This is a genomic window from Pedobacter foliorum, from assembly GCF_013266735.1.
Lineage (GTDB): Bacteria > Bacteroidota > Bacteroidia > Sphingobacteriales > Sphingobacteriaceae > Pedobacter > Pedobacter foliorum.
Genome location: NZ_JABSNU010000004.1, coordinates 230,516 through 288,186 on the forward strand (window position 1 = coordinate 230,516; position 57,671 = coordinate 288,186).

Genomic DNA, 57,671 nt, shown 5'->3' on the forward strand with positions numbered 1-57,671 from the left:
TAAATTTAAACCTACTCTACTTACTAATGATAAAACGTTTCTCACTCATCGCTTTTTGTATCATCCTCACAATTGCTTCGTGCAAAAAGAAGGATTCCAGAATTAAACCAGAAGACCTGCCGACAGCTCTTAAGAGCATTAATGTAAATGACAAGGCGTATCAATCAGTCGAGTATGATGAACATGGGAGGATTGCCCAATTGTCAAGTGGAACATTTGTTGATTCTTTTAAGTACAATGAACAAAATCAGGTTATAGAAATTATCGACGAGAATTATGCATTCACTACATCGGCTTCAACCTTTGTTACTAAAGTTTTTTATAAGGATGGTATCCCTTTCTCAGGTTCTAGAAAAGATGCCAGTTCACATATTAAAAGTCCAAATGCCCAGTATTACGTAGATAGTGTGAGTTACAAAGTAATAAACAATGAAGTAACCGAAATAAGATATTTCGACAAAAAATTTTATGATTATTTTACTAATGAATTGAAATACACGAATACTAAAGATACGCTCGTGTATTATTTTTCTTATTTAAATAATAATCTAGCGTCAGAAACGCTACATAAATATGCAGTAGGGAAGTATACATATGGGGCAAAGAAAGGAATTTTATCTGCTAAGAAACTTCCTTTTGTCTTATATCAAGGTGCCCCCCCAGTTTTATATGGGGAAAATGAGTTACTAACCTCTGATGACACAGTAGAAATTCATACTTATAATTACACTTATAATCAGGCTGATTTTCCCGTTTCTGCAAAAGTTGGGGTGACTTACAAGGCTGATTACGCTCCAACTTCTTACAATCAAAGTTTTGTTTATAAATAATTCTTTTAAGGAGACAAGCGGGTATTGATTTAGACTTTTAAGTTTAACCTGATCAATTCGATTTTACTGTTGATCTTAAGCGTCTGATAGATATTCTTAAGATGTGTTTCAACAGTGAAAATGCTAATGAACAATTCGTTGGCAATATCTTTATTTGAAGTTGTGCCCTGATTCATAATGCGTACAATTTCAAGTTGTCGGGGAGATAGCTTAGAACGAAGCGTATAAATATCTTCATTACCCTCTAAATCCTCCTGAACATTTGATCCGGTTAAAAAAACATCTTCGTCATTAAGTACCTTTTCAATACTCTCTTTAAGTATATCTATACTCGTATCCTTAGGGATAAATCCATTTACACCGTTTTTTTTACATTGGCTAATAATTGCCGGATTGGTGTACATGGAAATGATGATGATCTTTACTTTAGGAAGTTTTTTGCGTATTTCCAACGAGGCGGTCAAGCCGTCCATAAAGGGCATATTAATGTCTAGCAAGACTAAATTCGGAGTATAGCTATTGAGTAGATGCATTAGCTTTTTGCCATTGTTTACTTTAGCAAGAACATTATAATTGATGAACTCGCTGGTAAGCAATTTTTCCAGCCCCTCTGCGAAGAGTTGATGATCTTCAGCAATGATGATACTAATGTTCGTTTTGGTACCCATATTTATGGCCAATCAAGAGGTTATTTATAATTAAATATACGTAAGATATATCCAATTTAGGATACCTGAAAGAAGGTAAAATGCATTAGGTGTTTTGAGTCTTATTTTTATGATCTTAATTCATTTATTTTGAATAAACATCGGATCAAAATTTTATTGCAATGAAAAAAGGGTTTTTGTTCTTAATAGCCATATTATGGTTTTTGGGATTTAATGCTTTTTCACAGAAAAAGCAGCAAGTAATTGAAGATAGGGTATTGAAGCTGGCTACCTATCAATATGCTGACAATAACAGAATTGCCAATATCTCGCCTTTGGCGGCCTTTCTTACTGAAAAGATAGGAAGAAAGGTGGAAGTTAAAAGTTATCCCACAGTTCATTCGTTTATTCAAGCTATCCAGCGTAATGAGGTTGATATTGCATTGATCAATACATTTGGGTACTTGCTTTTGGAAGCTTCAAAAGAAACCTATCCAATGAAACCTTTTCTGGCACTTGAAGTGGCCCCGGAAGCTGTTGATAATTACAAAACAGCAATTGTTGCTCATGCTGGTTCAGGCATCAATAAGATTGAAGATATTAAGGAATATGCCTCGAAAACGCGTCTTTTATTAGTAGCGGAAGGCTCAACATCAGGTAATCTTGTACCAAGGCTTGCACTTACCAAAATTGGGATTGTTGATGCGGAAAAGAATTTTAAGGAGGTTGCTTATGGAAAGAATCATAAATTGACTATAGAAGCGGTGGCCAATGGCAATGTCGATCTAGGGGCTATGGGAAGCACAGAGTACTTTAAGTTTACAGAGAGCCCTCAAAATAAGGCTAAGATTAAATTGGTGTGGATGTCGCCCGAAATCCCTTTAGGACCGGTACTAATTAATAATGCTTTAACAACAGAAACAAAAGCACATATTTCTAGAACGCTATTAGAATTACATGAGTTACAGCCAGAATCGCTTCTAGCTGTAAAAAATGGATGGAGTGAAGCAAAACAAGCTGTGAAATATATCAGGATTGATGCAGATTATTATAAGCCGTTTGAAAAACAATTAGGTAAACGAGCTGATCTGCAAAAAATCCTAAAGCAATTTGCGAACTAACGTGAAGCGTTTTAGTTTATTTCTTTAAAGGATCAAATACTGCAACTGCTACCCTAGAGTCGGCACATCCATAGTATAGGAGCCATTTTTTTTGATGAAAGATTAAGCCTTCGACAAATACAGTTCCGGCTGGGTATTGTCCGCTTTTCTCAAATGATTCTGTAGGAACAAAGAATGGTTTATCTAATCTATCTATCACTTTTTCAGGGTTTTTAGCATCAAAGAGGACTTGTCCGGCTGCATAAGTATTGGCTGTATAGTTTTTATCTGCCTGGTCACCTGAAGCATTTTTCCCATTGTACAATACGAGTATCCCTTTGTCTGTTAATAGCGCGGGTGGACCTGCCTCAGTGAGGTCGCTGTCGAAATAGTTCTTTCTTGGTTTGATCAGTTCCTTGATCCTTCCTTGTTCATCTAATGCAGGTGCCCAGTTCACCAGGTCGTCAGAGGTTGCAGCATTAAGAAACTTTTCGCCCCAATACATCAAATATTTTCCATTCACCTTTGCAATTACTTGCTTACCATTTACCAGTTTGGTTACGATAGAGGCTGATTTAGTAAACATGTCGTAAAACTTGCCGTTGTAAGCCTTTGCAAAAGCAGGACCGTGTTTAGTCCACTTAATTAAATCTTTAGAAGTGGCAACGCCTAGTCGAGCCACCTTTTTGTTCCATTGCGTATAAAACATTACATAGGTGCCATCGCTGGTTACCGCTACCCTTGGGTCTTCACATCCTCCGGGATTTTCTAATTCTTTTTGGTTGTCATTGCCAGGATAAAATACAGGTTCACTTTTCCTTTTAAAGGTTAACCCATCTGTACTGTATGCATAGCCGAGTCTGGATGTTCTGTGGCCAATTCCGACACCCGATTTGTCCTCTGCTCTGTACAGTACTACAATTTCTTTTCCTTTTACGGTTGCTGCGGGATTAAAAGTATCGTTTGATTCCCAGTCTACATATTTCCCTGAAAGGGGGTCAAGAAAGGTGGTGCTGGTATTTGGTGAGATGATTGGGTTTACACCGGCAGGTCGTAAGAAAGGTCCTAAAGCCCATGTCGGTAATTTTTCCTGAGCAGTTTGTGCGCTTGTTTGCTCTGCCGAAAGCAGAAAAAACGAGCAGATTAAAGCGAATGATAAAAATGGTTTCATATTAATTGGTTCCGAATTGTGTGTTTGGCTGAGCACCCATGATTAGTTCTAGTTTACCACCTTGGGTGATATCCCGATGATCTATATAGGATTTATAATAAGGTTTGCCGTTAAGCTTTGCACTTTGGATATAAATGTTTTGTGTGCTGTTGTTTTTAGCCTCAATAGTGAACTTTCCACCGATCTCGACCTTGTTGAAAACCGGACTGGTAAGTTCATATCTGGTGCTGCCGGGGGTAATGGGATGAAAACCACTGGCGGCCATTACGTACCAGGCCGACATCTGTCCTACGTCTTCATTGCCCACCAAACCTTCAACAGCATTGTGATAGGCACGGCTACAGATTGCCCGGGACCATTTTTGTGTGAGCCAGGGGGCGCCCACTCTGTTAAATAGGAAAGGTACATGATGCACCGGTTCATTGGCATGATTATAATAATCGTTCCACATCATATTTTGAGGAACTTTCTCGAAGAAATTTGTGAGATCTGCCAGTACTTTTTCTTTACCTCCCATTAAGGTCGTCATTCCTTCGATATCCTGAGGCACAAACCATCCTTGCTGATAAGGATTGGATTCCACACATCCATAGGATTGCTTTAGCCTGCCTTCTTCTGGCCATGGGAGCCATCTCCCATCTTTATCTTTGGGCCTGAACCATCCTTTTTCTGCATCAAATATGTTTTTGTAGGACTGTGATCTTTTGAAATACTTTTGCTGATCGTCAGGTTTTTTCAAAGCTTCGGCTATTTTAGAAACGCACCATTCAAAGTAGGAATATTCGAGTGTATTTGAGATCTCACTTGGTTCATTGGAGGAGCCAAGTGTTCCATTGCCATATTTCTCTACACTGTTTACCGAAAGCTGGTATGCTTTAGCTACATCGAAGTTTCTTAAACCTTTGGCGTATGCATCCGTAATTACAGATACAGCAGGATTACCAATCATACAACCACTGTAAGCATTCAAAAATTCCCAGCGTTCCAGATAATTTTCCTGTTTTTCATCGGCCAGCGTAACCAATGAATTAATCATATCGGTTACTACTGTTGGATTAATTATGGTTTGTAAGGGCATCTGACTTCTGAAAACATCCCAGCCGCTAAAGATGGTCCTTTTCGTAAATCCATTTGCTTTATGCGCCTTATGATCGCCGCCAAAATATTGTCCATCTGCATCCTGGAATGTACGAGGATCAATTTGGGTATGGTATAGGGCGGTGTAGAATACAGTTTTTTCTTCCTCGGTACCACCTTCAATTTTTATTTTGGATAGGGCTTCGTTCCATAGTTTTCTGGTATTGGCTTTTACTTTGTCAAAATCCCATCCTTGAATATCAGTGTTCAAATTTAGTTTTGCGCCATCTATGCTTACGAAGGAGATACCCGTTTTCATTGTGACTTGTTCGTTCTGTTTGGTTTCAAATTCTGTGAAAAAACCTAAGTGTTTTCCTTCTTTTTCGCTTAAACCTTTCAATATAGATGACTCTGCTAGTCTTTGTTGGTATTTGTCGCTGGTAACATCTTCAAGCTTTCTTTTCCAGTCACTGGGAATGTCGGCCGACCATATTCCATATTGTGTTAGTGGCTTACTAAACTCGGCGTAAAAATAGACGGTGTAATCAGCCTTCCCGCTGCCATTTCCCCAGCCACCACCATCAGGCGTACATTTCATCCATCCCTGGATGGTATTTTTATTTACAACTTTAATGTATTGTAGGGTGGAGGTTCCACCAACCCTTCGGGCAAGATCAATTTGTATGCGCGATTGTTTGTTTTCGGGAAAAGTAAAACGCAGCATTCCGCTCCTTTTGGCTGCAGTTGCTTCTGCTTTGATGTGATTTTCTGTTAGCATTACCGAGTAATAACCTGCAGAGGCCCGTTCCGACTTTTTATCGTAGTTAGAACGGTAGCCGGATTGGGTATCATTTGATTTACCCGCACTGGTTTGTAGTTTTCCTGTAGTTGGCATCACAAGGAAATTCCCTAAATCCCCGTACCAGCCTATGCCACTCATTTGAGTAAATGCAAATCCTTCAATAGAGGTATGCTCGTAACTGTAGCCAGACCCATTATCTCCACCGGTAATGGTATTGGGACTTACCTGTACCATCCCAAATGGGGTGGTAGCTCCGGGAAAAGTTTTGCCCAGGCCATGAGCACTACCGGCAGCTTCTGTGTTGGTGCTTGCGCCGATAAAAGGGTTAACATAGTCGACCGGGTGTTTTTTGTCAGGCTTTTTATAAGCCGAAAGACTGATCGCAAGAATTAGTAGTAAAAAAGGGTTGAAATGTTTCATTTGGTTAGTGCTTAACGCTGCCTCATCCCGACTTTAGGAGAGATCTCTTGATCATGAAGTAGCCGCGAAGCAAATCGGCATAATCAAGAGATCCCTCGGTTCCTCGGGATGATGCCCCTTCTAATAAGTATGAAGGTGAGCATATTTAAAACCTAAATTAAGATAAAATAAAGCGATTTAGCAAATCGATCAAATTTGATACAAAGGTTTTTATGAATTACAGATAAAAATTATTAACTCACATATATTATGAGAAAAATACTTTTATTCCTGTTGTTTGTTACGTTAGCTATTCCTACTTTTTCGCAGAATGCAGCTTACGAAACCAAGAAAGACATTAGCTATTATCCGGCATCAACCAAAGCAGATGCTTATCGTGAAGAAAGGTGCAAGCTTGATGTTTATTATCCTAAAAACAAATCAAATAGTTCAACTATAGTTTGGTTTCACGGTGGTAGCCTGACTGGAGGCAACAAGGAAATACCAAGAGAACTGTTGGAAAAGGGATTTATTGTAATAGGGGTAGGTTATAGATTGTCGCCTAAAGTACTTGTGAAAGATATTATTGAAGATGCAACTGCTTCCGTTGCCTGGGCTTTTAATAATGTAGCCAGTTATGGTGGAAACAACAAGCTTATTTTTGTTTCAGGTCATTCGGCAGGGGGGTATCTGGATATGATGTTGACATTGGATAAAAAATACCTTGCCAAGTATCATATTGATGCAGATTCGATTGCCGGAATAATTCCTTTTAGCGGACAGGCAATCACCCATTTTACAGTGAGACAGGAACGTAAGATAAAAGATGTTCAGCCTATAATAGATGAGTATGCTCCACTATATCATGTGCGCCCTACGGCTCCACCAATGCTGTTAATTACAGGTGATAGAGAAATGGAAATGTTAGGCCGATATGAGGAGAATGCTTATCTGGCAAGAATGATGAAGCTGGCGGGACATAAGGCGACTGTGGTATACGAATTACAAGGTTTTGGGCATGGAGATATGGTAGTTCCCGCTATGCCTTTGCTTATAAAAGAGGTAAACAGGTTAAGTAAACAGATTAAAGAAAACAAAAGGATTGGATTATAACCAATTGCTAAGGAATTGCTTCATCGCGTCTTTATATTGATCGCCGATCGTGATGTTTGTGCCGCCAATTTGTACTGTATTTTTGGTAATTGCATCAATTTTTTCAAGAGCAATGATAAAGGAGCGGTGTATCCTCATAAAAAGACGTGGTGGCAGTTTTTCTTCCAGTGATTTTAATGTAATTAAGGACAATAAAGGTTTAACTTCATTAATCAGGTGAATTTTTGCATAATCCTTTAATCCTTCAATGTAAACGATGTCCTTTATGGCAACCCGAACCAGTTGATATTCGATCTTAAGAAAAATGTATTCTTCATGATCAGGAGCTAGTTGCTTAGACTGTAACATCTCTGCATAAGCCCTCGCCTTATTTGCAGCTTTTAAAAATTCCTCATAATCATAGGGTTTTAAAAGGTAATCCAAGGCATCAACTTTGTATCCTTCTATTGCGTAATTATTAAAAGCGGTTGTAAATATTACTCTTGGTTTGGCGCTTCCAGGTTTGCTTTCCAGTGTTCTTGCCAGTTGAATTCCGGTTAAGTCGGGCATTTGAATGTCGAGAAAAATAAGATCTATACTGTGCTCATGCAGCGCTTCTAAAGCTTTTATCCCGCTCGAAAAGCTCCCCGCTAATTTTAAGAATGGTGTTTGCTCTATAAAACTACAAATTAGCCCAAGTGCTAATGGCTCATCATCAACTGCGATGCAATTCAGTGTCATCAAGGGTTATATTTAAGTTAACAATAAATGCTTTGGTATCTTCTGTAATATAAGCACTAAAAGTATGCCTTCCGGGATATAACAATTCAAGTCTCCTTTTTGTGTTGCTTAAACCAATTCCGCCATACTCATCGGCTGTGACTGCATTGCTTTTAAAAATGGAGTTTTTTACGGTCATAGTAAGTTCCTTATCATTTAACTCAAGGGATATGGTGATGATAGAGGGGACTGTTGTACTCACTCCGTATTTAAATGCATTTTCAATATAGGGAAGGAATAGCATGGGTGCGATCTGGGGATCGGACTTCAGGATAGGTTCTTCGAAAACTACGGTTGTTGTATCGGTTAAGCGCAATTTCATGAGCTCAATGTAGTCGACAATAAAAGAAACCTCTTTGCTAAGTGGTGTTATGCCCGACTGGGTTTCATAAAGAAGGTAGCGCATCATCCGTGAGAGCTTATGTAGTGCCTTTCTGGATTTGTCAACATCAACATGGGTTAATGCGTAAATGTTGTTTAAGGTATTGAAAAAGAAATGCGGATTAATCTGGGCTTTTAAAAATGATAGCTCTGAACCTATTTTTTCTTTCTCGAGTGCTTCTCTGCTTTGTTTATCGGCCTGCCATTTTTGAATTAAGGTAACACTTGTGCTTATTCCAAACATAAATAGGGTCATCATGATCAGGAATATATCAATCCTGTCTGACCTTTTTGGTGGTCTGGGTATTCCCATTTCACTAAATGCCTTGGTCATAAGGGCGGGCAGATTTAATGCCTCATCTATAACCTTTATGAATGGGCCGGCTAAAATAGCTACGGCTAGAATAACCAGTATAAAAGTAAGTGTCTGGTTTTTGAGTAGTAATTGAGGGACGAGAATTTTACTATTTACATAGAATACAATAATTAGCATTACCAGGATACAACCCTGCTTGATCCAGAACTGAAAAGGTAGGGTAATATTCCACGATAAAGGCTGATGAAAAAGAAGCACAAAAGCAAATAGCATCCATGAAAAAACATGGAGTAATATGCTAATGTATGGACGGCTTTTTACTGAAACCATTGGTTTAAAGATTAGTGATTATTAAGTGAGTACAAGGTAGGCAACCTGTTAAGATAAGTGCAAATGTTTCCGTCGAGTCATAATGCCTCTCCGTCGACGTGTTTGGTTTGCCAGTCTATCGCGTTTTTTTTAGAGGGTAAATAGCTGTTGATTTGACTAGTTAATACAGTTTTTATATAGAGATATGTTAAGATTAACAATTAAAATTCTGCTGCTTTTATGCATCACCTGCTTTAGTCTCCAGGGCTTTGGTCAGGAAACAACATTAAAAGTTTTGCCGCCAGTCTGGGATTTGGCAGCATGTCTGCAGTATGCAAAGACAAATAATATTCAGCTTAAAAGCCTGGTGCTTAATAAACAAAGTGCAGAACAGGATAAGCTACTGGCAAAATCGGCACTATTACCCGATCTGTATGGCTCGGCATCACAATCCTTTAATCATTATAACATGGCTACCAATGGCAGTAGTGATGCACTTAATTATTCTGGATCATATGGCTTAAGTTCTTCATGGACGCTTTATAAAGGAGGTTTTCTTAAAACCGATATTAAGCAAAAAGACTTATCGGTTCAATCTGCCAATTTCAGTATTCTTGAAAGTGAAAATGACATCACCTTACAGATTACTCAAGCCTACCTGAGTATTCTTGTGGACAAAGAGAGCATTATTTACAATGAGGATCTGGTGAAAACTTCAGAGGCGCAGCTTGCACAGGCACAACGTCAGTTCACTGTGGGATCGGTAGCGCGTAAAGTTGTAGCTCAGTTTGAGGCACAATTAGCTACGGATAAATATAATTTAACGACTTCTGCAAATGCGGAGCGTCAGGATAAGATAGCGCTTAAACAATTGTTACAGTTGCCAGATTCTAAAGAATTTGATGTGGTAAAACCGGATACGGTAATTTCAACAGGAAGTATCACTGATCTAAACACGGTACAGCAATATGCTTTGCAAAACCGCCCGGAAATAAAGAATGCCGAGCTAGGGGTACAAATTTCGGACCTTGGGCTTGCTAAAGCTAAATCCGGTTATATGCCCTCGCTAACATTGGGAGCGGGTATTGGGACAAGTTATGCGAGAGATCCAAACTATAATGCTTTCAGGCAATTTGATAATAACTTTTACCAGCAGGCAGGGCTAACGTTGTCTATCCCAATTTTTACCAACAGGCAAAATAAAACGAATGTTGCTAAGGCAAGAATTGAAATCGCACAATCTAAATTAACTCTTGAAAATACGAAGACCACTTTGGCTTTAAGTACAGAGAAAGCATATATCAATGCACAGAATTCGCAGAACCAGTTTGAATCTGCTGTGCAACAGCTGAAATTTAATCAGGAGGTATATCGCATTGCGAACCAGGAATTAAAGATCGGTGCAGCAAATATTGTTGAATTCTATCAGCAAAGGAATTTATATGTACAGGCAATGCAATCGTACATACAAGCAAAATACAATGCAGCGTTGGCTGCAAGAATCTATGAGTTTTACTTAGGAACACCCATTAAATTATAAGTCATGAAGTCCAGAAAAATTATTCTAATTATTATCTCTATTATAGTTGTACTTGGGTTACTCTGGTACTTCTTTTTAAGAGGGAAAGAACAGCCTGTTGTACTTACTAAAGAGCAACCTGTAAGGGGGGCAATTTCAACAAGTGTTACGGCTACAGGAACAGTTCAGCCGGTAGATACGGTAACTGTAGGAACACAGGTTTCGGGAACTATTTCTGCATTGTACGCAGATTTTAACTCCACTGTTAAGAAAGGACAGTTGCTTGCCCAGTTGGATAAAACACTTATACAGGCAACAGTCGATCAGGCAAAAGCCAGTCTGGCACAATCCCAAAGTAATTTGACCTACCAGCAGGCAAATTTCAATCGTCAGAAACAACTGTTTGAAACAGGTTCCATAAGCAAAGCTGATTATGATCTGGCAGTGAATACTTTGCAAGTGGCAACAGCCAATGTAAATAATGCTAAGGCGCAGTTAAGATCGGCAGAAAGAAATCTTTCTTTTACACAGATTTATTCTCCTATAGACGGCGTAGTATTGGGACGAAGTGTTAGTATAGGGCAGACCGTTGCCGCTAGCTTTAATACCCCAACCATTTTTACCATAGCAAAGGACATTACCAAAATGCAGGTTCAGGCAAAGGTGGATGAGGCGGATATTGGGAATGTTGTTAAAGGGCAGCGTTCAACTTTTACAGTGGATGCTTTTATCAATGATACTTTTAATGGGACAGTGAAGGATATTCGATTGCAACCATCTATTTCATCAAACGTGGTTACTTATGCTACTCTTATTGATGCGCCGAATGATGATAAGAAACTAAAGCCGGGCATGACTGCAAATATTATAATTTATACTAAAGAGGTAAATGATGCTTTGCTGGTTTCTGCGCAGGCATTAAAATTCAATCCGGATTCGGCTTTGCTTAAAGCGTATGAAATTGTGCCACTACCAGGTAGAGGAATGGGAAAGAAAGGTGGCAAAGGTAGAAAGCCATCGAAAGAGTCAGTTGGAGAATCGGAAGTAACGCCGCCATCTTTTGTCTGGGTATTACAAGGTCAGAAGCTGATTCAAAAAAGAATAAAAACGGGGTTGAATGACAATACACATGTAGAGGTACTTGAAGGGTTGAACGAAAATGATATAGTGATTAGTGGTATGGAAGGAGGTTCATCAGGAGCTCCTGTTGCTGCGGCAGCTTCAAGTCCATTTATGCCAAAAAGACCAGGAGGAAACAGACGATGAGCCACAAGATTCTTCAAATACAGAATGTAAAAAGAGAGTTTAAAATGGGTACCGAAACGGTGAGGGCATTAAAGGGGGTTTCGTTTGATGTGGATTCGGGAGAGTTTTTAACGATCATGGGAAGTAGTGGGTCGGGTAAAACCACATTGCTAAATATGCTGGGCTGTTTGGATAAACCAACTGAAGGTACTTATATGCTGGATAATGTAAATGTGAAAGAACTTACCAGAGACGAACTTGCAAAGTTGAGGAACCATAAGATTGGCTTTGTTTTTCAGTCGTACAATTTATTGCCAAGAACTTCAGCGCTTGAAAATGTGGAGCTTCCATTGCTTTATAATCCGACTATTGGTACGAAAGAACGGACAGAGCGTGCTATTGCAGCTTTGCAGGCCGTAAAGCTTGATGGAAGGTTTGATCATATGCCGAACCAATTATCAGGAGGACAGCAGCAACGTGTTGCAATTGCCAGGGCATTGGTGAATGAGCCCGTGATGATCCTTGCAGATGAGGCTACCGGAAATCTGGACACGCGAACATCCTACGAGATTATGTCGTTGATGCAGGAGCTGAATCAAAATGGAAAAACAATCGTGTTCGTTACCCATGAGCCGGACATTGCTGCATTTAGCACCAGAACAGTGATGTTGCGGGATGGGAAGGTTCAAAAAGATTCAATGAATAAACACATTCGTTTGGCTAAAGATGCGCTGGCTTCCTTGCCTGCGGCAGACGATTATTAAGGAGGAATTATGAAATTTATTAATCTCATTAGGTTGGCAATTAAGGCCTTGCAACGAAATAAACTACGTGCACTATTGACCATGCTGGGCATTATTATAGGTGTTGCCTCAGTGATTACTATGATGTCTATTGGGGAAGGATCGAAGCAAAGTATTAATGCTTCGCTTGCCAGCATGGGATCTAATATGATTACCATTATGCCCTATAGTAATGAACCCGGAGGTGCCAGAATGATGGGCAGTAGCCTTAAAACACTTACGATTAAGGATGTAGATGCACTAAAAAATAATGCGGTAAATATTGCTGAAATCTCTCCGCTTGCATCCTCAAATGGACAATCTATAAACGGAGCCTCCAACTGGCCTACTTCTATGCAAGGAGTAAGTCCGGAATATCTGGATATCAGAAAGCTATCAGTGAAAGAAGGCATTATGTTTTCAGAACAGGATGTTCGGGCTTCGGCCAAAGTTTGCTTGCTGGGTAAAACAGTAGTTGATAATCTGTTTCCTAACGGGGAAGATCCGATCGGCAAGATCATCAGGTTCGGTAAAATTCCCTTCCAGGTTATTGGGGTACTTACCCCTAAAGGCACAAGTAACTTTGGTCAGGATCAGGATGATATTATTATTGCGCCTTATACAACGGTTCAGAAAAGAATTTTATCATCAATTTATTTTGGACAGATCTATGCTTCTGCGACCAGTGAAGCGGCATCTGATGCTGCGGTAGCAGAAATAACAAGTACGCTTAGGGAAACACACCGTTTAAGAGATGCGGAGCAAAATGATTTTCAGGTAAGAACTCAGGCAGAACTGATGACGATGATGAATTCTACAAGCAGTATGATGACTGCACTGTTAACTGCTGTGGCTAGTATTTCTCTGGTAATTGGGGGGATCGGGATTATGAATATCATGTATGTTTCTGTAACAGAAAGAACCCGGGAAATAGGTTTGAGGATGTCGATAGGGGCAAGAGGAATAGATATTTTATTGCAATTCCTGATTGAGGCAATTGTAATCAGTGTTACTGGAGGTATCATAGGTGTGATATTGGGAGTTTCTGCTGCACTGATAGTTCCTGCCTCATTAAATTGGCCGACCGTAATTTCGGAATTTTCTATTGTAATCTCCTTTTTAGTCTGTGCGGTAACAGGTATTTTCTTTGGTTACTATCCTGCGTTGAAGGCCTCAAAACTGGATCCTATAGAAGCTTTACGCTATGAATAATCGCAGAAAATGGCATCTTAAACTATGAATTTAGCCTGTTGATCTCAATTAACATTTGTTAACATATGAATTCACAAAATTCGCTTTCAGAATATGAAACGAATTTTACTCTTACTTGGACTCACAGGCGCTATGGGCATTAATGCATGGGCGCAACGCCCGCTAAAAACGCAGGCCACAATTGATGGTTTCTACAGTTTGTCGATGACAAAGATGTTGGATACCCTTTCGTTGAAATGCAAGATCAGGATCATTTATGAACCCGAGATGCTAAAGGATTATATGGTGACAGACCGTTATTTAAATGATGAGGTAAAGGATGTGCTGGGAAAGATTTGTAGGGAGAATAAAGTTTATTATTGGTTAGATCCAGATCAAAATATTTACATCATTCGTAAACCGGAAGATGTGAGTCGCTTAAAGAAGATGGCCATTGAGAAACCTGTTTTTAAGGAGAACCAGTTAAGTTCTACGACATTATTAAGAGAAGAAAGAGTAGTGAGCAGTAAACCGGAGCCATTTAAAATAACAGGGAGGGTGGTTGATAATGCCAGTGGCGAATCTCTGCCTGCTGCAATTGTAAAAGTTCGCAATACCAATAACAGTACAGCTACTAATGCTGACGGTTATTTTACACTTTTAAATGTCCCTTCAGATACCTGTGTGCTTGATATCAATTATATCGGTTATCGCCCGGATGTTTATGCATTAAATAAAGTAAATATTAGAACAGAAGTTCTTATTGAACTTTTCCCTGCTGTAAAGTCATTAAACGAAGTGGTGATTACTGATAAAAGAAGGGACAATGCAATGAGTACCGACAAGCGAAGGGTGAGCGTGCTGCAAATTTCTCCATCAAAACTGGAAGAGCTCCCAAATATTGGAGAAAAGGACATTCTTAGGTCGTTTCAATTGATGCCGGGAATTAGTGCCAGTAACGAATCTTCGTCAGGCGCATATGTAAGAGGGGGGACGCCTGATCAAAATCTGGTGCTTTTTGATGGTTTTACTGTTTATCAGGTTGATCACCTTTATGGATTTTTCAGTGCTTTTAACAGTAATGCCGTTAAGGATGTGACTTTGTACAAAGGAGGTTTCTCAGCAAAGTATGGCGGGCGCTTATCAAGTGTTACCGATATAGTGGGTAAAGAAGGAAATAGTAAAGAAACCAATATTGCCGGGGATCTCAGTTTGCTAAGTGCGAATGTGTTTTTAGAAAAACCGCTCAACAGCAAATCGACCCTGTTAGTGGCTTATCGGCACTCTTATCAGGGCCCATTATACAATAAGATTTTTAATAAATTCAACAGTAGTACAACTGTTGCTTCCGGGCCAGGGAGCGGACGTATGGGAGGCGGGCCCCCTGGTGGTGGAGGTGGAGGTTTTGGTGGTAACGCAGCAACTGTGACTGTACCATCTTCATCCTTTTATGATCTGAATGCAAAATATACTTATGCACCAGATGATAAGAATAGATTTTCATGGAGTATTTATCAGGGAAATGATAATCTGGATAACAGTAGAGATGTTGCATTACCTTCTTTCTTGTCGGGTGGCGGGAGTATCAGTTCGACGGATAAAACAACTTATGGTAATTTGGGATCGAGCTTTAAGTGGTCTAGTCGATGGACATCCAGATTATATTCCAATACTTTGCTCAGCTATTCTACTTACCATAGTGATAGAGATAACAGCAATAAAATAACCGTTCAGGATAGTGAGGGGGTTAATCAGGAAATCTCAACAGGAACATTTGAAAAAAATAACCTCAAAGATTTTAGTTTGAAATCTGATTGGGAATTACAGGCTGCGAGCAAATTTAAAGTTCTTTTTGGGGCGTTTGCATCTAAACAAAATGTTTCTTACGAGAACAGTTTAAATGATACCAGTACGTTAATTAATCAACATACAAAAGCACTTACAGGTGGCGGATATGTCGAATTGGAAATTACTCCGGGGAGTAGGTTGCAGCTAAACCCAAGTCTGCGTAGTACCTATTATGATCTTACAGGGAAGATGTATCTGGAACCTCGGTTTTCAGCAACTTATACACTTACAGATCGCTTTACGCTTAAAGGCTCAACCGGAAAATTCTATCAGTTTACCAATCGTGTAATTAAGGAAGATATTTTGGCTGGTAGTCGTGATTTTTGGGTGCTTTCTAATGGTAATACCATCCCGGTGAGTTCTGCACTACATTATATAGCAGGATTTAGTTATGAAACAGATCAGTTCCTGATTGATGTAGAAGGTTATTATAAAACGTTGGATAACCTGAGTGAATATTCGCAACGGCAAACTGGAAGGAGGCCGGGTTCGTCGGGAACACTGGAAGAACATTTTTACAATGGAACCGGATATACAAAAGGGATTGAGTTTTTATTACAAAAAACACATGGCAAATACACAGGATGGGTGAGCTATACGTTATCAAAAGCAGTAAATAATTTTGAGGTATACGGCGGTGAGTTCCCGGCAAATCAGGATACGGGGCACGAGTTTAAATTGGTTAATGTTTATCATGATGGTAAATGGACTTTCTCTGCAACATGGATCTATGCAACGGGGAAACCCTATACTGCCCCGTTAACAAGTTATACTGTTAATGATTATTCGGGAAGAAGCCGTACTTTTTTAACCATTAGTGAGAAAAATGGCGCACGTATGCCTGCATATCACCGTTTGGATGCCTCGGTTACCTACGATCTGATTAAGATAGATAGTCGCAAAACCGGAAGTATTGGGTTTTCGCTTTTCAACATCTACAACAGATCTAACATCTGGTATAAACAATATTCTATAGTAAACAATCAGGTGCTTACTTCTAATGTAAATTATCTCGGTTTTACCCCAAATATTACACTCAGTTTAAAATGGAAATAAAGATACATACCATATTTTTCGTTGCATTTGCAACTCTATTCTTGTTCTCTTGCAAAAAAGGGGATTCATTGGATGGTGATTATACAAGACCGGTGGTGGAAGGCTATTTGGTACCTGGAAAATCGGTTCTTGTAAAAGTTTATTATCAAAAATACCTTGATGATACCATCTCATTGGGCTTTCCTGTTACCGATTTAAAGCTTAAAATATCGGATGGCTCCAAAACGGTTGAACTAACTGAGGGGGCGGATGGTAACTATGTTTATGGAGATACGACTTTTATTGTCGAAAATAAAACCTATTCGCTGAGTTTTAACTACAACAGTAAGATCATCAGTTCGGAAACTACTGTTCCAAATAAACCTATAGGCTTTGCTACTTCTGATTCTCTGCAAAAAGTTCCTGTGATGGATTTTGGAACAACTCCGGCAACTTTTGTTCCCATAACCCTAAGTTGGAATAATAATGCTGGAGGACATTACATGATGCTTCTAAAAAATACTGAGACCAGTAGAACAAGTATAAACCCAAGAAATAATGGATCGTACAGGGATACTGAAGTAACCTTAGGACAGGTTTCCTCTTTTCAAACCCAGCAAATGACTTTTAATTATCTGGGTCATTATCAAGTAATCCTGTTTCATATCAATAAAGAATATAGTGATGCTTTGAATAATAATGGGGGGAGCTCATTAAACTTAACTAATCCTTATACAAACATTGTAAATGGGCTTGGCATTTTTACGGCAATGCAGGCAGATACCTTAAAACTACGTGTATATCAGTAACAACATGGAGAAATCAAAATACCGTCGTTTACTAAGTGCTTTGGCCCCTCTGCTCATTTGGTTGGTAGTGCTAAGTTTACCCTTCCTATCAAGGTTTGGAAGTGCCCCTCCGGAGTTTAGAAATGACATGTTTAAGAATCTATTTTTGTCTAACATCTTGCTCATTGTCATCTTCTATGTGCATAGTTTTCTTATTTATCCTGTAAGGGAAAAGAGTTATGGTATGTATTTCTATGTTCTGCTGTTGATTGTGACACTGCTTTTGTTTATGATAGCAAATCACTTTTTACGTCCTGAAATGCCGAGATTCCCCGATCACAGGATGCCTCGGCCAAAGCCTTTAATGAATATTTTACCTTTCACTTTTGTTATTGTAGTTAGTTTTTGTTATCGCCTTTATATGGATAAAATCATACGTGATAAACATATAAAGGAGCTTGAAAATATCCATCTGAAAACAGAATTGGAATTCTTATCCTCTCAAATCAGTCCTCATTTTATGTTCAATGTGCTCAATACATTGGTCTACATGTCGAGGAAGAAACCTGAACTTATAGAACCATCATTAATCAGCTTGTCGCAATTAATGCGCTATATGCTTTATGATAGCGATGAAGGAAAGATCACGCTTACAGAGGAAGTGGAATACTTAAAGAACTACATCAACTTGCAGTTATTGAGATTTGGAGATGATATTCAGGTTAATCTTTACCTGTCGGGAATATCTGATGAATATGCTATTGAGCCAATGCTTTTAATTCCATTTGTAGAAAATGCTTTTAAGCATGGAATTGGAATGCTTCCTGATCCGATAATAGATATTTCTATTACCGTAGAGGCAAATAAACTGAGTATGGAGGTAATGAATGGAATTGCTCCTGTAAGGACATGGCCTTCAACTTCAGATAAAAGGGATTCGGGAATTGGGCTTGCTAATGTGCGTCGCCGCCTGGAGCTGCTTTATCCTCATATCCATACATTAAAAATAGAGGAAAGCCCAACTACTTACACTGCTAAACTTCAAATAAACCTATAAATGAACTGCATATTAATTGATGATGAAAGCCCGGCGCTTAAGCTACTGGAGGATAATGCAAGGCAAATCCCTTATTTAAATGTTATAGCCGCTATCCGTACTCCAATGCAGGTATTTGATTTAATAAAAGAGAACCAGGTTGACCTAATGTTTCTTGACATTCAAATGCCTGGCATAAATGGTTTGGAGTTGCTGCGCTCATTGAAACAGCCGCCAATGGTAATTATGGTGACAGCTTATCAGGAACATGCACTTGATGGATTTAACCTGGATGTGATAGATTACCTTGTGAAGCCGGTACCGTTTTCGCGGTTTCTTAAGGCGGTTGAAAAAGCAAGGGAACTTTATCAAATGAGACAGGTTAAGCCAAAGTTGATTCAATCTGAAAATGACCACGTATTTGTAAATGCAAATTATTCGCTTGTAAAAGTAAGGATGCAGGACATCACTTTTATTGAGGGGCTTAAAGATTATGTGAGAATCAATATTGAAGATGGGAAACAAGTAATTACCAGAATGGGCTTAAAAGGCGTAGAAGAGAAGTTCAGCTCTGGCAGGTTCATGCGTATTCATAAATCATATATCATTTCTCTGGAAAAGATTGAATCAATTCAAAAAACACAAGTAATTATTGCCGGCACGGAAATTCCAATTGGAGAAGGATACCGCTCTGCATTGCAAGCATATGTTAATGGAAAAAATCTATAAATTTTAATAAACCCTTATGAATATTTTAAAAAATGAGACCAATAAAGGTCTGGATCTATTGTTGGTATTTATGATAATTACCCTAGTTGCAATGCTACTTAGCTCCTGCAAAAAAGAAGAGGTAAACACCACAGGGCTTTCCTCGGTAACCATTGTAAATGCATCACCTAATCTGGCAACTTACAATGCTTATTTAGATGGGACAAAAGTTATAGAAGGGGCACTTCCTTTTGGGGGTATTATTCCTTATTCTACATTAACAGCCGGAGATCACACCATAAAGTTTACGACAGAAACAGACCCAGTAGCACTGCTTACTAAAACTATAACAGTAGATGAGAACAAGGCATATTCTTTTTTTATCATTAACAGAAAAGAGGATATGGATGGTTTGTTGGTTTCAGATAGCCCTGAGTCTTATTCAACAGAAAAGGCCTTTGTACGCTTTATAAATTTATCTCCAGATGCTCCAGCCCTTAATTTGGCTTTAAATAGTGGCGCTCAAAATTTGATAAGTAATAAATCTTATAAAGAGGTTAGTAGTTTTATTGAAGTTGATCCTGGAACCTATTCTTTTTCTGCTAAAAGTGACACTCAAAATGAGGTCAAGGCTTCGTTGGATAATGCAGTTCTAGTAGCGGGCTCTTATTATACCGTTATGTCAATAGGCTTGGTAAAACCGAATGATGTGGAGCAATTATTTAAATTACAAATATACACTCACAAGTAATGGGTGCTATTTGTCGCTTTTACCTACCATATAAACTTTGCGACCACAAGAACCGCAAGCGTATCTTTTAAGGTCAAGCCAAAATAAGAATGACTTAACTAAGGGGCCTCTTCTAATTCTTGAATCAAGTTCGCCTTGTTTGCAGTATGGACATTTTTTGTAGACTTTGCTAGTATTTAACCAGGCAGTTTCCGAAGCTTCCATTTTCTTTAGTGTTAATTGAATTGTTGTTAAAACTAGGTGTTTGTAAAAAAATGTATTGAACTATTGTTAACAAATGTAATCAATAGGTTATTTTGATACAAGCAAAAGAAAGCTTATTAAGTCCTGAGTTATAATGCAGGACTTCGTTTTATCTGGACTTGGCGTACTCTGAAGGAGTCATGCCGGTCTGTATTTTAAATTCCGAGAAAAATGCACTTCTTGAAGAAAAACCTCCCTCATTCCCTAAAGCCTCAATAGTAAGGTGTTGCCAGGTAGAAGGGTCTTGGAGTTTGTTTCTGATGTACCCAACCCTATAGCTGTTTACAAAAGAACTGAAGCTTTTTTTGTAGTGAAAATTTAATATATGTGATAAGAGATGGGTAGGGAGGGCAATATCAGCAGCCATTTTCGAAAGAGTTAATCCATGCTGCTTAAAAGCCTGCTGATTTAGCATGTATTCTTCAATCAGCTCACAATGCGTTTGTGTTAACGCACCTTTTGGCTCTTTCGTCTTTTTTAAAATTTTATTGAGTGTTTCCGGTTTTATGTCCAGCAAATCGGCAATATACTGTGGGGGAATTCTGTTGATGTTATGATGGGTGGTAGAAAGATAAAATTCATATTTCTCTTGCGCTGTTCCCATTCTTACCAAATTAGATCTTTGATGAGCCGACTTGTAGAAGGATTCCACAATTTTTCTGATGATAATATTCATTTCAAATGAGGTTTCCAACCATTGCAGTAGATTGCTTATAGGTAAACCGATCAAATGAGAATCCTCGACCGCGTAAATACTTTCCCCGGATGGCCCTTCGCCATACATTCCTTTAATTGCCGAAACAGATTCGCCTTCAAGGCAGATATAAGTAGTCAGTTTTTTTTCTTTAAGCGTGGTATAGCCAACAACCAGTCCTTTGATGATGAAGTACAGGTACTCACTTGTTTCTCCCTGGTTAAGCAGGTATTCGTTTTTCTTAACCTTTGCTTCAAATAAACACTCCCTGAAGGTATTTTCAAGGTGCTTTGGCAAGGGGTGATAAGAAGAAAGATGATTGATAACCAGATCCATTAATTCTGGTTCCGGCTTTACAAAAGGCTGGTGCCTTGGACCTGTTCTTTTAGGCATTAAGATGCCATTGTTTTTGTAGTTCTGCTTACGGCAATCTTTTTTATTGTATTAATAATTGCTGTAGTGTCATAACCGCATAGTGCCCATAACTCAGCCTGTTCTCCATGTTCAATAAATTCATCAGGAATGCCTAAACGAATTACTTGAGCATTATATTGGTGGTCGGCCATGAATTCAAGTATAGCACTGCCTACTCCACCTTGCAAACACCCATCCTCTACAGTTACTATATATTTGTATCGTTTAAAAACATCATGAAGCATGGCCTGGTCTAAAGGCTTTGCGAAACGAAGGTCGTAATGAGCAGGATGTATCCCTTCACTATTTAGTTCTTTGCATGCATCTACGGCAAAATTACCAACATGACCAATAGTTAGGATGGCTACATCTTCGCCATCACAGATTTTCCTGCCTTTTCCTACTTCAAGAACTTTCAATGGGCGTTTCCAGTCTACTATAACCCCGTTTCCTCTTGGGTAACGTATAGAGAAAGGTCCCATATTTTCCTGTTGAGCTGTGTACATTAAATTACGCAATTCTTCCTCATTCATTGGCGCAGAAACAGTCATCTGTGGGATAGAGCGCATGTAGGCTAAATCATAAGCGCCATGGTGTGTTGCACCATCAGCACCCGCTAATCCAGCACGATCAAGACAAAAAACTACGTTTAAATTCTGTATAGCGACATCATGAATTACCTGATCGTACGCTCTTTGCATAAAGCTAGAGTAGATGGTACAAAAAGGGACAAGTCCTTGAGTTGCTAATCCAGCTGAAAAAGTAACAGCATGTTGTTCAGCAATACCAACATCAAATGCTCGGGTAGGCATTGCTTTCATCATGATGTTCATGGAAGATCCTGAAGGCATTGCAGGCGTAACACCTACAATTTTTTTATTGGCCTCTGCAAGTTCAACCAAAGTGTGTCCAAAAACATCCTGATATTTTGGAGGTTGAGGTTTATCAGGAACAGATTTTTTAATTTCTCCTGTAATTTTATCAAAAAGACCCGGTGCATGCCATTTGGTTTGATCTTTCTCTGCCAATGCAAAACCTTTGCCCTTTACAGTTACACAATGTAACAGTTTAGGTCCCGGAATATCTTTTAAATCTTTAATTACCTGAGTTAACCTTACAACATCGTGGCCGTCTACCGGGCCAAAATATCTGAAATTCAGTGCTTCAAATAAATTACTCTGCTTAAGTAAGGTGCCTTTTATGCTTTTTTCAATTTTCTTAACAAACTTATGTGCATTAGGACCAAGCTCAGAAAGCTTGATTAGTACATTTGAAATGTCATCGCGGAAACGATTGTAAGATTTTGAAGTAGTGATATTTGTTAAATACTCTTTTAATGCCCCAACATTTGGGTCAATAGACATACAGTTATCGTTAAGGATCACCAGTAAGTTTGAGTTCTCAATCCCGGCATGATTTAATCCTTCAAAAGCTAATCCGGCAGTCATAGCGCCATCTCCAATCACAGCTACGTGCTGACGATCAGTTTCCCCTTTATAATGTGAAGCTACAGCCATACCTAAAGCGGCAGAAATAGAGGTAGAGGAGTGGCCTACGCCAAAAGTATCATACTCGCTTTCACTAATTTTTGGAAAGCCACTGATACCATTTAGAATTCTGTTGGTATGGAATACAGGCCTGCGTCCGGTAAGTATTTTATGGCCGTAAGCCTGGTGGCCAACATCCCAAACTAATTTGTCATAAGGGGTGTTTAAAGCATAATGTAAGGCCACTGTAAGCTCAACAACACCCAGACTAGCACCAAAATGTCCACCATTTACACTAACTACATCTATAATATATTGTCTAAGTTCCTTGCAGATTTGCTCAAGGTCTTGTTCCTTATACTGCTTTAAATCAGTAGGGTAATTTATGTTAGGTAATAATGGACCGTTAATATCTTCCATGCAGGGGTTTTATCAATAGAAGTACAAAGTAAGGTATTTTGTTATCAAAGTAAGAAGGAAAATTGCTAATTTTACAAAAATATACTTCGATAAATGACTAGAGATACTTTAATTTTTGATTTGATTGACAGAGAATTGGGCCGTCAAGAAAATGGACTTGAACTGATAGCTTCCGAAAATTTTGTAAGCAAGCAGGTAATGGAAGCCGCTGGTTCTTGTTTAACAAATAAATATGCTGAAGGCCTTCCGGGCAAAAGGTATTATGGTGGATGCCAGGTAGTAGATGAGGTGGAAACCATTGCTATTGAGCGTGCTAAGAAACTTTTTGGTGCTGAATGGGTTAACGTACAACCTCATTCCGGTGCTCAGGCAAATGCTGCGGTAATGCTTGCAGTAATTCAACCAGGAGATAAAATCTTAGGATTTGATCTTTCTCATGGTGGTCACTTAACTCATGGTTCTCCGGTTAATTTTTCAGGAAAATTGTATCATCCGTTATTCTACGGAGTAAAAAAAGAGGATGGTTTAATTGATTATGCTAAACTTGAAGAAGTAGCTTTAGCTGAACGTCCTAAATTAATTATTGTTGGAGCATCTGCATACTCTAGGGAGTGGGATTACGCTTTTGTTCGTAGCGTAGCTGATAAAATTGGCGCATTGTTAATGGCTGATATTTCTCACCCGGCAGGTCTTATTGCTCGTGGATTATTAACCAATCCACTTCCTCATTGTCATATTGTTACTACAACTACACATAAAACACTACGTGGGCCACGTGGAGGTATGATTATGATGGGTAAAGATTTTGAAAACCCATTTGGATTAAAAACACCTAAAGGTGAAATCAGAATGATGTCATCAGTTTTAGATATGGCTGTTTTCCCTGGTACACAAGGTGGTCCTTTAGAGCATATTATCGCTGCAAAAGCAATTGCTTTTGGAGAGGCATTGAGTGATGAGTACTTAACTTACATAAAGCAAGTACAGGCTAATGCACAGGCTATGGCTAAAGCATTTGTAGCTAAAGGTTACGGAATCATTTCTGGTGGAACTGATAACCATTTGATGTTGATCGATTTACGTAATAAAAACATCACTGGTAAACTCGCTGAAAATGCGCTTGAAAAAGCCGACATTACAGTGAATAAAAATATGGTTCCTTTTGACGATAAATCTCCATTTGTAACGTCAGGGATCCGTGTAGGAACTGCCGCAATTACAACCAGAGGATTTAAAGAGGAAGAAATGGAGGTGATTGTTGATCTGATTGACCAGGTAATTACCAATGCTGAAGATGAAGATAATCTTAAGCAAGTAAAACAAAAGGTAATTGAACTAGTAAGTAAGTTCCCACTTTATAAATAATAAGGGAATTATAAATTAAATGTTATCAAAGAGCCGGAGTTCGTCTACCAATGAAAATGAACGTCTTAAAGCACTGCATCAGTATAATATTTTAGATACTCCTTCTGAGGATAAGTTCGACAATATTACCAAACTTGCAACTTTAATATGTAACGCACCCATTGCGGTTATTATTTTGGTTGATGAGACCCGGCTCTTTTTGAAATCTTTTATTGGCATTGAGGACGGCGGTATTCCGCGTGAAATCTCTTTTAGTGAGGAAACCATTAAAGGAAATGGAGTATTAGAAATCCCGGATGCTTTAAATGATAAAAAATTTAAGGATCATCCTATGGTTATCGGAAAACCAGGGGTTCGGTTCTATGCCGGTGCACCATTGCTAGACGAAAATGGCTTTAAAATAGGTGTTATAGCTGTATTTGATGTAGTAGTCAGAAATTTAACTAAAGATCAAAAAGATGGTTTGGTAACTCTTGCCAATGAAACCATCACTCATATTACTTTAAGGAAGAAAAGCGAGGAGCTAGAGGCTAAGACTAAGCGTTTTGAGGAGATGCTGAACCTTTCTACTGTTTCTCCTGAGATTCACTGTATTTTAGATTATTCCGGTAAAATCCTATTTATAAATGACGCTGTGACTGGTATACTTGGTTATACCGTTGAGGAATCTATTGGTTTAACGATTTGGAATTTTTGTAATAAAGAAGACATCAACCGCTTAGTGACAACCATTGAAGATGGCCTGAGGAAAAAAATTAAGGGATTTAATGTAGAATTCAGGGTGATTAGCAAACAGGGCGAGGTGCGCTGGCTTAGCTGGAATATGGTAACCAAAGATGGACGCTGGTATACTTATGGCAGAGATATAACTGAAAACAAAAGAGTAGAGGGTGAATTGGTGAAGCTTTCTTTTGTAGCGAGTAAGATTAATAATGCCGTAGTTATAAGTGATGCTAATAACCATGTAACCTGGGTAAATGATGCATTTGAAAAGATTACAGGCTATACCATCAATGATTTAAAGGGAAAGCGGCTAGGTGATTTGATCGTAGGCCCAAAAACTGATTTGGAACTACTGGAGAGGGCTAGGGTGCTGATTAAGCAGAACAGGTCTTTTACCGTTGACCTTCTTTCGTATAGAAAAGATAAGCAACCAATTTGGTTGTCTATTTATAATACCGTGGTGCTTAATGATCATGGAAAGGTTGATATGGAAGTGGAGATCATTATTGATATTACTGAGAAGAAGAAAGCTGAAGAAGAATTACAAGTTCTTTCTTTAGTCGCTAGTAAAACCAATACAGGTGTTAATATTTCGGATGCTGATGGTAAAACAACCTGGATTAATCAATCACTTAAAAAATTAACCGGTTATTCACTTGAAGAGCTAAAAGGACAGGAGCTAGGTGATATTCTTTCGAAAGATGAAGCTCAGAAAGAGCTTATCTTAAGTTCGAGAGCCAAGGCAAGACAAAGTGAGTCTTATGCAATAGAAGTTCAGGCGAAAACGAAAGCAAATGAATCTATCTGGTTAGCAGTTTCCAATACTCCAATTATAAATGATAAGGGAGAAGTTGAACGTCAAATCGATCTTATATCAGATATAACTCAACGTAAGCAGGTAGAACAGGATCTTTTAGAATCCAAAGAGCAGGCTTTACAATTAAGTGAGGCCAAGGAAATGTTCCTTTCTGTAATGAGTCATGAAATCAGAACGCCATTGAATGCAGTAATAGGCATGACACATCTTCTTATTGACAATGACCCTAAAGTATCTCAGATAGAAGACCTCAATATTCTCAAATTTTCTGCAGAGAACCTTTTAAATATCATTAATGATATTCTTGATTTTACTAAAATAGAAACCGGTAATTTAGAGTTAGAATCTATACCATTAGACATAAAAGGTCTCGCTGGTGATATCGTTAATTCATTACAAGTTAATGCTGCCCAAAAGGGAGATAAATTGGAGCTGCATTATGATGATCGGATCCCGCTAAATATTCTTGGAGATAAAACCAGATTGTATCAGATTTTAATGAACTTAATCGGAAATGCGATAAAGTTTACTGATTATGGAAAAATAGACCTAAAAATAGATTTGGTTAGTGAAACTAAGGAAGAAGCCACAGTGCACTTTTTCGTAAAGGATAATGGTATTGGTATTCCGGAAGATAAACAATCATACATCTTTGAGACCTTTACCCAAGCTAAAACAGACATATCCAGAAAGTACGGTGGTACAGGCCTTGGATTGGCCATTACTAAAAAGCTACTGAAGCTATACCATTCAAATATTAGTGTAAATAGTGAAGAGGGAAGAGGAACTGAATTTTCTTTTGACATTAGCTTTAATAAACTGACGCAAGATGCCGCTGTTTCCAATTCTAATGAGCCACCGGCTTCATTTGTTGGGAAGAAGATATTGGTTGTTGATGACAATGAAATTAATATTCTAATAGCCAGTAGGATACTTAGTAAGTGGGGCTTTGATCTGGATTTTGCTAGAAACGGTAAAGAAGCTATTGAGAAGGTAATGAGCAAAACTTTCGACCTTATTTTTATGGATATTCAAATGCCGGGTATAGATGGTTTTGAAACCACAAGTATTATTAGAGAATTAAATGATGAGTATTTTAAGTCGGTTCCCATAATTGCGCTTACTGCATCTACACTTCAGGATGAAAATAGTAAGTTCAAAGCTTGTGGTATGAATGGGCATATATTGAAGCCATTTAAACCAGAGGAAATACAGAATATTATCTCGATAAGCTTTTCAAAATAAGCAATCTTTAGTACGAATTTTTACAAAAGATAAAGGGCCGATACTCCATTAGCATGGAATTATCGACCCTTAAATTAACGCTCTCACGACAAAGGAACGAATTATTTTTTAATTGCCAAAATATCTTGTTGAAATTGTATAAAAAAGTAAAGGGCCGATATTCTATATAGAATATCGACCCTTACCATCTAAATTAACGCTCTCAATAATGTAAACGAGCTTATTTTGAAATTGTTATAATGGAGGTGTATTTTTTTATTATTGTTCATAGCCAAATCCTTTATTTTTAAGCGGGCTGTTGTCTTGAAGGATAAAGTTGTACTTAATTGGATCTATAAAGCCGGGGTCGATATTTAACAAATTAAAATTGCCTTCATAAGTTTTTAGCAGCGTCTTAATGGCATTATTTCTTATGGTAGCTTCAATAGTTGTATTTGCTTTTTTTTCAATCAGAAACTCCTCAGCTAAACTTCCCCAGATGATATTATTAGCGATTTCAACATTTAGATTTGCAGCAGGTCGCCCGTTATCTGAATCACTAAAATAAACTGATGGTGTTCTACGGGCTAATTTTGTAGTATAGCCTGCAAATGTATTCTGTTTAAGGTTATACTTACCTCCCGCAACACCATATAAGAGATATTGACCCGCATTGTAAAATAAATTATTAGAAGCATCCAGCTGTGTGTTGTAGCCTACAAAACCTGCGATAGCCATGTTCTTTACAATACTATTGGTAAGGGATAGTTTGGGTTTATTGGTTGTGGAAAGTGAATCTACGGCAATCCCAATCACCGCATTCTTGATTATTGTATAATTAAGTGTTGAGCCCGAACTACTGCTGTAAAAATGTACGCCATTCCATTGCCCTGATTCTTCTGCGTAGAAGCTTTCTGTTCTATCACCTGAAAACAAGATTGGATTTGCAGCAGTTCCATTGCCCACTAACTTTCCTTTAATATTCATTGCCGAACTACCATGAAAAAGGATTTTTGTGCCTGGGAGTATATTTAATGTAGCTTGTGGTGCAACAGTTACTGATTTGTAGATAATATAGGGTAGGGAACTTGTCCAGGTGGTATTTGAACTGATTGTTTGGTTGTTAATAAAAATCGCATTTTGCCCATAAGCTATAAGTGCAATGGATTGCTTGTTGCCATTAGTATTAAATAAAATGGAGTCTTGTGCAATGAATGGCTCGGTCTGATTATTTCCATCAATGGTAACTTTTACATATATGCTGATAGAATCTTTGCCGTCAATTTGGATGTTTGTTTTTTGATTAACAGATTGTCCGTTTATAATGAGACTAAAAGAAGAGCTTGCACCGCCACTTAGCTTGATGTTACTAATGTTGACCGCTTTTAAATTAGAATTGTAAACCTTAATTCGCTTATTGGTAGATCCTGAGGAGGTAAATACAGTATCAAAAAGGAGCGTGTCTGTAGAAAAGGATAGCTTTGCACGACTATCCGTAGTTATTCCTTCAGATTTATGGCAGGCCGTAAACACTAATAAAAGAAATCCTATGTACAGATAAGATAAACGCATTTAACAAACTTAGATAAATTTATTCTGCAAAGGCGGCAGCAACAATACTTAATTTTTTTATCCCACATTTGTGTAATTCTATTGCACAGGCCTCTATGGTCGCTCCGGTTGTTATAACATCATCAACCAGTAAAATATGCTTATCAATTAGATTTCCTTTGTTTTTAACTGAGAAAACGGTTTTCATGTTTTCAAAGCGCATATGCCTGCCTTTTTTAGTCTGAGTATCGGTTGTAATGGTTCTAATGAGTAAGTCGGAATTTACTTCAATGTTGAGTGCTGTGGATATGCCATTGGCAATGAGTTCGCTTTGATTGTAGCCTCTACTGCTTTTCTTTTTCTTGTGTAATGGAACAGGAATAATCAGGTCAATGTCGGTATAAACGAGAGCGGTTTTTAGTCGATCTCCAATCATAACGCCAATCTTGAGGCTAAACCCTGTTGATTCTTATATTTTAAATTGTGAATGATGTTTTGCACCTTTCCGCCTTTTTTAAAATACAAGAAGGCCATCGCCGCATTAAATGGTATCCTTCCTCAAAATTGTTTGGCCACCTTATTGTCAGGATGTAAGTGGTGATCAGTGTATGGAATGGTGAATAAACACTTGCTGCACAGATAAGATTCTCCATGGTAAATGTCGATACCGCATTCACAGCATAAATTTGGAAATAGCAGACCAATCAGATCCTGAAAGGCTTTGTTAACGAAGTTCATCCGCTAATCTATTCCTTCTTTAGGTATAAGTGGTTGGGGGAGTATTAGTTTTGTTCTTTAACGGCAAGCTGCCCGCATGCTGCATCAATATCCTTACCGCGACTACGCCTGATGTTTGTAGTAATGCCCTGGCTTTTCAAATAATTAGAGAAGGCATCGATTTTATCCCCTTCAGCATTTAAAAAATCAGCAAACTGAATCGGGTTATATTCAATGAGGTTGACTTTGCAAGGAACGTGTTTGCAGAACTTTGCAAGTTCCATTGCATCCTCGATTTCATCATTAAAATGATTAAAGACAATGTACTCGTAGGTTACCGGATTTTTTGTTTTGGAGTAATAATATTTCAATGATTCTTCAAGCGCTTTTAATGTGTTGTGCTCATTGATGGGCATAATTTCATTTCGCTTTTTATCATTTGCTGCGTGTAAAGACAAGGCAAGGTTAAACTTAACGCCATCATCACCCAGTTTTTTTATCATTTTTGAGATACCTGCAGTAGAAACGGTAATTCGTTTGTACGACATATTTAAACCATCTGGTGCAGTAATACGCTCTATTGATTTTAATACGTTGGCATAATTAAGAAGGGGCTCGCCCATTCCCATATATACAATGTTTGTTAATGGAGCATTGTAATTTTGTTTTGCCTGCTGGTCAATTAATACCACCTGATCATAAATTTCGTCGGCATTAAGGTTTCGCTTACGATCCATGTATCCTGTTGCACAAAATTTACAAGTTAAACTACAACCGACCTGAGAACTTACACATGCAGTCATACGATCGTCCATTGGAATCAAAACACCTTCTACAATGTTGCCATCATACAATTTAAATGTGTTTTTGATGGTATGGTCATTACTAAATTGTGAGTTGTTAACCTCTACAACATTGATTGCGTAATTTTCATTAAGCTTGATTCTGAGTTCCTTAGAAAGGTTACTCATTTCATCAAATGTTCGTGCTGACTTTTCCCAAAGCCATTGGTAAACCTGTTTGGCTCTGTAAGAAGGTTCTTTCATGGCTGTGAAGTGCTGGTGCAGCTGTGCCAGATCTAATGAACGTATGTCAGTTTTTTTTGTAGTAAGCATTTGAACGCAAAGTTACCTAAAAATATTCTTTTCACGGAATGTCGATACGGTAATGACAAATTTACTAGATAAGTGCACGTCATTCTGGCGGAGGCCAGGGTGACGACACGAATAGCGAATTATCGTTTTGGACTTCTGGTTTTTGCCGCAGGTGCGCCAGATCTGCCTTTTGTTGGCCTTACTGGTCTTTTGCTTGGTCCATTGCTTTTGTTCCAATCGGTACTTGCAGAAGTGGATTTGAAACTTCCAGGAGATTTTGGTCCTGATTTGCCTTTACCACCTGCAGGGCGATCTGCTCTGCTTACTGAACCTGAAGCTTTAGCATAAGGTTTTTTAGGGGCACCAGGTCTGCCTGAAGATCTTTTTGGTGTTACATTTTCAGATAAGTCCTCTTCAACTTTTGCTTTAGGTTTTTTATTTACTCTTTTAGGTACTGAAGCATTTTCTAATGAACTAGATTTCGCAACCATGTTGAAAATATCCGTCTGCTCCTCAGGAGTAAGTTCGCGCCATTCGCCGACAGGAATGCCTTTGATGCTGATGTTCATGATTCTAACGCGTTCCAATTTTGTTACTTCAAAACCGAAGTGTTCACACATGCGTCTGATTTGGCGGTTTAGGCCTTGAATTAATATGATTTTAAATACAAAAGTACTTTCCTGGATTACTTTGCACTTTTTGGTCATTACACCTAGTACAGGCACACCTTTGGCCATGCCAGTTAAAAAAGATTCGGTAAGTGGTTTGTTTACAGTAACTATATATTCTTTTTCGTGATTGTTACCTGCTCTAAGTATTTTATTTACCAGATCGCCATTGTTGGTAAGGAAAATTAAACCTTGTGAGTCTTTATCCAAACGTCCAATTGGGAATACCCTTTCACTATGATTAACGTGATCAACAATATTACTTTTTACACCAGCTTCGGTAGTACTGGTAATGCCAACAGGTTTATTGTAGGCAATAAGAACCGAATTTTCAACTTCTTTAGGCTCGATAGTCTGCCCGTTTACAGTCACAATGTCACCAAAGATAACTTTGTCGCCAACCTTAGCGCGCTTTCCGTTGATAAATACGTTGCCCTGCTCAATATATCTGTCGGCTGCTCTACGTGAACATAAACCGCTCTCACTAATGTATTTATTTAATCGGATGCTAGAATCAGACATGGATATTGTAGTTATAAATTGATTTCTTTTTTACAAAGGAATCAATTTATAACCAAATATGCTATCAAAATATTTTTAAGTGCTTCATTTTACAATGAAAGCATAGTCATTCTAATCACAAAATGACCCCATTTTAAAATTGAGAGCATCATTTTAAAAGTCCATTTCATCAGCACTGGGACCAAAACTTCCAGGGATTGGAATGTCAAGAAGTCTTAAAAACACCCCTAATTGAGCTCTATGGTGAATAATTTGATTAATGCTCATACGGATCACGTCAGCTTTGGGTTCAACGCTGTAGATTTGCTGACCATTTCGTAAGGTCCAGTCTTTATCTAAAAGCTGCTCATTTTCTTCTTTTAATTCAGTCTTGCCATCAGCTAACGATTTTTCAAAATAAGTTAATAATTCTTCAGTAGTGTTTACATCAGCCGGCTGATAAGGGTTGGCCGCAAAATCAAGCTCGTCAGTTTTAATGGTCATTGTAATCCAGTTTGGCAATTCAGCGATATGAGTGGCCAATTGTTTAACGGTCATACTTTTTTTATGTGGTTGCCATGAGAACTTATCAGTTGGTACCCTTTGCAACATTTTACGTGTGGTTAAAGCCTCTTGCTCTAGTTCCTTTAAATACATTTTAATTCTGCTCATAACTTTGTTTTTGTTTTACAGAACAAAGTAAACTACGGCAACTGACAACCCTATGGCAGTCTGTTTTGAACAATAAAATATTATTTAATAATTTACCGGAAGTAGCTTCATATACTCGCTTAGTTGCATATGTTCGGTTTTCCGGAATGGAATCTCTAGACTTCTTACTCCTTCAATACGGGATACCCTAAAATCTCGATATTCAGTTCTGAGGTGGCACCAAGCTATTAAATGCCAGTTGAAAGCATAAAATATTAGTCCAATTGGCTCAACTTCCCGTTTGCTTGTTTCTGCATTGTTATTTGTGTATGCTATTTCTATTATACACTGCGATGATATGGCATTTTGTAGTGCAGATAGGTATTCAAACTCATTTTTTATTGATTTTGGAAGTTGCAGTATCATATTATTACTTAACAATTCCAGTTTTTCTTTCTGAGTGCTGCGTAGCACGGCTTTAACCTTGTTTAAGGCAGTTGTATAGTGTTTGAGAATAGATTGATCAGTAAAACCTGAAACCAAACGTTCCATAATTAGGAGGGCGTTTGCTTCCTCAGAATTAAAGGAAACGGGTGGGAGAAAGTATCCTTGTACAATAAAATACCCCTTTGGTTGTTCAAAGCTAATTGGAATCCCTTGTTCAGTAAGTGCTTTTATATCACGATAAACTGTGCGGATGCTAATCTCAAATTGATCAGAAATTTTATCTGCCGTAACATATTTTTTTGTCTGAAGTAGGACTAGTATTCCAAAAAGTCTGTCTATGCGGTTCATTTATAGGGATTTTGATGTGGCAGCAAACTTATATAAAATAGCTTTTAGCCGATACTAATTTATAGATTTCTGCGCTTATTATCCGTTCTTTGTATTTATGATTTCTTATATATCTGCGTCATACGTATTTCCGGTTGCCGGCCCTCCAATTAAAAATGGGGTTGTCGGTGTTGAAATTGATGGGACTATAATTCATGTTTTTACGCCTGAAGAAGCGATAAATGAGGGAGTAAAAGACATAACTCAGTATGAGGGATTACTGGTTCCGGGATTTGTAAATACCCATTGCCATCTTGAATTATCGCATTTAAAAGGACAGATAGAGACACGTACAGGACTATTGGGTTTTGTGCAGGCTATCATGAAATTGAGAACTTCTGATGAGGAAGCGATTGATCTGGCTATGCTGAGGGCAGACAGAGAGATGTTTGAAAATGGAATAGTTGCTGTTGGTGATATTTCGAATCAGGTAATTTCCAGAGGGACTAAACTTGGAAGCCCAATTTACTATCATACTTTTTTGGAGGTAATGGGCTTTAATCCTTTAACAGCTCAGGAATCTATTAAACGTGCACTTGAATTTAAAGAGAAGTTTAATCCGCTTAAAGTTTCCATTGTCCCTCATGCCCCATATTCGGTTTCTGCAGCGCTATTTAAAGAGCTGCGTATTAATGGCGAAACGAATGATGAAGTGATAAGTATTCATAATCAGGAAACGGAAGATGAAAACCTCTTTTTTGAAAGGAAAGAAGGAGCCTTTTTAGATTTATATAGATTTTTAGGCCTCGATATTGACTTTTATAAGCCTTCTGGTAAAACATCTTTACAAACCTATTTGCCAATGCTTTCTGATAAACTGAAAACGCTATTGGTACATAATACTTTTACTTCTGTTGCTGATGTGGAATTTGCAGAAGCTTATAATCCTGATTTATATTGGTGCCTTTGTCCAAACGCAAATTTGTATATAGAAAACAGGCTCCCGGATGTTGAGATGCTAAGAAATTCGGGAGCTAAAATCACACTTGGTACAGATAGTTTAGCTAGTAATAATCGGCTAAGTATATTTGCAGAAATGCAGACCTTACAAATCAATTTTGGTATTGACTTTGACGAGCTTCTAAAATGGGCGACAATTAACGGGGCTGAGTTTTTGGGTGTGCAAGAACGTTATGGTAGTTTGGAAGTTGGGAAAAGACCAGGGATAAATCTTATAGATTTTGAAGAAATAAGTGGGATAATAATGTTGGGGTCGAGAGTAGAAAGATTGTTTTAAGTTTTATTTAGATAAATACCTTTTCTTTGTATTTGATGAAGAATAGAATTGCAGCTCTTTTTGGCATTCAGTATCCAATTATCCAGGCCGGAATGGTGTGGTGTAGCGGTTGGAGATTAGCTTCTGCAGTTTCTAATGCAGGCGGTTTGGGGATCATAGGTGCGGGATCTATGTATCCGGAGGTTTTGTTGGAACATATTCAAAAATGTAAAAAAGCAACTTCAAAGCCTTTTGCTGTTAATGTTCCACTACTTTATCCCAATGTGCAGCACGTAATGGATATTATAGTAGAAGAGGGTGTAAAGATTGTATTTACATCGGCAGGAAATCCAGCTAGCTGGACTGGGTTTTTAAAGGAAAGGGGTATTGTTGTAGTTCATGTAATTGCCAATACAAAATTTGCCTTAAAAGCAGAAGCTTGTGGTGTGGATGCAATAGTAGCAGAGGGATTTGAAGCTGGAGGACATAATGGAAGAGAAGAAACAACCACTTTGTGTTTGATGCCAATGATTAAAGCTGCAGTTCAAATTCCGGTTATTGCTGCCGGAGGGATTGGTAGTGGCTCCGCAATGCTTGCTGCTTTTGCTCTTGGAGCTGAGGGAGTACAAATAGGATCGGCATTTGCAATTGCAGAAGAGTCGTCGGCCCACCCGAACTTTAAGCATAAGATTGTGAACTCGGTTGAGGGTGATACTAAACTAAGAATGAAAAAGCTGGTTCCGGTTCGCTTGTTGAAAAACGAATTTGCCGATGCAATAGCTAATGCTGAATCTGAGGGTGCAGATGCAGAGATACTAAAACATCTTTTAGGTAGGGCACGTGCTAAACTGGGAATGTTTGAAGGAGACATGCACGAAGGAGAATTGGAGATTGGTCAGGTTTCGGCTATGTTAAATGATATCAGACCGGCAGCAGATATTTTGAATCGGATTTGGCTGGAATTTTTAATAGAAAAAAATAGAATAAACACATTAGAGTTTAGTGAATAACCGTTAAGGTTTTAAATAGATTTTAGAAAAGTACAAATGGAAACAAAACATATAGATATTAGAATAACAGGGAAAGTACAAGGGGTATCTTTTAGGGCTACGACAAAGGCCGTTGCAGATCAGATGGGTATTAGAGGGGTGATAAGGAATGAAAAGGATGGTACATTGTATATGGAAGCAGAGGGTGATGATACTTTATTGGAAGTTTTTGTGGAATGGTGTAATGAAGGGCCAGATAGGGCCAAGATTGAGAACGTTGAGGTTACTTCAGGAGAGTTGAAAAACTATCAGAACTTTGAAATTATTAAGAAATAGATGTCGGTATTAAAGAAGTTTCTGGGGCAGACTGCAGTATATGGTCTGAGTACTGTATTTTCCAGACTGTTTAATTTTATACTCACACCCATTTATACGGGTAAATTTGCCGCTGGTACATATGGTATATTTACAACAATGTATGCCTATGCTTCATTAATCAATGCGGTATTGGCCTTTGGAATGGAGAGCACTTATTTCCGTTACCTTAATAAGCATGAGGATAAAAAACAAGAAGTATATAATAATTCCTTTCTCTGCATAGCCTTTATCTCTATATTGTTTTTATCTACTGGTTTAATTTTTTCCAATTCAATAGCTGCATATTTAACAGACGATCCGAATCAACTTAACGACTATAAACGCTACCTCCAGTTCTTTCTATGGATTTTATTTGTAGATGCGATATGTGTGATTCCATTTGCTAAATTAAGGGCTGACAATAAAGCATTTAAATATAGCCTAATTAAATTTTTGAACATTGGCTGTTTTGTGGGGTTTAATTTGATCTTTATTTATATAGTCCCCTTGGCTATTCAGCATCATTGGCCGTTTTCGGAATGGTTTGGCTCTTGGTACAGAGGTGTTTGGGTCGGCTATGTTTTTTTAGCTAATCTGATCGCTAGTTTGGTCACTTTCTTTCTATTGCTTCCTGAGTTTCTGAAACTTCAACTAAAATTCGATAAAGAGCTGTTTAGTAAAATGTTTTCTTACTCCTGGCCTATTCTAGTAGCTAATTTATCTTTTATAGTCAATGAGAACTTGGACAAAATTGTATTGAGCAGATTGCTGCCTGATAGTATCGCAGACCATGAGGTTGGAATTTATGGTGCAGTATGTAAGATTGCAATCTTCATTAGTATCTTTATTACCGCTTTCAGACTGGGTGCTGAGCCTTTCTTTTTTAGTCATGCAAAAAATGCAAATGCAAAAAAAACTTATGCTATTATTCTGCATTATTTTGTGATTGCTTTAGCTATTCTATTTGTGGGGCTGATCGCCAATATAGAGATATTGAAGTTTTTTATTCGGAAAAGTGAGTATTGGGTAGGATTGCCAGCTGTTCCATATTTGCTATTTGGGTACGTTTGCCTGGGGATATACATGAACCTCTCTATCTGGTATCGTTTATCAGATCAAACCCGTTTTGGTTTATACATTTCTATAGTTGGAGCCGTTATTACTATAGTTTTAAACTTTGTGCTAATACCTAAGTACAGTTACATGGGCTCTGCATGGGTATCTATGCTCGCCTATTTTGTAATGATGGTTATATCTTATGTTTTAGGACAAAAATATTATCCTATTCCTTATGATCTGAAAAGGATTTTGGCATATTTGCTTATATCAGTGGTTCTTGTGATACTTTCCTTTTGGGTATTTAACAGGAATATTTATATTGGGAATGCATTATTGCTGGCTTTCCTTGCTGGAATTATCTATTTTGAAAAGAACCAATTGAAATCTATTTTATTTAAAAAATGAATATAAACATCATAAATAATTCTGGACATCCATTGCCTCAATATGAAACTGAACATGCTGCAGGTATGGATATTCGCGCCTTTATAGAAACTGAAATTACCATTAAGCCTTTACAACGAGTTTTGATTCCGACAGGTTTACATATTGAACTCCCTATTGGTTATGAAGCTCAGATTCGTCCACGTAGTGGATTGGCTTATAAGCATGGGATCAGTATTGTAAATTCACCGGGTACTATCGATGCAGATTATCGCGGAGAATTGAAAGTTCTATTGGTTAACTTATCTGATACTGATTTTGTAGTTGCTAATGGCGATAGGATTGCTCAAATGGTTATTGCAAAGCATGAAACGATAAGCTGGAAATCGGTGGGTGAGCTGAGTGATACAACCCGTGGTGCCGGTGGTTATGGACATACAGGTAAATAATATACTATGAAAAGGAAGTGGTTTTTTATGTTATTGCTTACTGGTAGCACGGCTGTGTTTGCCCAGGAACCTGTGGTTTCTACATTGGATAGCATGGCTGTAAAAACACTTTTCTTTGCTGGGTTAAAGGAAAAACTAAATGAAAATTATCCGAAAGCAGCTGAAAATTTTGATAAGCTGTTAAAGATAGACCCTAACAATTCGGCTGCTTATTTTGAGGTTGCTACGCTAAATTTCAGACAGAATAAATTGATGGAATCTGAAATGGCTATAAAAAAGGCGACTTCATTGAGCCCTCAGAATTTGTGGTACTGGAAATTATTAGCGGAACTATATAAGCGAAAAGGGGATATGGATAATTTGGTGTTAGTTTTTGATAGACTAATTGCGCTTGCTCCAGATGAGAATTCTTATTATTTCGATAGGTCTAACGCCTTGCTTTTAGCCGGAAAAGAAGAAGAAGCTTTAAAAGGATATGATATACTGGAAAAGAAATTTGGGTCGTCTGATGCTTTAACAGAGGCACGGCAGCGAATCAATATTGGAAAAGATGATGGCCTAGATAAGAAGACTGTTGAAAAGATTCTTGCAGAGGATGTGAAAGACGTTAAGAGTTTACTATACACCAGTGGTGTACTTATGCAAAAGAATCAGAATGCAGAAGCTTTGGCAGTACTTAAAAAAGCAAAACAGCTTGAGTCTGATAATTTTGAAGTTGATCTGGCTATGGCCGACGTATATGGCGCTTTAAAGAATAATATTGAGGCGCAGGCATCACTAAAAAAGGCTTTTGAAAATTCTATGATGCCGGTAGACCAGAAAGTCAAAGTAGTGATGATGCTTTTTGGAGGTAAGAAGAACCAGCTGCGGATAAATGATGCCATTGAGCTCGCTACGATAGCATCAAAGATTCATCCTGATGATCCCAAGGTTTTTGCATTGTATGGTGATGTACTTTATCAGCAAGGGGATTTACAGGCTGCCTTAGTTCAGTTTCAATCGGCATTAAAGATCACTGATCAGCTATATGTGGTATGGGAACAGGTTTTGAACATCCAGACTTCGCTAGGCTTATATAGGGATGTAATTAAAACAGCTGATGATGCTTTGTCTGTGTACCCTAACCAAGCTGTTTTGTATTATTACATGGCACTGGGCCTTCAAAATGATAACCAAAGTGCAGCTGCTTTAACAAATATTAAAATGGCGCTTCAGTTGGATGCGGAAAATCCGTTGTATGTGGAGTATTATGGTGATATTTTATTCCTAAAAGGGGATAAAGATTTGGCGTTGGTGCAGTGGAAAAAGGCTAAAATAGCCGGGAATGATTCAGAGAAGTTAAATAAGAAGATTAATGAGAAGAAATATATTCAATAGCTTGCTATTTCTTGCGTTTGTTTCAGTAATAATGGCTTGCAAGACTAAGAAACTTATTGTTAAACCACCCAAGACGGTAACAGAAACGCCGGTGGATAGTAAGAAATCGGAAACTATTAAGGAGCTTAGATCTAAGGACATTTCATTCAATACATTGTCTCTTAAAGCCAAGGCTAATCTTGATGTTAATGGAAATTCCAATAATGTTAACATGAATATCAGGATGGAGAAAGACAAAAAGATCTGGGTAAGTATTACCGCACTTGGTATTGAAGTAGCAAGAGCATTAATTACTCCAGATAGTATTAAGGTTAGAAACAACTTGCAAGGTGTTTATTTAAAAAAACCTTTTAATTATGTTCACACTTATACCAATAAACAGGTTAATTTTGAGTTGTTACAAGCGATATTTTCAGGGAATACTGTTAAAGAGTTCTTTAGGGATGAAACCTTAATAGCTCAGGAAAATGCAGTTTGGACACTTAGTGGGGTTAATGAGGGTTTAGCTTATCGGGTAATTTTTAATACCTTGCTAAAGGTTAATGAGAACAATCTTAATGATATTGCATCCGGGAGATCTTTGAGGGTTGCTTATGGAGAATATCAAAATATTAATGGCTATCTATTTCCAACTGATCTGAAAATTAACTCGATGGCAGGAGATAAGAGAATCAATATTAATATGGAGTTTTCGAAAATTGAAAGCAATGTTCCACTTGATTTTCCGTTTAATGTTCCAAATAAGTACGAGGTAATAAACTGATTTTTTATACTTTTGATGCAATGAAGCTAAACAAATTACTTTTACTCCTCTTGTTTGTACTATCTGCCTCTGTCGTTTTTGGACAAAGTAGCGCAGAGTTGAAAAGAAAAAAAGAAGCAATACAACGCGAAATTGATTTGTTGCAGAAAAATGCCAATAAAGCTGCAAATAACAAAAAGCTTACTTTGAGTCAGATCAATGCACTAAACGCGAAGATAGGTTTAATGCAAAGCAAGATCTCTGTAATCAATTCGGAGATGAAGAATCTTGATAATCAGATTCATGAGAATACTAATGTCGTTCATAATTTAAAGGGACAATTAGGACAGCTTAAAAAGGAGTATGCAAGTATGATCAGGTTTGCTCAGCGCAATCGGAATTCTTATGATAAGATGATGTTTATTTTTGCAGCAAGTGACTTTAACCAAGCATATAAGCGGATTAAGTACCTGCAACAATTTGGTCAGTACCGTAAAAAGCAGGCCGATTACATTCAGGGTAAACAGAAAGACCTTAACTACAAGATTGTAATTTTAGATAAGAATCTTAAGGAGAAGAGCAGCCTTTTGCATGAACAAGAGCAAGAGAAGAATAAACTTGGAAAGAATAAGAACGAGCAATCTCAAGTGCTGAATAAGTTTAGTAAAGAAGAAAAGCAGTATAGACAAGACATTGCAACGCGAAAAAAAATATCAGCTCAGCTTGACAGAAATATTCGCGCAGCTATTGCGAGGGAGATTGAAAAAGCCAGAAGAGAAGCAGAAGAGGAACGTTTAGCGGCCGAAAGAGCGGCAGCTGCACGAGCTAAAGCAGAGAACAAACCAGCCCCTGTTGCCGCAGCTCCAAAGGCTAAAACAAGTGGAGGGTACCTGACTGCAACTCCAGAGGCGGCAAGATTATCCTCCCAATTTGAAAGTAATAGAGGTTCGTTGCCATGGCCTGTTGCTACCGGTTCAATTACCGAGCGATTTGGTAGGCACATGGAAGGGCAGGCTTCATATACAAACGACGGAGTAAATATTGAAACTGCTGAAGGAGCTTCCGTACGTGCAGTGTTTAATGGTAAGGTTACTACTGTAATGGAACAATTCGGCAGGTATTTCGTGTTGATCAAGCATGGAGAATATTTTACAGTTTACCAGAACTTAAAGTCTGTTAATGTATCTAAAGATCAGGAAGTGTCTACAAAACAAACGATAGGTACCGTCGGTACTACAGAGGGTACTCCACAGTTGCAATTCCAGATCAGACGCGGAATGGCGGCACAGAATCCAGAAGCATGGATAGCAAAATAGGATATTGTGGATTATAAATGTTTATATTTGTATTAATTAATTATAAATCAGTAAGAAAATGTATAGAGGGACGTTAATTGAATTCCTGAACATGGGTGGCGGCGAGATAATGCTCATCCTGGCGGTGGTACTTTTGTTATTTGGAGGTAAAAAATTACCCGAATTGGCAAGAGGTTTAGGGAAAGGAATCAGAGATTTTAAAGATGCCTCTGAAGGCGTTAAAAGAGAAATCCATCGTAACATAAATTCCGTAGGTATTGTTGATGATATCGAATCGGTTATTAATGACACCAATACTAATCGTCATCATCCTTCTGAGACTACGCCGGAGCCACAAGCTGAAGCTGTAGAGCAAACTAAGGAGCCTTTGGATTTTGAAAAGCAGGATCTTGTTGCTGCAAATAACAATACAGAGAACACTAAAATAGAAACAGATAAAACTAAACTTTAACTAAAATATCATGTTAAACACAACGATATCAGCTGCATTAGGTGGCATGGAAATAGCCGTTATTCTTGTAATAGTACTTTTACTTTTTGGAGGTAGAAAGATTCCTGAATTAATGAAAGGTCTTGGAAAAGGTATTAAGGAATTTAAAGATGGCAAAGACGGGGTTGATGATAATGAAACGGTAGAAAGAAACCGTACCAACAAACCGTTATAGGTTTTAGAACCTAATTTTTAATCTTAATGTATTCTTGAATTTGAAGAAGTATAGCTCCTTAACAGAGATACAAACTCTTATTGATCAAAAAAAGCTCAGCTTACCTGAGTTGTTAGATTATTATTTTAAGCAAATAGAAGCTCATCAACACCTCAATGCATTCAATGAGGTGTTTTTTTATTCGGCTTCTGAGCATGCTAAGCAAGTGCAGGTGAAAATTGATAATGGAACTGCCGGCAAACTTGCAGGAATGGTAATTGGTATAAAAGATAATATATCCTATAAAGACCATATTGTTACCGCTTCTTCAAAAATGCTCGAAGGTTTTGTGTCTCCATATTCTGCTACCGTTGTCGAAAGATTGATAAAAGAAGATGCCGTTATTATAGGTAGGCTTAATTGTGATGAATTTGCAATGGGTGGTTCCAATGAAACTTCTTATTATGGTCCTGTAAGTAATGCCGCAGATACTGAAAGGGTGGCAGGTGGATCATCAGGCGGTTCAGCTGTTGCTGTTCAAGCTGATTTATGCTTGTCTGCTCTGGGAACTGATACTGGAGGGTCTGTAAGACAACCGGCTGCTTTCTGTGGGTGTATAGGCTTTAAGCCTACTTATGGACGTATTTCAAGATATGGCGTAATTGCCTATGCTTCGTCTTTTGATCAGGTTGGCACTATCACATCTTCGGTTAGTGACGCAGCCGTATTGCTTGAGGTTTTAGCGGGAGCTGACGATTACGATAGTACTGTTTCTAAAAGAGAAGTACCCGCGTATTCTGCAAATCTAAATAATGACTCGAAAAAGAAAATTGCAGTTATTAGAGAGACTTTAGAAAGTGAAGCATTAGACCCCGCAATTAAGAGTTCAATATTGGATGCAATTGAGCGATTTAAAGTTCAAGGACATACGGTTGAATACGTGTCATTTGATTTGCTTGACTATCTGGTGCCCGCTTATTATGTGCTTACCACAGCAGAAGCTTCATCTAATTTATCTCGTTATGATGGTGTACATTACGGTCATCGTAATCTGGATGCGACTAATTTAAATGATCTCTATAAAAAATCAAGAGCAGAGGGATTTGGTGAGGAAGTAAAAAGAAGGATATTACTAGGGACTTTTGTTTTAAGTGCCGGTTATTATGATGCCTACTATCAGAAAGCACAGCAAGTAAGAAGGTTGATCAGAGATAAGATGGAAGAGATGTTGAAAGAGTTTGATGTAGTTTTAACTCCTGTAACCCCAACACCAGCTTTTAAAATTGGCGATAATATAGATGATCCATTGGTAATGTATATGGCTGATATATTTACAGTATTGGCTTCTTTAACAGGGATTCCAGCTGTAGCCCTACCTTTGGGCAATAATGATGAGGGTTTGCCGTTAAGTATTCAATTGATGACCAAACATTTTAGGGAGGAAGAGCTACTTTCTTTGTCTCAAACATTTTTAAATGAAAGATTAAACTAGGGAGGTTATTTACAATAGCCTTTAAAGCAGTATGAAATGCCTATGAAAATAAAAGTACATCTCGTATCCTATTGCATTCTAGCGTTTATTAGCTTTTCGGCGACAGCTCAACAACACGGGTTGATTTTAAATGATACTACTTCAGTACCTGAAGTTGATGAAACCCCATTGTTTAACAACTATAACTTCAATTATAAAAATAGACTAGATTCTATTCAAAAGACTGTTCCTCTTACTTATAATGAATATGTACAAAAGTACATAGATATTTATAGCGGAAGGAAGGACATGATGGGTAAGATGTTAGGCCTATCGGATTACTATTTCCCAATTTTTGAAAAGGCACTTAAAAGCCTTAATATTCCGGAGGAAATCAAGTACCTGCCAATTATAGAGTCGTCAATGAATCCTCATGCAGTTTCCAGGGTTGGCGCTACGGGTTTGTGGCAATTTATGTTTGGCACGGCCAGAGAGTATGGCTTAAATATGGATAACTTTGTTGATGACAGAAAAGATCCAATACAAGCAAGTTATGCAGCGGCGACCTATTTTAGGGATGCATATGAGGAACTGGGTGACTGGCTCTTGGCTATTGCGGCCTACAATTGTGGTATGGGGAATGTGAAAAGGGCAATGGAGAAATCCAACTCTAACGATTTCTGGGAACTTAGAAAGTTTTTACCTACAGAGACAAGGAACTATGTGCCTGCATTTATAGCTGCGGTATATGTGATGAAGTGCTCCGATAAGCATCAAATCAACTCTCAAAGACCATCTTATATAAAAATTACAGATACTATTCAAGTTAATCGCTTTATTTCTATTCCTACATTAGCTAAGGCTTTAAATATGGATGAAGAAGAGCTTTGTACTTTAAATCCTTCCTATAAGAAGAAGATTGTTAATGGCACTGAGTTAGAGCCTAAACGTGTCATTGTCCCAAAAGTAAGTCTGGCTAATTTTGCACAGATTTATGAAGTGCTTAATACAGATATTGAGACTAATATGAAAGTGGTTCTGGCATCAAATGATGAGACAAGACCAGCCAGAAGAGTAAAATCAAAACCACTTTTCTTCTTTCATAAGGTTAGGCCCGGCCAAAATTTAGGTGCTATTGCTAATAAATATCATGTGGAAGTTCAAGATCTTAAAGTTTGGAACAAGTTAAAAAACTTGACAATCGTTCCTGGACAGAAGATAAAAGTGTATAGTTCCCATGTAGAAAGCGACATCCCAAGCCGCCTGAAAAGTTAGCATTCAGTTTGTTTATTTTCCTGTTCATTTTGTTCATAATTGCGTTTAAATAAGAGTTATCCGTAATTTAATTGGCTTTTTTTTATTTTAAGCCTTAGTAAAAGAATTGTAACTTTGATCCTTTACAATTGACAATTTTATGAGTAAAATAAACAGGAAGCAGGATGCTTTAGATTACCATTCGCAGGGGCGGCCAGGTAAAATTCAGGTTATACCAACAAAACCGACGAACTCTCAAAGAGACCTTGCACTGGCTTATTCACCAGGTGTAGCAGAGCCTTGTTTAAAAATAGCTGAGAATACAGAGGATGTTTATAAATACACTGCCAAGGGGAATTTGGTAGCTGTAATTAGTAACGGTACTGCAGTATTAGGTTTAGGCGATATTGGGCCAGAAGCAGGAAAGCCTGTTATGGAGGGAAAGGGACTCCTTTTTAAAATATTTGCTGATATTGATGTTTTTGATCTTGAATTAGATACCAAAAATGTTGATGATTTTGTTAAGATAGTAAAAGCCCTTGAACCTACTTTTGGGGGAATAAATTTAGAAGATATTAAGGCACCTGAGTGCTTTGAGATAGAGCGTCGTTTAAAAGAGGAGATGAAGATTCCTGTAATGCACGACGATCAGCACGGTACCGCCATCATTTCTGCAGCGGCATTGCTTAATGCTTGTGAACTGCAAAAAAAGAAAATGGATAAGATTAAGATTGTGGTGAATGGGGCAGGTGCTGCCGCAATTTCCTGCTCTCGTTTATACGTTTCTTTAGGTGCTAAAAAAGAAAATATTGTAATGTGTGATCGTTCGGGTGTTATCAAAGATAGCCGCGAAAACCTAGATCCCATTAAGGCCGAATTTGCAACATCAAGGAAGTTAGATACACTTGCTGAAGCGATGAAAGACTCTGATGTATTCATCGGATTATCATCTGCAAATTGTGTTACAGAGGATATGCTTAAATCTATGGCAAAAAATCCTATCGTATTTGCGATGGCAAATCCTGACCCTGAAATTGCTTATGAGTTGGCATTGAACTCACGCAAGGATTTAATTATGGCTACCGGCCGTTCTGATTACCCTAACCAGGTGAATAACGTTTTGGGATTCCCGTATATTTTTAGAGGGGCGCTTGATGTTAGGGCTACGGCCATTAACGAACCAATGAAAATAGCTGCTGTAAAGGCAATTGCTGAATTGGCTAAAAAGCCTGTTCCAGAAGCTGTTAACATGGCTTATAATGAGCGGAATATTAAATTCGGAAAGGACTATATCATTCCTAAACCCATGGATCTTCGTTTAATGACGAATGTGTCTACAGCTGTGGCTAAGGCCGCAATTGAGTCAGGCGTTGCTCGTAAGATAATTACTGATTGGGATGCTTACATTGAGGAACTGAAACACAGATTAGGTGGTGATGATGCTATTATGCGTGCCATTACCAATAAAGCTAAGTCTGACCCTAAGCGTGTTGTTTTTGCTGAAGCCGATAATTACAGAATATTAAAGGCTGCTCAGATTGTAAAAGATGAAAATATAGCTATCCCTATTTTACTTGGAAATAGGGGAATCATCGAAAAAATAATTGAAGACAACGCCTTAGAGTTGGAAGATGTAACTATCATTGATCCTTTTGAGGAACAGGAACGCATGAATAAATATGCGAATTCTCTATATGAGAAGAGACAACGTAGAGGAGTAACTTTATTTGAGGCTACCAAATTTATGCGTGATAGGAACTATTTTGGTGCTTCTATGGTTGAGTTTGGAGAAGCCGATGCAATGATCTCGGGTTTAACAAAGAATTATGTCTCTACTATTAAACCCGCGTTACAAGTTATTGGTACCGAGGAAGGTGTAAATCGTGTTGCTGGTATGTACATGATGATGACCAAGAAGGGGCCCGTGTTTTTTGGAGACACAACCGTTAATGTAGATCCTACTGCGGAAGAATTGGTTGATTTAACTTTGCTTTTAGAACGTTCTGTAAGTAAATTTAACATACAACCAAGGGTTGCTTTACTTTCATATTCTAATTTTGGATCTAATGAAGGTGTTGTACCTGAAAAGGTAAGGAAAGCTGTTAAGATATTGCATGAGAAACATCCGCACATTATGGTGGATGGTGAAATGCAAGGGAACTTTGCGATTAACAACGAAATGCTAAAAGATAATTTTCCTTTTAGCAGATTAATTGGAGCTCCTGCCAATACATTAGTTTTCCCTAATCTGGAATCTGGTAACATAGCCTATAAGTTATTGCAGGAACTTGGAGAAGCCGAGGCCGTTGGTCCGATCTTACTTGGATTAAAAAAACCAGTACATATTGTTCAGTTAGGTAGCTCTGTAAGAGAAATTGTAAATATGGTAACCATTGCAGTTTTAGATGTACAAGCAAAAGAACAGGAAGCGAATCCTAAAAAAGGTCTATTAAAAAGAATCTCAAAAAAATAAAATATGTTTGCATATATTGATGGTAAGTTAACCTTTAAATGCCCCGCGTATATTGTTGTAGAAGCCGGAGGTGTAGGCTACCATATTAATATATCTTTAAATACATACAGTAGTCTTGCTGATGCTGAGCGGTGTAAAATCTATACATGGCTCCATATTAAAGAAGATGCCCATACACTTTATGGTTTTGCTGATGAAGGTGAAAGAAGACTGTTCCTTCACTTGATCTCGGTATCCGGTATAGGGCCAAATACAGGACGAATGATGCTTTCATCCATTACCCCGAATGAGATTCAGTCTGCCATTATTAGTGGCGACCTTCCGCTTATACAGCGAATAAAAGGTATAGGCGTGAAATCTGCACAAAGACTTGTACTTGAGTTGCAGGATAAATTAAAGAAAGAAGGAACGGGGTCGTTAATTGCGGCCCCTTTAAACAATACCGTAAAAGAAGAAGCTTTGTCGGCTTTAATGATGTTAGGTTTTGCAAAAGCGGCATCTGAAAAGGCAATTGACAATGCCGTGAAGGTGGGTGGTCAGGATTTATCAGTAGAACAGATGATTAAGTTAGCCTTGAAAAATTTATAACCTTTTTTACCCTTGAAAAACAAATTAACGCTAATAATATTTCTCCTTTTGATTACATCCTTTTGGGGAAAACAGGCCATCTCACAAATAGTTGTGGGGCGAACCCCTAGTGATACGTCAAAAAATTCATTCGGTTTAAAAGAAAAACAAAGATTAGGGATACGACCATTATCTAATTCTTTTAAGCCACTACCTGATAATATCAAACGCGAAGTTGAGTACGACGCTGTAAATAAAAGATATATAATAAGACAGTTAATAGGCAATAAGCTTCTTTCTGAACCTCAATACCTCAGTATAGATGAGTATCAGCGTTTGATCAGTAGTGAGATTAAACGTGATAATTGGAGAGGGTTTTCAAATGAGGAAATAAATGATGTTAGAAGAACGGGGATTATTCCAAGTTTGAGCATTAATAGTAAGGCCTTTGAGAAGATATTTGGAGGTAATACCATTAATATTCAGCCTCGTGGAGAGGCAGAGTTAACTTTTTTGGGTAGAATCAACAGGAATGAAAACCCTTTGTTCAATGAGCGCCAAAGGGTACAGGGGAACTTTGATTTTAATCAACGGATCCAGATGGATGTTATTGGTAATATCGGGACCAAGTTGAAGGTTAATATGAACTACAATACTGAAGCTCAATTTGATTTTGAGAATCAGATTAAGTTGGACTATACAGGCGGTGATGATGATATTATTAAGAAAATTGAGGCGGGTAATGTTAGCTTACCCTTAAATACTACCTTGATTTCCGGAACACAGGCTTTGTTCGGTGTGAAAACTCAATTGCAGTTCGGTAAACTGAATGTGAATACTGTTTTTACACAACAAAAATCACAATCCAGAGAAATACAGATCAATAATGGTGCACAACAGAATGAGTATCGGATAAGTGCTGATAATTACGAAGCGAATAAGCACTATTTCCTTGCACAATATTTTAGAGATAACTATAATAAAGCACTTTCTAATCCTCCTACTATTACAACCGGTGTTATAATAACAAAGATAGAAGTATGGGTTACAAATAAAGCAGGCAACACTCAAGACTCGAGAGACGTTCTTGCATTTATGGATTTGGGGGAAAATAAGCCATATAATAATACCTTGGGTGGGGGGACTTCGGTGCTTCCTTCGGCATTTAAGAACAATCAATTTCCGAAGCATTCGAATAATTTGTTAGATATGTTACCGGCTGATGCCCGTCAGACCAATTCAAATTCAGTTATTTCATTTTTTCAGCCAACAGGGGGTACAGACAATTATGCAAAGCTAACTTATGCCAGGAAGTTGACAGAGAGAGAGTTCACCTTTCATCCGAAGCTAGGTTATATTTCATTAAATAATGCTTTAAATACTGATGAGGTTCTTGCCGTTGCATACCGATATACTTTTAATGGGGTTGAGTATCAAGTGGGTGAGTTTACTACCGATGTGCCATTTGATCAAGCTACTCCTAAAGTTTTATTCGCCAAATTATTGAAGAATGAGACTACAAAAGTTAAACTGCCTACATGGGCTTTAATGATGAAAAACATCTATTCTATTGGTGGCTATCAGATTAGTCAGCAGAATTTTAGATTAGATATATTTAGGATAGATGAGAAGACAGGTATTGAAAGGCCCGTTATTACTGAGGGAGAGAAGCTGGATGAATTTAAAAAGCCGTTAAAAGATAAACTTTGGATACAAGTTGCCGGTCTGGATCGTTTAAATCAGCAGGATGAGATGAAACCGGATGGAGTTTTTGACTTTGAAACGGAGAACAACCCCTTTAATTCAAATTCTAATCAGAATTCTTCAAATACATTTGGTAACAATAGTGGTTTTAATAATACGAATAGTACCAACAATGCTAACGGAAATACGGCCTACGTACTCTCGAATACTAAAAACGGATACATTACTATAGATCCACTAAATGGCAGGATAATTTTTCCACTTGTTGAACCTTTCGGAAGGGATTTAGCAAATCAGTTTTTACCAACAGAACAGGCTTTTATAGATAAGTATACCTATACAGCATTGTATGATTCGACTAAGGTTGTTGCTCAGCAATTGTTTACCAAGCAAAACAGGTATGTCATTAAAGGAAGTTATCAGTCTGATATTGCTTCTGAGTTTAGCTTAAATGCTATCAACGTGCCAGAGGGGTCTGTAAGAGTTTTTGCAGGTACAATTCCTCTTCAGGAAGGCGTTGATTACACGGTGGATTATCAGGGAGGAAGAGTTAAGATATTGAACACCGGAATCTTAATATCAGGTCAGCCAATCAGAATATCGACTGAGAACAACGAGCTTTTTGGTTTGCAGCAGCGATCTTTATTTGGGGCCAGATTAGATTATAAGGTAAACAATAAGCTGAATTTGGGAGGTACGATTATGAATCTCTCCGAAAAGCCATTAACACCAAAAGTGAATATTGGCGAAGAGCCGATCTCCAATACAATATGGGGAATGGACGTGAATTATAGTGCTCCTTCAAGGTTCCTGACTAAGTTGGTTGATAAATTACCATTCCTATCAACTAAAGCCCCTTCGAGTATTACGTTTTCGGGAGAGTTTGCTCAGTTGCTTCCAGGTCACCCGAATGCGCTTAATTTTGGAGGCAAAAAGGGTGGTGTAAGTTATCTGGATGACTTTGAAGCCTCAAGATCTGTTATAGATCTTAAGAGTGCAGTAGCATGGCAATTGTCGGGAACACCTCAGTTATTTCCAGAATCAGGTTTGATTAATGATCTGGCTTATGGTTATAATAGAGCGAGAATAGCATTCTATAATATCGATCCTACTTTTTACAATAGAAATGCAAGTAATCTGCCTTCTAGTTTGAGAAGTAATCGTACCGAATTATCTAATCACTATGTACGTGAAATTATAGAACAAGAAGTTTTCCCTTTTAAAGAAACAAGTACCGGTCAATCTATTACCTTACCTACATTAGATGTTGCTTTTTATCCGACAGTAAGAGGACCTTATAATTATGCACCTACAGGATTTAGTTCGAATGGTTTATTAAATAATCCTAAATCAAGATGGGGTGGTTTATTCAGGAGAATCGAGACTAATGATTTTGAAGCATTAAATATTGAGTTTATAGAATTATGGGTTATGGATCCGAATCTTTATAAGCCAAATTCTGCTGGAGGTGATTTGTATTTTAATATTGGTAATATTTCGGAAGATATTCTGAAAGATGGTCGTAAATCATTAGAAAATGGCTTGCCTGCTAATGGCGACCCTACTAAATTTGATGAAACAAATTGGGGCAGGGTGCCTAAATTACAACCCGTAGTGCAGGCATTCGATAATGATCCAGCGGCTAGAAGGACACAGGATGTTGGACTAGACGGTTTGTCTAACAATGATGAGCGTACAAAATTCGCTTCACTTGTTAATCAGATAAAAGGTCAGCTAAATCCTGATGCTGCAGCCGAATTAGAAAATGATCCGTCTTCTGATGATTACTCCTATTACAGAAGTAATGCTTTGGATCAGGCAGGTGCGGGAATTTTAAAGCGCTACCAAAAATATAACGGTACTGAAGGAAACTCTAAAACGCCACAACAGTCTCAGGAAGATTTTGGTGTTGAAAATTCGGCTTCTACCTCTTTACCCGATGGGGAAGATATTAACAGAGATAACAACATGACTCAGTCTGATGAGTACTTCCAGTATAAGGTGTCAATGCGTCCTGGAGACTTAATGGTTGGACAAAATTTCGTTACGGATAAGGTGACCTCTCAGGTTAAATTAGCTAATGGACAAACTCAGCCTGTAACCTGGTATCAGATTAGGATTCCATTGGCTCAATACCAACAAAAGGTTGGAAATATTCAGGATTTTAAATCTATACGCTTTATTAGAATGTTCCTTACCAATTATGCGGATACTACCGTTTTGAGGTTCGGAAAGATTCAGTTGATTAGAGGCGAATGGCGTCAATACAATGCAAATAACGATCCTGCTCAGGTGATTGTTGATCCTGTATTATTGCCAATAGGATCGGATAATTCGACCATTGAAGTAGCAACTGTAAATATTGAGGAGAATGGCAAACGTACTCCTATACCTTACGTAGTTCCTCCGGGCATCGAAAGAGAACGTGACTTTAGCAATTATCGTGGTGATACCAGACAGAATGAGCAATCGTTAGCAGTAACCATAAAGAACTTAAGAGATGGATATGGAAGAGCTGCATTTAAAACTGCTATTAATGATTTTAGATCATATAAGCATTTGGAAATGTACATTCACCTGGAAGCTCTTGGTAGCAATGTATTAAATAATAACGATTTAAGTGCATTCTTACGTATAGGGACTGATAATCAAGACAACTATTATGAGTATTCGCAACCGCTAAGGGTAACAAACCCAGGTACCAGCGATCCATACGCAATTTGGCCAGATCAGAATAAGCTTGATATTGAACTTGAAATTTTCCAAAAGGCTAAAATAGCAAGAAACAAAGCAATGCTCAATGGGCAGCCATGGCCAATAAATATTCCTTATGAATTTATTGAAAATGGTAAAACGATTACCATAAAAGGGCAACCCGATATGAGTAAGGTTAGGGTTTATATGCTTGGTGTGAAAAACCCTCTTAAAAATCCTGCAAATCCAGGAGAAGACGATGGTTTGGATAAAAATGCGCAAATATGGTTCAACGAGCTGAGGTTAACTCAATTTGATGAAAGAGGTGGCTGGGCCGCAACTGCAAGGATGAACGCGCAACTTGCGGATTTTGCAGATGTAAACATTTCAGGCAGCAAATCTACAATAGGCTTTGGGTCACTTGAAAAAAGAGTGAGTGAAAGAAATAGGGCTGATAACGTATTCTTTGATATTTCTTCGAGTATGGAGCTAGGTAAGTTTTTACCTAAAAAGACAGGCGTAAAAATCCCTATGTTCATTAGTTATTCAAGTCAGATAAGTACACCGCAATACGATCCAAGAACACCGGATATCGAATTGAAAACAGCTTTGGATGCAGCTACTAAAGCAGAGAAAAAAGAAATATTAAACTATGCACAGGACTATACAACCCGTAATAGTATAAGTTTTACAAATGTGAGAAAAGAGCGTACTGATTTAGATAAGAAGCCTCAGTTATGGGACGTAGAAAATTTAAATGCCAGTTACGCTTATACTAAGTTTGCACATAGAGATTTTATAAACCAAAATAACATTCAACAAACATACAGGGCCTCATTGGCGTATAATTACGCAGGGCAGTCTAAGAGTTACGAGCCTTTTGCCAAAATCATTAAATCAAATACACTTGCATTATTAAAAGAGATAAACTTTAGTCTATTGCCAAATTCAATTAACTTCAGGATTGATCTGGATCGTTACTATTCAGAAAATAGTTTGCGTAACAATGACCCCAATAATGCAATTCCTATAAATACCACCTTTAATAAGAATTTTCTTGTTACCAGAGTTTATGGTATTTCGTGGAATTTTACGCGGTCACTCACGCTTGATTTTGATGCAACAAACTACTCTATTATTGATGAACCGGAAGGGCGAATTAATGGAGTGAAAAGGGATACATTATGGCAAAATTTAAAGCGACTAGGCAGAACTACCGATTATTCTCATAATTTAAATGTAACATATAATCTGCCGGTAAATAAAATTCCGGGTATGGATTGGTTAAATGTTACCACACGTTATGGAACAAGTTTTAACTGGCAAACCGAACCATTATCTACGCTGAGAAATCCTTTAATTGATCTAGGTAATACGATTCAAAACTCTAGAATTATACAGATTAATCCGAACCTGAATCTGGCGAGTCTTTACAACAAGTTTGGCTTTGTAAGAAAGGCAGGAAATGGTACTGCCGATAAACAATCAGGCGCAGGCTTCTTGGTTGGTTTACTTACGGGGGTTAAAAATATTGTAGGAGCCTATACGCAGACCAGAGGTATATTTATGCCTGGATATTTACCAAAAACTAATTACTTTGGTATTGATGATATAACAGGTGCTCCAGGTTTAGGATTTGTATTCGGTAGTCAACGAGACATAAGAAGTATGGCCGTTAATAGTGGCTGGCTTACCCAGGATACATTGCAATCTCAGCTTTATGTAAACACGCTAAGGGAGGATTTAAGTTTTACAAGTTTAATAGAGCCTATCCGTGATTTAACCATTACGCTTACGGCTAATAAAAACAGGACATCTAACTTCTCCACAAACTATAGGTACGACAGAGACAGTCGCGGATTTGAAGACTTCAGTCCATATACAACCGGAGATTATAGCGTTTCATTTATTTCTTTAAGTACAGCATTTTCAGAGAAATCAGGCAGCACTGTATCTAAATTGTTTAATCAGTTTATGGCAAACAGACAAGTGATTTCACAGCGTTTGGGTGCTCAGAATCCGAATTCAAATGGTGTAGTTGGTGGGTATGCAGATGGTTATGATAAAAATGCACAGGATGTAGTGGTATCGTCATTTATAGCTGCTTATTCAGGTAGAAGTGCTTCTTCAGTAGGGCTGAACTCTCTCCCTAGCATTCCTTTGCCAAACTGGCGTTTGAATTATCGTGGACTTACTCGTATACCTTTCCTGGCTGAGCGTTTTAATTCAATTGATGTTAGACATTCATATAGATCCGTTTACAGTGTAAACAGCTTTAATTCTTTATTGAGATATCAAGAAAGTAATGGTTCTGTAACTAGCAGGGAAGATGTTAATGGAGGGAATTTCCTTCCGAAGTTCCAATACTCTCAGGTAACTATTGCTGAACAATTTGCCCCACTTATTGGTGTTGATACCAGATTGAAAAATAATATGACTGCTAATTTTGAATATGGCAGATCCAGGCTGTTAGGACTAAGTCTTGCAAATAGTCAGTTGGCTCAGTTAACGGAAAACAATATGGTTTTCGGAGTTGGCTATAGGACCAATAAATTCAGGTTCCCATTTGGTTTGTTTAAAGGATTAAAAACAGACAATAACATGGACTTTAAATTGGATATAGCCATAAGGGATAACAAAACTGTAATTTACAGGGCAGACATTACTGAGGCTGAAGTTTCATCAGGGGCTAAAAACATAACATTTAGACCAAGTGTTGATTATGTGCTTAACCAGCGGTTTAACATACGCGTATTCTATGATTCTAACGTTACTAAACCATATACTTCACAAACGTTTAATACCTCGTTCAGCAATTTTGGATTTAGTTTAAGGATTACACTGAATTAAGGATTGTTATAAAGACTGATATTAATTACCTTTGAACGCGCGCAGCTTGTTTAATATGTTGAGCCGCAAAAAGATTTACGAAAAAATAAATTTAGAGAAATGAATTTTCCATCAGAATTAAAGTACACCAAAGACCACGAGTGGGTTAGAGTTGAGGGTAATGAAGCTTATATTGGTATTACTGATTTTGCTCAACGTGAATTGGGTGATATCGTATATATTGATATCAATACCGTAGGTGATGAAGTAAGTAAAGATGAGGTTTTTGGTACTGTTGAAGCAGTTAAAACTGTATCGGATTTGTTTATGCCAATAACAGCTACTGTTACTGAAACAAATGCTGCGCTTAATGACAATCCTGAATTGGTAAATTCTGATCCATATGGAGCGGGATGGATGGTTAAGGTTACAGTTTCTGATTTATCAGAAGTTGACGGCTTGTTAACTGCAGATGCTTACAAAGCACTAGTTGGAGCTTAATTAATGAATAAATTCGGAGAATTAAAATATCAGATCTGGGCCATCGTATGGACTGTTGTGATTTTAGTGCTTTGTAATATGAAAATGCCTGATACCCATGGATCAGGCTTTTTTTTTGAAGGCTTTGATAAAATGGTCCATTTAGGGTTCTTTTATGTGCTCACTATACTTTTGTTTTTTGGTAAAATAAGACACCAGCATAATTATAGTTTCCGGTCCCTAACCATATTTAAAATCATTGTTATTACGGCAGCATTAGGTGGTGGCATTGAATTGTTACAATGGAAAATCTTTACCTACAGATCTGCAGAATGGTGGGATTTTGGCTGTGATATGGTTGGTGTTTTTATGGGTGTTTTCAGTTACATTTTACTGCATAAATCTAACTACAATGAAAAGACAGTTTAACTTATTGATTCTTTTAGTGTTGGTGGGGTTTGTTAGTGGCTGTGGTATTTTTAAACCCGGATGTAAATGTCCAACGGTTAGCTATTCAAGCTATCCCCATAAGTAATTTTATAAACCTAAGAAGAAGCCCCTTATTTAGTAAGGGGCTTTTTTTATGACTATATATAAACACCTGCTTATTTGGATTTATTATAGATTAAGTCTAAATTGCGCTCCAAAATAATACTTATACATAGATGAAGCTTTCGCAGTTAAATCCAGGAGAACAAGGAACTATCGTAGCGTTTACAGATCTTGAAATGTCTGTAAAATTAATGGAAATGGGATGCTTGCCTGGTGAAACAGTAGAAGTAGAACGTTTTGCGCCGCTTGGAGATCCAATTGCTATTCGTGTGGCAGGGTACCAACTTTGTTTGCGTAAAAACGAAGCATCTATTATTATAATTCAATAATAGTTTTGGTAAAAAATATTAAAATTGCTTTAGTTGGTAACCCCAACACAGGGAAATCTACACTTTTTAACCTGCTTACGGGATTAAATCAGAAGATCGGAAATTTTCCCGGTATTACTGTTGATAAGAAAGTTGGTTATTGTAAACTGTCCAATAACAGACAGGCTGAGATAATTGATTTACCTGGTACTTATAGTTTATACCCTAAAAGTAAAGATGAGAGCATAGTATTTCAGGTTCTTGCCGATAAAAATAATTCAAGCCATCCTGATATTGTTGTACTGGTAGCAGATGCAACAAACCTTCGAAGAAATTTATTGCTTTATTCTCAGGTAGCAGATTTAGGTGTCCCTTTGGTTCTTGCGCTTAACATGACCGATATGGCCAAAAAGGAAGGTATTGATGTCGATATCAATAAGCTTTCTGAAAGGTTAGGTATACAAGTAGTTGCAATTTCTGCAAGAAGCAATTCAGGATTAACTGAGCTTAAAGAGGCTATTAATAATACTACGGTTATCGCTACTCAGGTAGAAGGAGCAGATGTACGCGTATTAGCACCAGAAGCCATTGATTTGGTTAAAGCCAAGGTAAAAACTGAAAACAACTACCTTGCTTTACAAATACTACATCAACATGAGCACCTTAATACCTATTCTGCTCAGGAACATGAAGCATTTGAGAAGATTAAAACTGAGCATGCTTTTGAATCTTCTAAACTACAGGCTGCAGAAACTATTGCCCGTTATAGATATCTTGGTACTGTTTTAAGTGGAGTAGTAGAAGATACAGGAGCTGCAAGAAAGTTTGTTTTTAGTGACAAACTCGATTCAGTGCTGACCAATAAGTTCTGGGGTTTCCTTATTTTTATTGGCATTCTATTCTTTATTTTTAACTCTATTTTCTCCTGGTCATCGTACCCAATGGAGTTAATTGAATATGGTTTTGTTTGGCTTACTGAATATGGTCACCAACATTTGCCGGACGGTATTCTAACTAATCTTCTTTTAGATGGAGTATTAGCCGGTTTGGGTGGTGTAATGATATTTATACCTCAGATAGCAATCTTATTTGCTTTTATATCTATACTGGAGGATACAGGCTATATGGCGCGTGTTACCTTCATGATGGATAAGATCATGCGAAAGTTTGGATTAAGCGGTAAATCTGTAGTGCCAATGATAGGGAGTTTAGCTTGTGCTGTCCCATCCATAATGAGCGCCCGTAATATCGAGAGTTGGAAAGATCGTATTATTACTATTATGGTTGCGCCGTTGGTAAGCTGCTCAGCCAGATTACCTGTTTATACTTTATTAATATCATTGGTAGTTCCCGAAAAAATGGTTTGGGGTTTTCTGAATTTGCAAGGCCTTACCCTTATGGGGATGTATGTCATTAGTATTTTAGCTGCGGTTTTTGTGGCATTTGTAATGAAGTTCTTAATAAAGGCAAAGGAGAAATCATATTTCATTATGGAACTTCCTGTCTACAGAATGCCTAGATGGTCAAATGTGATTTATACCATGTATGAGAAATCAAAAACTTTTGTTTTTGAAGCAGGTAAGGTGATTATTGCTA

46 protein-coding genes (1 of these 46 cut by a window edge) are annotated in these 57,671 nt (G+C 37.8%); 33 read left to right on the top strand and 13 right to left on the bottom strand.

Annotated features, from left to right (window positions below):
* Positions 1-26: 26 nt before the first annotated feature.
* A complete protein-coding gene (locus tag HQN83_RS10810; protein ID WP_173090354.1) occupies positions 27-830 on the top strand; it encodes a hypothetical protein in 804 nt (267 codons plus the stop codon).
* 29 nt (positions 831-859) lie between these two features.
* On the opposite strand, the gene HQN83_RS10815 is transcribed toward HQN83_RS10810, so the two are convergent.
* Positions 860-1,498, bottom strand: a complete 639-nt coding sequence (locus HQN83_RS10815) for a response regulator transcription factor (protein WP_173090355.1) — start codon at positions 1,496-1,498, stop codon at positions 860-862.
* A 161-nt stretch (positions 1,499-1,659) separates the two neighbouring features.
* On the opposite strand from HQN83_RS10815, the gene HQN83_RS10820 reads away from it, so the two are divergent.
* A complete protein-coding gene (locus HQN83_RS10820; RefSeq protein ID WP_173090356.1) occupies positions 1,660-2,598 on the top strand; it encodes a phosphate/phosphite/phosphonate ABC transporter substrate-binding protein in 939 nt (312 codons plus the stop codon).
* Positions 2,599-2,614: 16 nt separating this feature from the next.
* Here HQN83_RS10820 and HQN83_RS10825 read toward each other — a convergent pair whose 3' ends face one another.
* Positions 2,615-3,748 (bottom strand): glycoside hydrolase family 130 protein, encoded by a 1,134-nt coding sequence (locus HQN83_RS10825; RefSeq protein ID WP_173090357.1) that lies wholly within the window; start codon positions 3,746-3,748, stop codon positions 2,615-2,617.
* A 1-nt stretch (position 3,749) separates the two neighbouring features.
* Entirely contained in the window at positions 3,750-6,047 is a 2,298-nt protein-coding gene (locus HQN83_RS10830; protein WP_173090358.1) for a GH92 family glycosyl hydrolase, read from the bottom strand.
* Between the two features lie 249 nt (positions 6,048-6,296).
* Between HQN83_RS10830 and HQN83_RS10835 the strand changes: the two genes are divergently transcribed.
* Positions 6,297-7,139, top strand: coding sequence for an alpha/beta hydrolase (locus HQN83_RS10835; RefSeq protein ID WP_173090359.1), 843 nt, complete (start codon positions 6,297-6,299; stop codon positions 7,137-7,139).
* Here HQN83_RS10835 and HQN83_RS10840 read toward each other — a convergent pair.
* Both HQN83_RS10840 and HQN83_RS10845 read right to left on the bottom strand, forming a co-directional pair.
* Positions 7,134-7,859 (bottom strand): LytR/AlgR family response regulator transcription factor, encoded by a 726-nt coding sequence (locus HQN83_RS10840; protein ID WP_173090360.1) that lies wholly within the window; start codon positions 7,857-7,859, stop codon positions 7,134-7,136. The genes HQN83_RS10835 and HQN83_RS10840 overlap by 6 nt on opposite strands.
* Positions 7,834-8,925: a sensor histidine kinase gene (locus HQN83_RS10845; RefSeq protein ID WP_173090361.1), complete on the bottom strand. Its 1,092-nt coding sequence runs from the start codon at positions 8,923-8,925 to the stop codon at positions 7,834-7,836. The genes HQN83_RS10840 and HQN83_RS10845 overlap by 26 nt, the downstream gene beginning before the upstream one ends.
* A 184-nt stretch (positions 8,926-9,109) precedes the next feature.
* Between HQN83_RS10845 and HQN83_RS10850 the strand changes: the two genes are divergently transcribed.
* The 9 genes from HQN83_RS10850 to HQN83_RS10890 all read left to right on the top strand — a co-directional run bounded on the left by HQN83_RS10850 (position 9,110) and on the right by HQN83_RS10890 (position 19,807).
* Positions 9,110-10,444, top strand: coding sequence for a TolC family protein (locus HQN83_RS10850; protein ID WP_173090362.1), 1,335 nt, complete (start codon positions 9,110-9,112; stop codon positions 10,442-10,444).
* A gap of 3 nt (positions 10,445-10,447) precedes the next feature.
* Entirely contained in the window at positions 10,448-11,689 is a 1,242-nt protein-coding gene (locus tag HQN83_RS10855; RefSeq protein ID WP_173090363.1) for an efflux RND transporter periplasmic adaptor subunit, read from the top strand.
* Positions 11,686-12,432 (top strand): ABC transporter ATP-binding protein, encoded by a 747-nt coding sequence (locus tag HQN83_RS10860; RefSeq protein WP_173090364.1) that lies wholly within the window; start codon positions 11,686-11,688, stop codon positions 12,430-12,432. The genes HQN83_RS10855 and HQN83_RS10860 overlap by 4 nt, the downstream gene beginning before the upstream one ends.
* Positions 12,433-12,441: 9 nt before the next feature.
* Positions 12,442-13,662 carry an ABC transporter permease gene (locus HQN83_RS10865; RefSeq protein WP_173090365.1) on the top strand — a complete coding sequence of 407 codons (1,221 nt, stop codon included), beginning with the start codon at positions 12,442-12,444 and terminating at the stop codon, positions 13,660-13,662.
* Between the two features lie 93 nt (positions 13,663-13,755).
* Positions 13,756-16,545 (top strand): TonB-dependent receptor, encoded by a 2,790-nt coding sequence (locus tag HQN83_RS10870; protein ID WP_173090366.1) that lies wholly within the window; start codon positions 13,756-13,758, stop codon positions 16,543-16,545.
* Positions 16,536-17,333 carry a DUF4249 family protein gene (locus HQN83_RS10875; RefSeq protein ID WP_173090367.1) on the top strand — a complete coding sequence of 266 codons (798 nt, stop codon included), beginning with the start codon at positions 16,536-16,538 and terminating at the stop codon, positions 17,331-17,333. The genes HQN83_RS10870 and HQN83_RS10875 overlap by 10 nt, the downstream gene beginning before the upstream one ends.
* 4 nt (positions 17,334-17,337) lie before the next feature.
* Positions 17,338-18,369, top strand: a complete 1,032-nt coding sequence (locus HQN83_RS10880; RefSeq protein ID WP_173090368.1) for a sensor histidine kinase — start codon at positions 17,338-17,340, stop codon at positions 18,367-18,369.
* Entirely contained in the window at positions 18,370-19,077 is a 708-nt protein-coding gene (locus tag HQN83_RS10885; protein WP_173090369.1) for a LytR/AlgR family response regulator transcription factor, read from the top strand. It begins immediately after the preceding gene.
* A gap of 16 nt (positions 19,078-19,093) precedes the next feature.
* Positions 19,094-19,807 (top strand): DUF4397 domain-containing protein, encoded by a 714-nt coding sequence (locus tag HQN83_RS10890; RefSeq protein ID WP_173090370.1) that lies wholly within the window; start codon positions 19,094-19,096, stop codon positions 19,805-19,807.
* 352 nt (positions 19,808-20,159) lie between these two features.
* Here the strand turns inward: HQN83_RS10890 and HQN83_RS10895 are convergent, their stop codons facing one another.
* Together HQN83_RS10895 and dxs are read right to left on the bottom strand one after the other, a co-directional pair.
* Complete coding sequence (locus HQN83_RS10895) at positions 20,160-21,137, bottom strand: helix-turn-helix domain-containing protein (RefSeq protein ID WP_173090371.1); 978 nt, start codon at positions 21,135-21,137, stop codon at positions 20,160-20,162.
* Positions 21,137-23,065: a 1-deoxy-D-xylulose-5-phosphate synthase gene (gene dxs, locus HQN83_RS10900; protein WP_173090372.1), complete on the bottom strand. Its 1,929-nt coding sequence runs from the start codon at positions 23,063-23,065 to the stop codon at positions 21,137-21,139. Before dxs ends, HQN83_RS10895 begins: the two co-directional genes overlap by 1 nt.
* A gap of 93 nt (positions 23,066-23,158) precedes the next feature.
* Between dxs and glyA the strand changes: the two genes are divergently transcribed.
* Together glyA and HQN83_RS10910 are read left to right on the top strand one after the other, a co-directional pair.
* Positions 23,159-24,430, top strand: a complete 1,272-nt coding sequence (gene glyA, locus HQN83_RS10905) for a serine hydroxymethyltransferase (protein ID WP_173090373.1) — start codon at positions 23,159-23,161, stop codon at positions 24,428-24,430.
* A 19-nt stretch (positions 24,431-24,449) separates the two neighbouring features.
* Positions 24,450-27,215 carry a PAS domain S-box protein gene (locus HQN83_RS10910; RefSeq protein ID WP_173090374.1) on the top strand — a complete coding sequence of 922 codons (2,766 nt, stop codon included), beginning with the start codon at positions 24,450-24,452 and terminating at the stop codon, positions 27,213-27,215.
* 258 nt (positions 27,216-27,473) lie between these two features.
* Here HQN83_RS10910 and HQN83_RS10915 read toward each other — a convergent pair whose 3' ends face one another.
* From HQN83_RS10915 to HQN83_RS10940, 6 genes are all read right to left on the bottom strand, one after another.
* Positions 27,474-28,766, bottom strand: a complete 1,293-nt coding sequence (locus tag HQN83_RS10915; RefSeq protein WP_173090375.1) for a hypothetical protein — start codon at positions 28,764-28,766, stop codon at positions 27,474-27,476.
* Between the two features lie 19 nt (positions 28,767-28,785).
* Complete coding sequence (locus HQN83_RS25315; protein WP_246254451.1) at positions 28,786-29,181, bottom strand: ComF family protein; 396 nt, start codon at positions 29,179-29,181, stop codon at positions 28,786-28,788.
* A 346-nt stretch (positions 29,182-29,527) separates the two neighbouring features.
* Positions 29,528-30,577 carry a 23S rRNA (adenine(2503)-C(2))-methyltransferase RlmN gene (gene rlmN, locus HQN83_RS10925; protein ID WP_173090376.1) on the bottom strand — a complete coding sequence of 350 codons (1,050 nt, stop codon included), beginning with the start codon at positions 30,575-30,577 and terminating at the stop codon, positions 29,528-29,530.
* Positions 30,578-30,696: 119 nt separating this feature from the next.
* A complete protein-coding gene (gene rluF / locus HQN83_RS10930) occupies positions 30,697-31,746 on the bottom strand; it encodes a 23S rRNA pseudouridine(2604) synthase RluF (RefSeq protein WP_173090377.1) in 1,050 nt (349 codons plus the stop codon).
* Between the two features lie 153 nt (positions 31,747-31,899).
* Positions 31,900-32,397 carry a DinB family protein gene (locus HQN83_RS10935; protein WP_173090378.1) on the bottom strand — a complete coding sequence of 166 codons (498 nt, stop codon included), beginning with the start codon at positions 32,395-32,397 and terminating at the stop codon, positions 31,900-31,902.
* Positions 32,398-32,481: 84 nt separating this feature from the next.
* Entirely contained in the window at positions 32,482-33,171 is a 690-nt protein-coding gene (locus tag HQN83_RS10940; protein ID WP_173090379.1) for a helix-turn-helix transcriptional regulator, read from the bottom strand.
* Between the two features lie 97 nt (positions 33,172-33,268).
* On the opposite strand from HQN83_RS10940, the gene HQN83_RS10945 reads away from it, so the two are divergent.
* From HQN83_RS10945 to feoB, 19 genes are all read left to right on the top strand, one after another.
* Positions 33,269-34,447 carry an amidohydrolase family protein gene (locus HQN83_RS10945; RefSeq protein WP_173090380.1) on the top strand — a complete coding sequence of 393 codons (1,179 nt, stop codon included), beginning with the start codon at positions 33,269-33,271 and terminating at the stop codon, positions 34,445-34,447.
* A gap of 35 nt (positions 34,448-34,482) precedes the next feature.
* Positions 34,483-35,436: an NAD(P)H-dependent flavin oxidoreductase gene (locus tag HQN83_RS10950; RefSeq protein ID WP_173090381.1), complete on the top strand. Its 954-nt coding sequence runs from the start codon at positions 34,483-34,485 to the stop codon at positions 35,434-35,436.
* Between the two features lie 36 nt (positions 35,437-35,472).
* Entirely contained in the window at positions 35,473-35,751 is a 279-nt protein-coding gene (locus HQN83_RS10955) for an acylphosphatase (protein WP_173090382.1), read from the top strand.
* Positions 35,752-37,236: an oligosaccharide flippase family protein gene (locus tag HQN83_RS10960; protein ID WP_173090383.1), complete on the top strand. Its 1,485-nt coding sequence runs from the start codon at positions 35,752-35,754 to the stop codon at positions 37,234-37,236.
* Positions 37,233-37,664, top strand: coding sequence for a dUTP diphosphatase (gene dut / locus HQN83_RS10965; RefSeq protein WP_173090384.1), 432 nt, complete (start codon positions 37,233-37,235; stop codon positions 37,662-37,664). Before HQN83_RS10960 ends, dut begins: the two co-directional genes overlap by 4 nt.
* A gap of 6 nt (positions 37,665-37,670) precedes the next feature.
* The gene (locus tag HQN83_RS10970) at positions 37,671-39,041 is read left to right on the top strand and encodes a tetratricopeptide repeat protein (protein ID WP_173090385.1); all 1,371 of its coding nucleotides are present in this window, start codon (positions 37,671-37,673) and stop codon (positions 39,039-39,041) included.
* Positions 39,019-39,804: a DUF4292 domain-containing protein gene (locus tag HQN83_RS10975; protein ID WP_173090386.1), complete on the top strand. Its 786-nt coding sequence runs from the start codon at positions 39,019-39,021 to the stop codon at positions 39,802-39,804. The genes HQN83_RS10970 and HQN83_RS10975 overlap by 23 nt, the downstream gene beginning before the upstream one ends.
* 20 nt (positions 39,805-39,824) lie before the next feature.
* Entirely contained in the window at positions 39,825-41,099 is a 1,275-nt protein-coding gene (locus tag HQN83_RS10980; protein WP_173090387.1) for a murein hydrolase activator EnvC family protein, read from the top strand.
* Between the two features lie 58 nt (positions 41,100-41,157).
* On the top strand, positions 41,158-41,550 hold the full coding sequence (locus HQN83_RS10985) for a Sec-independent protein translocase subunit TatA/TatB (protein WP_173090388.1): 393 nt from the start codon (positions 41,158-41,160) through the stop codon (positions 41,548-41,550).
* A 10-nt stretch (positions 41,551-41,560) separates the two neighbouring features.
* On the top strand, positions 41,561-41,764 hold the full coding sequence (locus tag HQN83_RS10990) for a Sec-independent protein translocase subunit TatA/TatB (RefSeq protein WP_099439819.1): 204 nt from the start codon (positions 41,561-41,563) through the stop codon (positions 41,762-41,764).
* Between the two features lie 40 nt (positions 41,765-41,804).
* Positions 41,805-43,235 carry an Asp-tRNA(Asn)/Glu-tRNA(Gln) amidotransferase subunit GatA gene (gene gatA / locus HQN83_RS10995; protein WP_173090389.1) on the top strand — a complete coding sequence of 477 codons (1,431 nt, stop codon included), beginning with the start codon at positions 41,805-41,807 and terminating at the stop codon, positions 43,233-43,235.
* A gap of 42 nt (positions 43,236-43,277) precedes the next feature.
* A complete protein-coding gene (locus tag HQN83_RS11000; RefSeq protein WP_173090390.1) occupies positions 43,278-44,489 on the top strand; it encodes a lytic transglycosylase domain-containing protein in 1,212 nt (403 codons plus the stop codon).
* Between the two features lie 139 nt (positions 44,490-44,628).
* On the top strand, positions 44,629-46,941 hold the full coding sequence (locus HQN83_RS11005) for an NADP-dependent malic enzyme (RefSeq protein WP_173090391.1): 2,313 nt from the start codon (positions 44,629-44,631) through the stop codon (positions 46,939-46,941).
* A gap of 3 nt (positions 46,942-46,944) precedes the next feature.
* Positions 46,945-47,529 carry a Holliday junction branch migration protein RuvA gene (gene ruvA / locus HQN83_RS11010; RefSeq protein WP_173090392.1) on the top strand — a complete coding sequence of 195 codons (585 nt, stop codon included), beginning with the start codon at positions 46,945-46,947 and terminating at the stop codon, positions 47,527-47,529.
* 12 nt (positions 47,530-47,541) lie between these two features.
* Positions 47,542-54,756 (top strand): T9SS outer membrane translocon Sov/SprA, encoded by a 7,215-nt coding sequence (gene sov / locus HQN83_RS11015; protein WP_173090393.1) that lies wholly within the window; start codon positions 47,542-47,544, stop codon positions 54,754-54,756.
* 99 nt (positions 54,757-54,855) lie between these two features.
* The gene (gene gcvH, locus HQN83_RS11020) at positions 54,856-55,236 is read left to right on the top strand and encodes a glycine cleavage system protein GcvH (protein WP_173090394.1); all 381 of its coding nucleotides are present in this window, start codon (positions 54,856-54,858) and stop codon (positions 55,234-55,236) included.
* A gap of 3 nt (positions 55,237-55,239) precedes the next feature.
* On the top strand, positions 55,240-55,644 hold the full coding sequence (locus HQN83_RS11025; protein ID WP_173090395.1) for a VanZ family protein: 405 nt from the start codon (positions 55,240-55,242) through the stop codon (positions 55,642-55,644).
* 236 nt (positions 55,645-55,880) lie between these two features.
* Positions 55,881-56,096, top strand: coding sequence for a FeoA family protein (locus HQN83_RS11030; RefSeq protein ID WP_048903622.1), 216 nt, complete (start codon positions 55,881-55,883; stop codon positions 56,094-56,096).
* 5 nt (positions 56,097-56,101) lie between these two features.
* Positions 56,102-57,671, top strand: the 5' portion of a protein-coding gene (gene feoB, locus HQN83_RS11035) for a ferrous iron transport protein B (RefSeq protein ID WP_173090396.1). The gene runs 545 nt beyond the window's last position; the window shows 1,570 of its 2,115 coding nt (coding positions 1-1,570); it begins with the start codon at positions 56,102-56,104; its stop codon lies beyond the right edge, outside the window.

Coding starts and splice junctions, on each gene's coding strand:
- HQN83_RS10810 (WP_173090354.1), top strand. CDS start 27: ATGATAAAACGTTTCTCACTCATCGCTTTTTGTATCATCCTCACAATT.
- HQN83_RS10815 (WP_173090355.1), bottom strand. CDS start 1,498: ATGGGTACCAAAACGAACATTAGTATCATCATTGCTGAAGATCATCAA.
- HQN83_RS10820 (WP_173090356.1), top strand. CDS start 1,660: ATGAAAAAAGGGTTTTTGTTCTTAATAGCCATATTATGGTTTTTGGGA.
- HQN83_RS10825 (WP_173090357.1), bottom strand. CDS start 3,748: ATGAAACCATTTTTATCATTCGCTTTAATCTGCTCGTTTTTTCTGCTT.
- HQN83_RS10830 (WP_173090358.1), bottom strand. CDS start 6,047: ATGAAACATTTCAACCCTTTTTTACTACTAATTCTTGCGATCAGTCTT.
- HQN83_RS10835 (WP_173090359.1), top strand. CDS start 6,297: ATGAGAAAAATACTTTTATTCCTGTTGTTTGTTACGTTAGCTATTCCT.
- HQN83_RS10840 (WP_173090360.1), bottom strand. CDS start 7,859: ATGACACTGAATTGCATCGCAGTTGATGATGAGCCATTAGCACTTGGG.
- HQN83_RS10845 (WP_173090361.1), bottom strand. CDS start 8,925: ATGGTTTCAGTAAAAAGCCGTCCATACATTAGCATATTACTCCATGTT.
- HQN83_RS10850 (WP_173090362.1), top strand. CDS start 9,110: ATGTTAAGATTAACAATTAAAATTCTGCTGCTTTTATGCATCACCTGC.
- HQN83_RS10855 (WP_173090363.1), top strand. CDS start 10,448: ATGAAGTCCAGAAAAATTATTCTAATTATTATCTCTATTATAGTTGTA.
- HQN83_RS10860 (WP_173090364.1), top strand. CDS start 11,686: ATGAGCCACAAGATTCTTCAAATACAGAATGTAAAAAGAGAGTTTAAA.
- HQN83_RS10865 (WP_173090365.1), top strand. CDS start 12,442: ATGAAATTTATTAATCTCATTAGGTTGGCAATTAAGGCCTTGCAACGA.
- HQN83_RS10870 (WP_173090366.1), top strand. CDS start 13,756: ATGAAACGAATTTTACTCTTACTTGGACTCACAGGCGCTATGGGCATT.
- HQN83_RS10875 (WP_173090367.1), top strand. CDS start 16,536: ATGGAAATAAAGATACATACCATATTTTTCGTTGCATTTGCAACTCTA.
- HQN83_RS10880 (WP_173090368.1), top strand. CDS start 17,338: ATGGAGAAATCAAAATACCGTCGTTTACTAAGTGCTTTGGCCCCTCTG.
- HQN83_RS10885 (WP_173090369.1), top strand. CDS start 18,370: ATGAACTGCATATTAATTGATGATGAAAGCCCGGCGCTTAAGCTACTG.
- HQN83_RS10890 (WP_173090370.1), top strand. CDS start 19,094: ATGAATATTTTAAAAAATGAGACCAATAAAGGTCTGGATCTATTGTTG.
- HQN83_RS10895 (WP_173090371.1), bottom strand. CDS start 21,137: ATGCCTAAAAGAACAGGTCCAAGGCACCAGCCTTTTGTAAAGCCGGAA.
- dxs (WP_173090372.1), bottom strand. CDS start 23,065: ATGGAAGATATTAACGGTCCATTATTACCTAACATAAATTACCCTACT.
- glyA (WP_173090373.1), top strand. CDS start 23,159: ATGACTAGAGATACTTTAATTTTTGATTTGATTGACAGAGAATTGGGC.
- HQN83_RS10910 (WP_173090374.1), top strand. CDS start 24,450: ATGTTATCAAAGAGCCGGAGTTCGTCTACCAATGAAAATGAACGTCTT.
- HQN83_RS10915 (WP_173090375.1), bottom strand. CDS start 28,766: ATGCGTTTATCTTATCTGTACATAGGATTTCTTTTATTAGTGTTTACG.
- HQN83_RS25315 (WP_246254451.1), bottom strand. CDS start 29,181: ATGATTGGAGATCGACTAAAAACCGCTCTCGTTTATACCGACATTGAC.
- rlmN (WP_173090376.1), bottom strand. CDS start 30,577: ATGCTTACTACAAAAAAAACTGACATACGTTCATTAGATCTGGCACAG.
- rluF (WP_173090377.1), bottom strand. CDS start 31,746: ATGTCTGATTCTAGCATCCGATTAAATAAATACATTAGTGAGAGCGGT.
- HQN83_RS10935 (WP_173090378.1), bottom strand. CDS start 32,397: ATGAGCAGAATTAAAATGTATTTAAAGGAACTAGAGCAAGAGGCTTTA.
- HQN83_RS10940 (WP_173090379.1), bottom strand. CDS start 33,171: ATGAACCGCATAGACAGACTTTTTGGAATACTAGTCCTACTTCAGACA.
- HQN83_RS10945 (WP_173090380.1), top strand. CDS start 33,269: ATGATTTCTTATATATCTGCGTCATACGTATTTCCGGTTGCCGGCCCT.
- HQN83_RS10950 (WP_173090381.1), top strand. CDS start 34,483: ATGAAGAATAGAATTGCAGCTCTTTTTGGCATTCAGTATCCAATTATC.
- HQN83_RS10955 (WP_173090382.1), top strand. CDS start 35,473: ATGGAAACAAAACATATAGATATTAGAATAACAGGGAAAGTACAAGGG.
- HQN83_RS10960 (WP_173090383.1), top strand. CDS start 35,752: ATGTCGGTATTAAAGAAGTTTCTGGGGCAGACTGCAGTATATGGTCTG.
- dut (WP_173090384.1), top strand. CDS start 37,233: ATGAATATAAACATCATAAATAATTCTGGACATCCATTGCCTCAATAT.
- HQN83_RS10970 (WP_173090385.1), top strand. CDS start 37,671: ATGAAAAGGAAGTGGTTTTTTATGTTATTGCTTACTGGTAGCACGGCT.
- HQN83_RS10975 (WP_173090386.1), top strand. CDS start 39,019: ATGAGAAGAAATATATTCAATAGCTTGCTATTTCTTGCGTTTGTTTCA.
- HQN83_RS10980 (WP_173090387.1), top strand. CDS start 39,825: ATGAAGCTAAACAAATTACTTTTACTCCTCTTGTTTGTACTATCTGCC.
- HQN83_RS10985 (WP_173090388.1), top strand. CDS start 41,158: ATGTATAGAGGGACGTTAATTGAATTCCTGAACATGGGTGGCGGCGAG.
- HQN83_RS10990 (WP_099439819.1), top strand. CDS start 41,561: ATGTTAAACACAACGATATCAGCTGCATTAGGTGGCATGGAAATAGCC.
- HQN83_RS11000 (WP_173090390.1), top strand. CDS start 43,278: ATGAAAATAAAAGTACATCTCGTATCCTATTGCATTCTAGCGTTTATT.
- HQN83_RS11005 (WP_173090391.1), top strand. CDS start 44,629: ATGAGTAAAATAAACAGGAAGCAGGATGCTTTAGATTACCATTCGCAG.
- ruvA (WP_173090392.1), top strand. CDS start 46,945: ATGTTTGCATATATTGATGGTAAGTTAACCTTTAAATGCCCCGCGTAT.
- gcvH (WP_173090394.1), top strand. CDS start 54,856: ATGAATTTTCCATCAGAATTAAAGTACACCAAAGACCACGAGTGGGTT.
- HQN83_RS11025 (WP_173090395.1), top strand. CDS start 55,240: ATGAATAAATTCGGAGAATTAAAATATCAGATCTGGGCCATCGTATGG.
- HQN83_RS11030 (WP_048903622.1), top strand. CDS start 55,881: ATGAAGCTTTCGCAGTTAAATCCAGGAGAACAAGGAACTATCGTAGCG.